Origin of the sequence: Streptomyces cynarae (assembly GCF_025642135.1) — a bacterium.
Lineage (GTDB): Bacteria > Actinomycetota > Actinomycetes > Streptomycetales > Streptomycetaceae > Streptomyces > Streptomyces cynarae.
The window spans coordinates 8,531,604-8,588,645 of the sequence record NZ_CP106793.1 but is presented as its reverse complement, the minus strand read 5'-3'; the positions used below and the strand labels follow the sequence as shown (position 1 = coordinate 8,588,645).

Below are 57,042 nucleotides of genomic sequence, written 5' to 3'. Positions count from 1 at the left end.
AGCACGGCCGCCGCGTTCGGGCGTGGGAGCTCGTCGTGCGCTACGTCCTGCTGCTCGTCGTGCTGGCGCTGACCATCGGCCCGTTCCTGTGGCAGTTGTCGACGTCGCTGAAGGGTCCGACGGAGGACATCTACAGCTCGCCGCCGTCGTTCCTGCCCGCCCACCCCACCCTGCACAACTACGCGCGGGTCGCCGACACCATCCCCGTGTGGGAATACGCCCTGAACTCGCTGAAGGTGGCCGCCGGCAACGTGGTCACCAACTGCGTCGGCTCCGCCCTCGCCGGCTACGCCCTGGCGCGGCTGCGCTACCGGGGGCGCCGCGTGGCCACCCTCGTCTTCATCCTGGCCATGCTGGTACCCGCGGAGAGCATCATCATCGCCCAGTTCACCACCATGCGGGAGCTGGGCCTGAACAACACGCTCATCGGCGTGGTGCTGCCCGGCTGCGTCGCCGCGATGAACGTGCTGCTGATGCGCAACGCCTTCCTCAACCTCCCGTTCGAGATCGAGGAGGCGGCGTACGTCGACGGCGCCGACGTCTGGCAGCGGTTCCTGCGCATCGCACTTCCCTCGGTCAAGGGCACTCTCGCCGTCGTAGCGATCTTCGCCTTCATGGGTGCCTGGGACGACTTCCTGTGGCCGCTGATCGTGCTCAGCGACCCGTCCAAGTTCACCCTCACCATCGGCCTCAACTACCTGCACGGCACCTTCGCCAACGACCAGCGCCTGGTCGCCGCGGGCACGGTCATCGCCGTCGCTCCGCTCATCGTCCTCTTCGCCTGCCTCCAGCGGTACTTCTTCCGTGGAGTCGGCGAGGGTGCGGTGAAGGGCTGAGAAGCCCGGGTGCAGCACCCGAGCCGTAACCCCCCACCACCGCCTCACTAGGAACTCCGCATGCCTTCTGCCGTGCGCTTCGGCGTCAACTACACACCGAGCGAAGGGTGGTTCCACCACTGGCTCGACTTCGACCTGGACTCCGTACGCGCCGACCTGGACTCGATCGCCGCACTGGGCCTGGACCACATCCGGGTCTTCCCACTGTGGCCGTACTTCCAGCCCAACCGCACCCTGATCCGGCCGCGCGCCGTCGAACAACTCGTGGCGCTCGCCGACGCGGCGGCCGAACGCGGCCTCGACGTCAACGTGGACGGCCTGCAGGGTCACCTGTCCAGCTTCGACTTCCTGCCGGCCTGGACGCGGACCTGGCACCGGCGAAACCTCTTCACCGACGCGGAGGTGATCGACGGCCAGGCCGCCTACCTGCGTACCCTCGCCGCCGCCCTCGCCGACCGTCCCAACTTCATCGGCATGACCCTCGGCAACGAGGTCAACCAGTTCTCCGCCGGTCCCCACCCCGACCCCGACCGGGCCGGCCCAGAACAGATCGACGCCTGGCTGCGGCGCATGCTCGCCGCCTGTGAGGAGGGCGCGCCGGGCCGGCTGCACCTGCACGCCGAGTACGACGCCACCTGGTACCAGCACGACATGCCGTTCACCCCGGCCCAGGCCGCCCGGCACGGCGCCGTCACGGCGGTCCATTCATGGGTGTTCAACGGCACCGCCCAGCGCCACGGCCGTGCCTCCGTCCCGAGCGAACACCACGCCGCCTACCTCGTCGAGCTCAGCAAGGCCTGGGCCGACGACCCGCACCGCCCGGTCTGGCTCCAGGAGGTCGGCGCACCCGCCCCGCTGGTCCCCGCCGAACACGCCGCCGCCTTCGCCGAGGCGACCCTCACCCACGTCCTGGACTGCCCCGGCCTGTGGGGCGTCACCTGGTGGTGCTCCCACGACGTCTCCCGCGGCCTCGCCGACTTCCCGGAGCTCGAGTACACCCTCGGTCTGCTGAGCAACGACCGGCAGCCCAAGGACATCGCGCACGTCCTGGCCCGCACCGCCCGCGACACCGCCCACACCCCGGCGCCGCGGACCACCGCCTCGTCGTGCCCGCCGACCCGGCGCTGCGCCCTGCGCTCGCCCCCGGCGGCCGCGTCTTCGACGCCTTCTTCCGGCTGACCGCCGACGGCGCCCGCCCCACCACCGTGCTCGACACCCGTGCGTACGACACGGACCACCTCGGCACACGCGGCATCACCGAGGTCGTCGGCGCCGATCAGGTGCTCCCCACACCCCGGGCGAGCCGTCCCGCGTGACGCTCCTCCCCTGCCCGCCCCGTCACCGACACTTGGCAAGACCACCCGCGATCCCTTACGGAGCACCCCATGCATGACGACCGCAGCCTGGTCGAAGCCCGGCTCAAGCGCGTCCTGGACGAGCGGATCCGCCCAGCCGTGTACCCCGAGTCCGTACCGCTCGAGGTGGCGGTGTGGCATGCGCCCGGCGAGCCCGTGCCGGTGGTGGAGGGACTCGCGGCCGAACCCGAGCCGATCGAGGTGGGCGCCCGCTGGGGTGCCCCGTGGGGCACCAGCTGGTTCCGAGTCACCGGTACCGTGCCCGATGCGTGGGCCGGGAGAACCGTCGAGGCCCTGCTGGACCTGGGCTTCGACGAGAACATGCCCGGCTTCCAGTGCGAGGGCCTGGTCTACCGGCCCGACGGCACCCCGGTGAAGGGCCTCAATCCGCGCAACCAGTGGGTGCGCGTCGGCGCGCCCGTCGCGGGCGGCGAGGAGGTGCGGCTGCACATCGAGGCCGCCTCCAACCCGGTCATCCTCGACTACCACCCCTTCCTGCCCACTCGGCTCGGCGACAAGGACACCGCCGGAAGCGAGCCGCAGTACACGCTGGCCCGCATGGACCTCGCGGTCTTCGACGAGACGGTGTGGCAGCTGGTGATGGACCTGGAGGTGCTCGGCGAGCTGATGGCCGAGTTGCCGGTGGACTCCGCGCGCCGCTGGGAGATCCTGCGCGCGGTGGAGAAGGCGCTCGACGCCGTCGACCTGCAGGACGTGAACGGCACGGCGGAGCGGGCCCGTGCCTGCCTGACGGATGCCATGGCCTCCCCCGCCGTGCCGTCCGCGCACCGCATCAGCGCCGTCGGGCACGCGCACATCGACTCGGCCTGGCTGTGGCCGCTGCGCGAGACGGTGCGCAAGGTGGCCCGTACGACGTCCAACATGACCGCGCTGATCGAGGACGAGCCGGAGTTCGTCTTCGCCATGTCGCAGGCGCAGCAGTGGGCGTGGGTGAAGGAGCACCGGCCCGAGGTATGGGCGCGGGTGAAGAAGGCTGTGGCGGACGGGCGGTTCGTGCCGGCCGGCGGGATGTGGGTGGAGTCGGACACCAACATGCCCGGTTCGGAGGCGATGGCGCGGCAGTTCGTGCACGGCAAGCGGTTCTTCCTCGACGAGTTCGGCATCGAGAACGACGAGGCATGGCTGCCCGACACCTTCGGCTTCGCCGCCGGTCTGCCACAGATCATCAAGGCTGCGGGCTCGAAGTGGCTGCTGACGCAGAAGATCTCGTGGTCGCAGACGAACAAGTTCCCGCACCACACCTTCCGCTGGGAGGGCATCGACGGCACGCGGATCTTCACGCACTTCCCGCCCGTCGACACCTACAACTGCTCCATGAAGGGCAGCGAGATCGCCCACGCGGCCCGCAACTTCAAGGACAAGGGGGTCGCCCGGCACTCGCTGGCACCCACCGGCTGGGGTGACGGAGGCGGCGGCACGACGCGTGAGATGGTCGCCAAGGCGGCGCGGCTGCGTGACCTCGAGGGTTCGGCGACGGTGGTGTGGGAGACCCCGGAGGAGTTCTTCGAGAAGGCCGAGGCGGAGTACCCCGAGCCGCCCGTCTGGGTCGGTGAGCTGTATCTGGAACTGCACCGCGCCACCCTGACGAGTCAGGCCAAGACCAAGCAGGGCAACCGGCGCAGCGAGCACCTCCTGCGGGAGGCGGAACTGTGGGCGGCCTCCGCCGCCGTACGGGTCGGATTCCCCTACCCGTACGAGGACCTGGACCGCATCTGGAAGACGGTACTGCTCCACCAGTTCCACGACATCCTCCCCGGCTCGTCCATCGCCTGGGTGCACCGTGAGGCGCGGGCGACGTACGAGCGGATCGGCGCGGAGCTGAACGGGATCATCGGGGCGGCCCAGCGCGCCCTGGCCGGTGAGGGAACGACCGAGCTGGTCTTCAACTCCGCGCCGCACGAGCGCGCGGGTGTGCCGGCAGGCGGTGCCGGCACACCGGCCGTCGAGGGCGTCACGGCGCTCACCCCGCGGGAGGGCGGCGGGTTCGTGCTGGACAACGGCGTGCTGCGGATCGAGGTCGACGCCCGGGGCCTCGTCGTGTCCGCGTACGACATCGAGGCCGACCGGGAGGCGATCGCCCCCGGCAGCGCCGCGAACCTGCTCCAGCTCCACCCCGACTTCCCGAACATGTGGGACGCCTGGGACGTCGACGAGTTCTACCGCAACACGGTCACCGATCTCACCGAGGCCGACGAGGTGGCGCCCGGCGAGGACGGCGTCTCGGTGCGGATCGTCCGGTCCTTCGGTGACTCCCGCGCCACCCAGGTGCTGACGCTGGCGCCGGGCGAGCGGAGGCTGGTCCTCGACACCGAGGTCGACTGGCACGAGACGGAGAAGTTCCTCAAGCTGGCCTTCCCGTTCGACGTGCACGCCGAACGGTACGCGTCCGAGACGCAGTTCGGGCACTTCTTCCGCCCCACCCACACCAACACCTCGTGGGAGGCGGCCAAGTTCGAGGCGTGCAACCACCGTTTCGTGCACCTGGAGGAGCCCGGCTGGGGTGCCGCGGTCGTCAACGACTCCACCTACGGCCATGACGTGACCCGAACCGTCCGCACCGACGGCGACCGCGGGACGACCACCACGGTCCGCGTCTCGCTCCTACGCGCCCCGCGCTTCCCGGACCCGGAGACCGACCAGGGCGTCCACCGCTTCCGGCATGCCCTGGTGCCGGGCGCCACGGTCGGGGACGCGGTGCGCGAAGGCTGGCGCCTGAACCTGCCGGAGCGGCACGTCACCGGTTCCGGCCAGGTCGCCCCGCTGGTGACGGTCGATCAGGAGGCCGTGGTGGTCACCGCGGTCAAGCTGGCCGACGACGGCAGCGGCGACGTGGTGGTCCGCTTCCACGAGGCCCACGGCGGCCGGGCCCGCGCGACGCTGACAGCAGGCTTCGAGGTCGCCGGTGTCACGGTCACCGACCTGCTGGAGCGCCCGTTGGACGACGATACGGCGCCGGCGGTCGAGGGTGAGCGGATCACCGTGCGGCTGCGTCCGTTCCAGCTGGTCACGCTGCGGCTGAGGAGGGCCTGACCACGCCGGTGGGCTACCCCACCGGCCCTTGCGACCGGTGCACCGGTGCCGTGCGGCATCGGTGCACCGCCGGGTCGGGCCGACGCCTCGGGCCGACGTGTCGCCTTCGGGCCTCATTCCGCTGCTGTCGACACGCCGACGGGTCTTCAACGCCGTCTGTGCGGGCCCAGATTGAGCAGCACCGTGCCGAGCTGGGCGGAGGTGAGCGCCGACGCGGGCAGAGGGGGTGCGGCCGGGTGCGCGCGAAGCCCGTCGAGGAGCAGGGCGAGTGGGCGGAGCCAGGCATCCGGAGCGACCGTGGTGAGCGCGGGAACAGCCCGGCCCAGTGCTGCCAGGGCGAAGAGCAGGTCCTCGGTGGTGAGGTCCGGACGGATGGTGCTCTGCTCCTGACCGCGCCGGAGCAGCTCTTCGATGGTCCCGCGGTTGTGGGCGTGGATCGCCTCCAGGGAAGTGACGCCTTCCAGGTTGGTGGTCATGAGGTCGTTGGTGCCGCGGTCTGCGGCCAGGCCCGTGAACACGGTTCGTAGATACTCGGTGAGTCCCATCCATGCGTCTTCGGCCGCTCGCGCCCGCTCGCCGGCCGCCATGGTCTCGGTGAGCGCATCCTGGAAGACCTCATCGACCAGCGCGGCACGGGTAGGGAAATGGCGGTAGAGGGTGGCGTTGCCCACGCCCGCCCGCCGGGCGATTTCATCGAGCGGGGCGTCCAAGCCCTGTTCGGCGAAGACTTCGCGGGCTTTGTCCATCAGCAGCTTCCGGTTGCGCAGCGCATCGCGGCGCCCCACCGACGAACGGTCGCCCATCATCTCTTCCTCTCCTCACCCCGTACCGGGGAGCTCTCCCCGGTACGGATGTTATCGTCGACCGACGCAACCGGGGAGAGCTCCCCGCTTCGTCTCCTGCGGACGTGGTGTCCGCGGTCGTTCACGTGGGAGGGGGAGACGTGTCCGACACCGCACTCGTGCTCGGAGGCGGCGGGCCGGTGGGCGGGGCCTGGCTGACCGGGGTGCTCGCCGGGCTCACTGAGGCGGGGATCGATCTCACCGGCGCCGACGTCGTGATCGGCACGTCCGCCGGTGCCGTCTTCGGATCCCGGCTCCTTTCCGGTGTCCCGGCTGCGGATTTGTACGAGCGCCAGCTCTCCGGAGCAGACGCGGTCCGTCTGCCCGTGACAGCGCGCCAGACGGTGCGCTTCCTCTGGGCGGCGCTGGGCTCCCGCGATCCCCAGCGGTCCATCGAACGCCTCGCCCGGGCAGCGCTGCGCGCCCCGACCGGCCCGGAGTCGGACGTCTTCGATACAGTCGGCGCGCTCCTGGGCGACGTGCGCGACTGGCCCGAGCGGGAACTCCGGATCGCCGCGGTCGACGCCCGGAGCGGACAGACCGAGGTGTTCGACTCGGACTCCGGAGTGACACTCCTCGAGGCGGTGGCGGCGAGCTGTGCCGTGCCCGTCGTATGGCCGCCGGTCACCGTAGCGGGCCGACGCTGGATGGACGGCGGCAGTCGCTCGACCGCCAACCTCCAGCTCGCGCGCGGGTACCGCCGGGTGCTGGCGGTCGTGCCGGTCCCCCGCGCGGTTGGGCCACATCCGAGCGCCGCACAGCAGGCCGCGGAACTGTCCGACAACGGGGCGCGCGTCTTCCTGCTGTCCCCGGACCGTGCCGCGCGCCGCATCATGGGCCGCAACCTGACGGACAACACACGCCGATCGGCTGCCGCCCGCGCGGGCTACGCTCAGGCGCGTGCACTGTCCCCTTCGGTGACCGACCTCTGGCAGGGGTGACGTGAGGTCGGAGTGGGCGTCGTCAATTTCTTCTCGGCCGCGTGAAAGTCGAGCTCGTGCCGCATGAGGCTCCGCCCTTCGCTTCCGTGCGCCCGAGCGCGCTCGTGGGGGTGAGCACCGACACTGCCTGGTCACCGTACGTACACCCGAGAATACGCAGCGGTGCCGCCCTTCTTGCCGCAACATAGACGGTCATAAAAACTGTGAAAACAGACACAATCGGGCAGAAAACGGTATAAGCTGGGCATCGCGTAGGAAACACGCGCACCCACCGCCGACAGCTCGAGGCCAGGAGAGCCGCATGACCCACGGAGCGAACGCCGCTCCTGACACGAACCCCCGCGCAGACGCCGCTTCCGCCCTCGGCTGCGAAGTGTGCAACGGCTGGGGCAGTGTGATCACCCGGGGCCGGCACGAACTGTGCTCCACCTGCCAGCCCCACGCCGACCGAGAGGACGACGGCCCCAGCTCCGCACCCCATGCCCCATAAGACGCCGATCACCCCGGAAGATGCGTTGCAGGCCGTTCGCCGCCAGTCGCATCTGCAACTGCCCGGCGGAGTCGAGGCAGGCGTCGGCTCCGCCTCGTCGCGGTCCAGCGGCATCTGCGCCTGCGCCTGGCGGGCAGCGTCGTAAGGTTGGCGGCCATAAGCCGCATGACGGCCGCGGCACGCAGAGTCGCAGATCTCTGCCTGCCGTCCCCACAGAGGTGAGTTCCCGGCGAGGGCACTCTTCACAGTCGGTCTGTGCCCGATTCCGGCGCAGGACGTCCCGGGCCGCCCGGACGGACCGGGCCCCGCCGCCCGCACGGTTCCCTCATTCGCTATGGCCACGGTCCACCGGAACCTGGCGGCAGACGGCGGAAGCGGTCACATACCGATCCCCGTCCCAGGGGTTGACAGGGGGCGCCGCGCAACCCAGCCTTTGGCAACGTTGTCATTCCTGCTGCGGCGGGCGCGGAGTCGCTCCGGCCTGCACCGCTTTTTGATGGGACGTCACGCTCATGACAGATCAGTCGGATCCGTCGCGCCATCCGTCGCGACGGGCCATCGTCACCACGGGTACCAGCCTGCTGGCCGGATTCGGCCTCAGCTCCGTGCTCCCAGTGGCGACTGCCGTTGCCGCACCCGACAGCGCGCCGGTCAACTCCGCCGCCACCCCCGGTGAGCTGGCGCTCTACCGGCCGGTCTCGGTCTCTTCGTCTGCCTACGCCGCCACCCCCGGCTCCTTCGTGGTCGACCGCCTCTCCTCCCCCGGTGTCCGGGGCAGCGGCTGGCGTGCCGAGGGCGGCGATCCGCAGTGGATAGCCGTCGACCTGCAGGGGATCTGCGAAGTCGCGCAGGTCCGCCTGACCTTCGAGGCGGACGCCTCCGATCCGGTGTACACGCCGCCCACCACCGGCAATGTGCACAGCGGCACCACTGGCAAGGAGATCCAGTCGAGCTTCTCCCTGGTCTTCCTGGTCGAGACGTCCGTGGACCACAAGTCCTGGACCACGGTGTACAGCACCACGGCGGGAACCGGTGGCGTCGTCGACATCCAGCTTCCCCGCCCGGTGTCCGCGCGATGGGTGCGCATGACCTCTCAGAAGCGCTCCAGTCCGCTGCCCCTCGGCCTCAACGGCTTCGAGGTGTACGGCACCGCCGACGGCCACCGCCCCTCGGTCACCGGTTGGACCGACTGGGACACCCGACACGGCGAGGCACCCGAGCTCACGGTCGCCGACGACGGGACCGTGCCCGTGGAGTCGGGCTGGCGGCTCACCATGGACGACTGGGCCGGCGCAGACGGCGCCGGTCTGTCGAAGACGTCCGTCGACACCAGCACCTGGCTGCCCGCGACCGTTCCCGGCACGGTGCTGGGCTCACTCGTGGAGCAGGGCAAGCTGCCCGACCCGGTGGCGGGCTTGAACAACATGCGCATCCCGGAGGCGTTGTCGCGCCACTCCTGGTGGTACAAGCGGGACTTCGAGCTGCCGCGCGGCCTGCGCACCGGCGTCGGCCGGCACCTCTGGCTTGAGTTCGACGGGGTCAACCACAAGGCCGACGTGTGGCTCAACGGCAAACAGGTGGGCGACCTGACGTACCCGTTCGCCCGTGCCGCTTTCGACGTCACCCGGCAGCTCACCGAGAGCGGCGAGAACGCGCTCGCGGTGAAGATCACGCCGATGCCGGTCCCCGGCAGCCCCGGTGACAAGGGTCCGCTGGGCGAGTCCTGGGTGGACGCCGGCGCGCAGCAGATGAACCTCAACTCCCCCACGTACCTGGCGTCCTCGGGCTGGGACTGGATGCCGGCTGTGCGTGACCGCGCGGCGGGCATCTGGAACCACGTCCGGCTGAGATCGACCGGGCACGTCGTCATCGGCGACGCGCGCGTGGACACCGTGCTGCCCGCGCTGCCGGATGTGTCGGTGGCCGAGCTGACCATCGTCGTTCCTGTCCGCAACGCGGACACCGCCGACCACCAGGCGACGGTCACGGCTGCCTTCGACGAGGTGCGGACGTCGAAGACCGTCACCGTGAAGGCAGGCGAGAGCTTGGACGTCGTCTTCACCCCGGACGCCTTCCGGCAGTTGAGGGTGCGCGATCCCCGACTGTGGTGGCCGAACGGTCTGGGCGAGGCCGACCTGCACGACCTCACGTTCGCCGCCTCGGTGGGCGGCCAGGAGAGCGACCGGCGCACCACCCGCTTCGGCATCAGGCAGTTCGGCTACGAGTACGACGTGCCGCTCGCGTTCACCGCGTCCGGCGATGCCTACATGCAGACCGTGACCTTCGACCGGCAGCAGGCCCGGCACGTCCGCATCAGGTGTCTGACCCGCGCCACGTCCTGGGGCTGCTCGCTGTGGACCCTGTCCGTAGGGGACAGCACCCGGCCGGGCACCGACCTCGCGCTGCACGCCCACGCCGACGCGTCCAGCACCGATCAGGACAGCAACGGCGCGGCCAATGCCACCGACGGTGACTCCGGCACCCGCTGGTCCTCCGTCTACGAGGACGACCAGTGGATCAGTGTCGACCTCGGCTCCGTCCAGTCCTTCGACCGGGTCGACCTCACCTGGGAGCAGGCGTACGCGAAAACCTTCATCATCCAGGTCTCCCCGAACGGCTCGGACTGGACCGACGTGAAGTCGGTGGACAACGGGGCGGTACCGCTGCCGTTCAACAACGGCAACGCCAGCCTCCAGGTCGAGGACTTCGACCGGCGGACCGCACGCTACGTCCGTCTCAACTGTGGTCTGCGTAACACGAGTTGGGGCAACTCTCTGTGGTCGCTCTCTGTCGTCGACCACAGTGAACCCGGCACCGACCTCGCCCTCCACCAGAAGGCCACCGCCTCCACGGAGGAGTCCGACCACCCGGCGTCGCACGCCACCGACGGGGACCCGAACACCCGCTGGTCCTCCGCCTACGAGGACCACCAGTGGATACAGGTGGACCTCGGCTCCTCGCGGGCGTTCGACCGCGTCGCCGTCGTCTGGGAGACCGCATACCCGAAGTCGTACACGATCCAGGTGTCCGACGACGGCGAGCAGTGGACCGATGTCAAGTCCGTGTCGAACACGCCGGACCCGCTGAAGATCAGCGTCAACGGCGTGCGCGTGCTGGCTCGCGGGGGCAACTGGGGCTGGGACGAACTGCTGCGCCGGATGCCGGCGGAGCGCATGGACGCGGCCGTGCGTATGCACCGCGACATGAACTTCACCATGATCCGCAACTGGGTCGGCAGCAGCGACCGGGAGGAGTTCTTCGCCGCCTGCGACCGGCACGGCATCCTGGTGTGGAACGACTTCCCCAACGCGTGGGGCATGGACCCGCCGGACCACGAGGCGTTCAACTCGCTCGCCCGCGACACCGTACTGCGCTACCGCATCCACCCCTGCGTGGTGGTCTGGTGCGGCGCGAACGAGGGCAACCCACCGGCCGCCATCGACAAGGGGATGCGCGAGGCGGTGGAGCAGCAGGTGCCCGGCGTGCTCTACCAGAACAACTCGGCGGGCGGCATCATCACGGGCGGCGGCCCCTACGGCTGGGTGGAGCCGGAGAAGTACTTCGACCCGATGACGTACGGCAGCCGCGACTTCGGCTTCCACACCGAGATCGGCATGCCCGTCGTCTCGACCGCGGCGAGCACCCGCAACATGACGGGCGACGAGCCGGAGTGGCCGATACGGGGCGCGTGGTACTACCACGACTGGAGCGAGCACGGGAACCAGGCGCCGCAGAACTACAAGGCGGCCATCGCGGCCCGCCTGGGCGAGTCCGGCGACCTGGACGACTTCGCGCGCAAGGCGCAGTTCGTCAACTACGAGAACACGCGCGCCATGTTCGAGGCGTGGAACGCCAACCTGTGGGACAACGCCTCCGGTCTGATGCTGTGGATGTCCCACCCGGCCTGGCACAGTACGGTCTGGCAGACGTACGACTACGACTTCGACGTCAACGGCACCTACTTCGGCGCCCGTTCGGCCTGTGAGCCGCTGCATGTGCAGGCCGATCCGGTGAAGTGGCAGGTCATCGCGGTGAATCACACGTCGGCCGACCTGCGCGGCGCCACCGTCGCCGCCCGACTCCACGACCTGTCCGGCCGGGAACTCGGCAAGAGCAGGACGGCCCGGGTGGACGTGGAACGGGCCGCCACCGCTGAGGTGTTCACCGCCGGGTGGACCGATGACCTTCCGGACCTGCACCTGCTGCGGCTGACCCTGGAGGATTCCCGGGGCAGAGAGCTGTCAAGGAACACCTACTGGCGCTACCGCGAGGCCGCCGCGCTGCGGTCTCTGAACAAGGTGAAGCAGGTGAGGCTGACCGGCGCGATCACCGGGGTGTCGGCCGAGAAGCCCTCCGGTGACCGCCAGGAGCTGACGGCGGTGATCCGCAACCAGGGCTCGGCGGTGGCCGCCATGGTCCGGCTCTCGCTGCTGGAGGACCCGCACGGCCGCCGTGTGCTGCCGACGCTGTACAGCGACAACTACCTGTGGCTGCTGCCCGGCGAGTCCCGGACGGTCCGCCTGTCCTGGCCGACGGCAGCCTGCTCGTCACGGCACCCGGTGCTGACGGCGGAGGCGTACAACAGCCCGGTCGCGACGCTGCGCGGCTGAGCCACTCCGTTCCCCCGGCCCCCAGCCCCCGCCTGGGCCCGGGGGCACGAAGTCATCTGCCGGGCGGCGGCTGCTCCATCGTCCGACCATGGCGCGTCAGTGGTTGACCAGACCCAGTGGGCGCCGGAGCGACTGCTCGAGCAGTGCGGGTCAGCGGTCCGGATCGGGTCGTCCCAGTTCGTAGGGGGCCAGGACGTCAGCGATCGTCTGGTTGCGCGGTGTGGCGATCCCGAACTCGCGGCCCAGGGTGACGACACTGCCACTGAGCCAGGGCAGTTCCAGACGGTTCCCCTGCATCAGGTCGTTGTGCATCGAGGACGTCATCGCGGCCGGCAGGGTGTCACAGAACGCCAGCCGCTCGTCGGCGAACTTCGGATCGAGACTCACCCCGGCGGCACGGCCGACCTGCACGGCCTCCGCCATCACATCGCGCAGGAGTTCCCGGCAGTGAACGTCGGAGCGGACCACCCCTATGGGCTGACGTACGGCGGTGGTCGTCGCCGAGAGCCCCACCAGGAAGACGAATTTTTCCCAGATGACCCGTTCGATGTCCGAGCTGAGTTCTGCCTCGATGCCGGCGGAGACGCACGCGTCGAGGAAGTCGCGGGCGCGAGGGGTGTCCATGTCGTCGTAGGGGCCGAACACCACCTTTTGCATGGCGCCGCGGTGGGAGACGATGCCCGGCTCCTCGATGACTGCGGAGATGTAGCAGGCGCCGCCCCACACGGCCCGCGTCGGCAGGTGCCGGCGCAGTACTGCGTCTTTGCGGACTCCGTTCTGCAGGGAGATGACGCGGGTCCCTTCGTCCACGACATCGCCCAGCTGGGCCGCGACGTCCTCGGTGTCCCACAGTTTCACGGCGACGAGGACCACATCGGCGGGTTCCAGTTCCGCGATGGTGGCAACCACCGATGCCGCCGGGACCTTGAGGTCGCCGAGCGGGCTGCGTACCAGTAGTCCGCGTTCCCGTATGGCCTCCAGATGGCGGCCCCGGGCGACGAAGGTGACTTCGTGGCCCGCTGCGGCAAGCCGGGCGCCGAAGTAGCCTCCGACACCGCCTGCCCCCACTACGGCTATGCGCATGACGTGTTCCTTTCCGCTACGGGACATGACGTGAATCGGGCTGGGGTCCCGCCCCCGGCAGGAGCGCTCACTGCTCGCCGACTGGGGCGGCCGCGCCTCTTGTCGCCGACCTGCCGCGGGTTTCCGGAGCGCGTACCAGGGCTGTGGCCGGGATCAGCGCGGCGACGACACCGGCTGCGCAGAGGAAGAGGAGTGCGTGCGGCAGCCTGCCCTGCACGGCGGTCGCCAGGGACCGGGCCCACGGATGCCAGGTGCCGCGGGCAGTCGGAGTCTGCTGCCGCGCGAAGGCCATGGTCACCATGGACTCCGAGACCGCTCCCCCGCGCGGTGGACCAGAGAGAGCAGGGAGCAGGGCGACGCGCATCCACGACTCCACCCGTCTTAGTAACCTTTTACAGGGTTACTATAGCCGCATGGTCGAAGGAGCACAGGACGGCCGACGCACTCGGGTCACGGCACAACTCCGCGAACTCCGCTTCGACGCCGGATCCCTGTCGTTGAACCTCATCGCCACGGTCGGGCGCCGCCCGGTCACGCCGGTCGAACGGATGGGTGACATTGACCGGCTCAGGGCCTGGTGCGACGGGGTAGGGCTCGCCGTTCACCCCGGCGAAGACCTGGCGGGGCTGCTCGCGGCCCTCCACGAACTGCGGGCCTGCGCATACGACGTCACGGTCGGGTACCTCCACCGCCAAGCCCCCCGGGAGGAGTCGGTGCGGCTCCTGAACCAACTGGCCCAGGTGCACCCGCCGGCCCCTCAGCTCCAGGCGGACGCCTATGGCCTTACCGCCGCAGCGAGCAGTCCCGGGCTGTCGACTCCCGCGCTGCTCTCGCTGATCGCCCGCGACCTGATCACGCTGCTCTCGGATCCGATACGACGACAGAGGCTGCGCGAGTGCGACTCTCAGATCTGCAGGATGCTCTATCTCGACGCCGAGCAGGGAAGGCCCCGGAAATGGTGCTCGATGCAGCGCTGCGGCAACAGCACCAAGGCGGCCAGGCACCGCCGCCACCGCGAGAAGGCCGCTGACCTCCCTGTGCCCTGACCGGCCGTCGCGATTGCCCGGCAGAGTTCGACCAGCGGTCCGTGGAGCCTGACCGGACCCCGGCCCACAGGGACCTTTCGACCGCGCCGGCCGCGCAGCAGCCGGCTGATCGGTGCCGCGGTCACGCCCGGGTGACCGCGGCACCGATTCGGGTACGGCCGTACGGAACGCGCCCCTGCGCGCGACCACGGCCTGCCTCGGTGTCTGCCGGGAACCGCGGCGCACCCGGTCGTCATGGCACGAAACGCGGCGGCTACCGGGAGGACTCCGTACGCGCGGTCCCGTCTCCCGCGTCCACCTCCACGAGCTTCTCGAAGAAGAACTCATGCTTGAGAAACGACACGTCGTACTCGTGTCCCGGATAGGGCGGGATCAACTGGGCGGCCTGGAACAGCCTCCAGCCGTCCTCCAGGGCATGCACTCCCGACTTGTACGGCGGTTCGTCGCCGTCCCCGGTCGTCGGCGAGGTGCGTGCAGTGCCGTCGTACCGTGACCAGCCCACGGTCTCGGAATCCAGAGCGGAGGTGGCCAGGTAGAGCACCAGGACCTGCTGACGCGTGCTCACGCGACCTCCTTCTGCGGGCGGTTGGCGACCCGGGTCACCCAGTGCTCCAGGTCGAAGGAGTCGTCCCCGGTGAGTGCGCGCCACAGCAGGACGCGGTTGTAGATCTCCAGGCGTGCGGTGGCGTGCTCGTACCAGGGGAAGTGGGCGCTGAGGTTCTCGGCGACACGTGGGTCGTGCAGATCGGAGGTGTCCCACAGGCGCCGCTGCCGCACCGTCGGATTGAAACGGATCTTGAACATGTAGCGTTCCACGTCGCTGTCGTTGCGCCGCCCACCGTGCCAGAGCCCGTGGTGCAAAAACACCACAGTGCCGGCCGGACACACGAGCCTGGATTGACCGCGCAGGTTCTGGTAACGGCCGGTGTCCGACTCGTTCGTCCGCCGCAGATGACTGCCGGGCACACTGAGGGTGCCGCCCATGTCGGGCGTCACGTCCTGCGGGTAGTACATCAACTGGACGTCGAAGGCGTCCGTGCGCACATCGATGATCGCGTCTCCGTGGAGCGGCTGAGCCTGCCCCTCGTGGGGGTAGCGCACGTGCACGGCGTGGTGGTCCACGCTCGGCCCCGGGCCGACGAGAGAGTACAACGCGCCTGCTACCGCGGGAAGTTCGATCAGGCGCCGGACGAACGACCCGTCCGGGTAGGCGTCCTGAACGCTGCTGCCGTAGGGCACACCGGGGACGCCGTTGCGCAGGACCTCGATCCCCTCCTCGTTCATGTCCGGGGGTACGACGGCGTCGAGGCGCAACGAGCCGTGTGCGACGAAGCCGGCCATCTCGACCGAGCTCAGCAATGGGATGTCTGCCATGCGGCCACCGTAGGCGGCAAACGCCGCTCGGCGCGTGGGTGCGGTTCACCACTACTGGTAGCTTTTCATCATGTTCGAGACGGAGCTCCAGCTCGGTGAACCGCCCCTCGTGGCGAACGCCGGCGTCGGCGTCCATGGTGTCGTGAGCCGTACCGACGTCTTCCGGCTCCCTGAGCTGTGGCAGCTGCACCTTTACCGGTACGACGCCGAACTCGACGTCGACGGCACCCCGCACGTGATCCGGCCCGGCCGCGTGAGTCTCGTACCGCCCGGCGTCACGGTCCGCTACCGCTACCAGGGCCGTTCCGAGCATCTTTACGCACATCTGCGCATCGTGGCCGCCGGACCTTCCCGCACCGTGCCCGTCGTCCAGGACGCCGGCCCCGAACTCCCCGTCCTGGACTCGCTGTTGCAGAAGGCGGTCACCGCCCTGCCCCGCGATCCGCAGCGCACCAGAGCCGAGATCTGGACCGCGCTGTGGCGCATCGCCCACCTGGCTCCGACCGCCGAGCGGCCCGGTCCGCACCCGGCGGTCAGCACGGCCATCGCCTACATCGAGTCACACCTGGCCACGCCGCTCACCGTGCCGGATGTCGCACGGGCCGCGGGGGTCTCGCACAACCACCTGACACGGCTGTTCCGCGCCGCGATCGGCGACACGGTCGTCGGCTACATCCGCAGCCGGAGACTCGACCGCGCCCACCACCTGCTGCGCGCTTCGACTCTCTCCATCTCCGCGGTCGCCGCCTCCGTCGGCATCCCCGACCTCCAAGCGTTCAACAAGGCGTGCCGACGCGAGTTCGGAGCCTCACCGCGTGCCCTACGAGGATTCGACGCCTGACGCTTCCTCCGGCACCCGCGCCACTCCCAGCAAGCTCAGGGAATGGCTGCGGCATCTGATGCCGGGGTGATGCGGTGGTGCTGGATCAAGGAGACGGCCACGCTGAGTGCCGCGACGAATCCGGCGAGCAGCACCGCCCATGAGCCCGCGAACGTGCAGGCCAGGATCGCGACCGCGGTCAGCGGCAGGACAGCCTGCTGCCGCAGTGACGGCTTGACGTGGCGAGCGTGCAGGAGCCAGGTGAAGAAGACGAATCCGGCCGTCGGAACGGTGACCGAGGCGGCGGCGCTCGTGGCGCCGACGTGGGCCTGGCCGACCACCTGCTCGATCGCCACTTCGAGCCCGGCGCCGATGGCGGCGGCCGTGGAGAAGACCAGGTAGTGCCCGTATCCCCACAGGAATGCACGTCTGCCCGTCCGCAGGTGCTCGTGGATGGGCACGACGAAGTAGATCCAGTAGGCGGCGAACACGATCAGCAGGCCCCCCGCGGCCATCGGAAGCAGCTGCGTCGAACCGCTTCTGTCCAGAGCCCTCTGCACGGCCACCGTCGCGGCGGCGACCGTCTCGCCCAGGACGATCAGGGTGAACAGTCCGTAGCGCTCGGCGATGTGGTGGGGATGCCAGGGAGTGGGCCTGTGACGTTCGGCCACCACGGGCACGGCGAGTTCCGCGGCCGCGAGGACGACGAACACCCAGACCTTCACGTCCGTGTGCGGCAGGAACCCGAACGCCACCCAGCCGATCTGCACCACGACGACACCGACGGCGTACCGCAGAGCGGTGATTCGGGCGTCGCCCCGCTCACTGCGGGCCGCTCTGACCCACTGAGTCGTCAGGGCCAGCCGCATCACCACGTAGCCGACCACGACGATGGAGTAGTCCGTGCGGTCGAAGGCGCGCGGCACCCCGGCAGCCAGGATGAGGACGCCCGCGATCTGCACCAACGTGGTGAGCCGATAGGGCACGTCGTCCGTGTCGTACGCGGAGGCGAACCAGGTGAAGTTCATCCAGGCCCACCAGACGGCAAAGAAGATCATGGCGTAGCCGGCCACACCCTGCCCGGCATGGCCCGCCGCCACGGCGTGCACCAGCCTGGCACCGGCCTGCGCGACGGCCACCACGAAACAGAGATCGAACAACAGCTCCAGCGGTGTCGCGACGCGGTGCACTTCCGCCGGGTCCCGCCGGACCATCGTCCGCAGCCAGGGCCCGACCGGAACCCTGCCGCCCGACGGGCCGCCGGCGCGCTCACTCACCGCCCGTGCTCCTTCCTGTTCTCCCTCAGCAGTCGGCCGACGACTTCGGCCCCTACCCCCCCCATCGCCGGGCGTCAACAACCGTGCGCGCGGCCGGTCGGCCACCTTGATGCCGGCCTGAACGGGCCGCCGGCCCGTTCAGGAGGGCCCTACCGGTGCTCGGGGTTTTCGTAGTCGCGGCGGCAGCCCGCGTCCCAGGCGGTGCGCTGGTTGCCATAGGCGGGGATGCCGCCGAGGTCCTTCAGCGCCCGCGCCAGGTGCAGCAGGTTCCAGGTCATGAAGGTCGTGTTGCGGTTGGTGAAGTCGTTCTCCGGACCGCCCGAGCCGGGATCGAGGTAGGAGGGGCCGGGGCCCGCCTCGCCGATCCAGCCGGCGTCAGCCTGGGGAGGGATGGTGTAGCCCAGGTGCTGCAGGCTGTAGAGGACGTTCATGGCGCAGTGCTTGACGCCGTCCTCATTGCCGGTGATCAGGCAGCCGCCGACGCGCCCGTAGTAGGCGTACTGGCCGGCTTCGTTGAGCAAACTGGAGCATGCGTAAAGGCGTTCGATCACCTGCTTCATCACGGAGCTGTTGTCACCCAGCCAGATGGGACCGGCCAGTATGAGGATGTCGGCTGCGAGGACCCGCTGATAAAGGTCGGGCCAGGCGTCCGTCTCCCAGCCGTGCTCGGTCATGTCGGGCCACACGCCGGTGGCGATGTCGTGATCGATGGCCCGTACCACATCGGTCTGCACTCCCTGTGCTTCCATGATGGCGGTGCTGCGGTCGATGAGCCCCTGGGTGTTGCTGGGTTCCGGCGACCGCTTGAGGGTGCAGTTGATCACCAGGGCCCGCAGATCGTCGTAGCGGGCGGGCGGTGCGTCGGTGGCGGGCGAAGAAGCGGTCACAGGTCCTCCCGGAGTCCGGCCCCCACGCAGTGCATGGCGGCGCGTCCACGTCCAGCGTGCGGACCGGTGGGGTGCGGCGCCACCACCAGGCGTCCGAATGGTCCGTGCGACGAGTGGCCGACGGAGCGCCGCGACATCTGCGTTCGCGTCTTGGCGCCGAAGCGGGCCGAGGGCGTGGAGTACGTCTGCACGCGGGGCGCGCCTGCGCCTGAGTACGCGTACTCAGCTGATTGCGTCACTTGGCCCCTGACGCGGACGGTCCGTGTTCCCCACGATGGAGTGCCCCCGCGAGAGAGGTGCCCATGGGCCGTGACCTGCAGCTGCGTGTTGCTACTCCGGAGGATCTCGAGTGGATCCATGAACTGCGTCACCGAGTGTATGCACAGGAGTTGGGCCAGCATGAGCCGAATCCGGCCGGGCGGCTCCGCGACGGACTGGACGGTGACAACGTCTACCTGGTCGCGGCGCGAGGAGCAGCCCGTATCGGCTTCGTCAGCCTGACTCCGCCCTGGTCGGGGCGGTACGCGCTGGACAAGTACCTGACCCGCGACGAGCTGCCGCTGCTGAGTGAGAGCGATCTGTTCGAGGTGCGCATCCTCACCGTCGAGCCGCGCTGGCGGGCCGGCGCAGCGGCGCCGCTGCTGATGTACGCGGCGCTGCGCTGGATCGCCGCCCGGGGCGGTCGCCGGGTGGTGGCGATGGGGCGCACCGAGCTGCTCACCATGTACCTGGCCACCGGCCTGCGCCCGGTCGGCCGTACGGTGCGCAGCGGTGCGTTGACGTTCGAGGTGCTGACCGGCAGCGTGGCCGAGCTGACGAAGGTCACGACGGACCGTTACCGCGCCCTCCTGGAGCGTCTGCGGTCCGCAGTGGACTGGCAGCTGGACATGCCGTTCGCACCTCGGCCGGACGGCTGCGAACACGGCGGCGCCTCGTTCACCGCCATCGGCACGGACTTCCGCACGCTGCACCGGCGGCACCAGGTGGTCGCGGCCGACGTACTGGACGCCTGGTTTCCGCCGGCACCGGGGGTGCGGGCGGTGCTCGCGGAGGATCCGGCCTGGGCCGCCCGGACTTCGCCGCCATCCGGCGCCGAGGGCCTGCTGGCGGAGATCGCCGCGGCTCGGGCGCTGCCGGCTCAGACGCTCGCGGTCGGCGCCGGTTCGTCCGACTTGATCTACAGGGCGTTCGGCCAGTGGCTGACCGCGGGAAGCAGGGTGCTTCTCACGGATCCGAGCTACGGCGAGTACGCGCATGTCGCGGAGAGGGTGATCGGATGCCGGGTGGACCGGTTCCGGTTGCGTCGCGAAGACGGCTGGCGGATGGATCCGGCCCGGCTGTCCGCTGCCGTCGAGGCCGGCCGATACGACCTCGTGGTGGTGGTCAACCCGAACAATCCGACGGGACGCCACGCGCCGGCAGCAGAGCTGCGCTCGCTGATCGCCGCCGCACCGGGCCGAACCCGCTGGTGGATCGACGAGGCGTACCTGGGCTATGCCGGTCTTACCGAATCGCTCGCCGGCCTCGCCGCGACGGACCCGCGGGTGGTGGTCTGCAGCTCGTTGTCCAAGATGTACGCGCTGTCCGGTGCGCGGGCCGCGTACCTGGTTGCCGAGCCGATCACCGCGGCGCAGCTGCGCCGATGGACGCCACCCTGGCAGGTCAGCCTCCCGGCACAGCTGGCCGCGGTGGCGGCCTTGCGCGACCCGGCGTACTACAGCGACTGCTGGCTGCGCACCCACGCGCTGCGCCGGGAACTGGCCGCCGCCCTGGCCGGGCTGGACGAGGCCGTGGTGGTCGAGGAGGCCGTGGCGAACTTCCTCACGGTGACTCTGCCGCCCGACGGGCCGAGCGCCGCTCGACTCGTCGACGAGTGCCGCCGTCACGACGTATACCTGCGTGACCTGTCGCCGTTGTCGCCGGAGTACCAGGGACGCACCGTGCGCATCGCGGTCAGGGACACCGCCGAGAACGCGCGCATCGTGGCCGCGTGCCAGGCGGCCTTGCAGGTTCTGCGGCCGGGTCCGGCCTCGCTCGCTGCGATGCCTCCGGGCGCTGCCGCCACCGGATCCGCTCGGTGATCACCGTCGCGTCCCTGGCGCCCTACCTCGGTGGGGCGCTGGCGCTGGGCGGCATCGCGGTGGTCGCGTCCCGGCGGCGTGAGCTGATGGTCCGGTGGTGCGCATGGGCGGCCGGGGTGCCCCTGGTCACCTGTGCGTTCTGGCTGGGCCGACCGGGCGCCGCGGCCGTCGCCGTCGCGGTCGGGCTGATCGCGGTGACGGAGTTCGGCGGGCTGATGCGGCTGGGCCGGGCAGACCGGGTGGTACTGGGCGCGGCGGTCACAGGCGTGGTGACGGCCGCTTGGCTGGCGCCCGGACAGGTTCTCCGGGTGGTCGCGATCGGGGCTCTCGCAGTGGCCGCAGGGCCACTGCTGGCCGGTGACGCCGACCACGGCCTGCGACGGCTCTGCGCCGGCCTGCTCGGGCTGGCCTGGCTGAGTGTGCTGGCCGCGCTGGTGCCGCTCGGGGCGAGCGCGCTCGCGTTGTTCGTCGCGGTCTCGATCGCCGACATCGTGGCGTACTTCGCCGGTCGAGGACTGGGCGGGCCGCGGTTGTCACCGCTGTCGCCTGCCAAAAGGTGGAGCGGGACGCTGACCGGGTCCGCGGCCGGCCTCGGCGCGCTCGCCGTGCTGTCCACGCTGAGCTGGCCGATGGCAGTTGCTGTGACGGTCGGTGGCCCGGTGGGCGACCTTCTCGAGTCCATGGTCAAAAGAGGTGCACAGGCAAAGGACGCCGGCCGTTGGCTACCCGGCTCCGGCGGTCTGCTGGACCGCATCGACTCGCTGCTCATCGCGCTGGCCGTCCTGCTCGTCCTGGGCTGACCGCACCGTCCATGGCCGGACAGCGACACGGTGCGAGGCCTTCGCAGGCTCGCCACGGGCAGCGGTGGACTCGCCCGGCGGCAGGCCGTACTGCAGCGCTCCCGTGGCCGGCCGGCGTCACGTGCGGCCGCGCCGACGGGTGTGCTCACCACCACGCCCGAGCGAGTGACTTCGGACGGCCGGGCGGCCGAGCGGCCGAGCGGGCGAGCGGGCGAGCGGGCGGTCAGTCGCAGGTCAGGACGGGCATGCCCAAGATCGACACCTACGCCCGGCGGGGCAATATGTCACACTTTGGTTAACGGTGTCCGTCAGGTTCGACCAAGGAAGCGACGCTATGGCTCGGCGCCGGGTGCGTTTGCCGACTCGGCGGTGGTTGAACGGTCTGCTCGCCAGCCTCGCGATGGTGGCTGCGACAACCGGCATCATCGCACTCCTCGGGCGGCACATCGCGCCGCTGCACCTCCTGGTGCTCTACCTGCTCGCGGTCCTCCCCGTCGCCGTGGTGTGGGGTACATGGCTGGCACTGCTCACGTCGGTGCTGAGCGTGCTGGCCTACGCGTACCTGTTCGTCCCCCCGTTCCACTCGTTCGAGATCGCGGATTCCGAGAGCGGCGTGGCGTTGGGGGTCTTCCTCCTCACGGCCGCCGTAGTGGGAGAGCTGGCGGCCCGGCTACGGCGGGCGGCACTGGCGTCGGCGCGCTTGACGGAGGAGCAGTCCGCGTTGCGCCAAGTCGCGACACTGGTCGCCCGGTCGGCTCCGGCTTCGGCGGTCTTCGAGGCCGTGACCCGCGAGGTCGGCCTCCTCTGCGGTGCCGATCTCGCCCGTATGGAACGCTACGAGACGGACGGCACGGTCACCGGCGTCGCCGCCTGGAGCCGGACGAGGGGGCCGGACCCCCTGACCGTCGGCACGCGCTTCGACCTGAACGGGCTGAGCATCGCCCGCGAGGTCCGGCACACCGGCGGTGCGGCCCGGATCAGGAACTTCGCGGACGCACCAGGCGCGATCGCGCAGGAGGCGCGTGCGGTGGGTATCCGCTCGTCGGTCGGCTGCCCGATCAAGGTCGCCGGGCGACTGTGGGGCGTGATCGCCGCGTCGAGGAGGAGCGAGGAGCCCTTCCCGGCGAACACGGAGTTGCAGATCACCAGGTTCACAGAGCTCGTCGCCACCGCCGTCGAGAACGCCGAAGCCCGCGCCGAGCTGACCGCCTCACGCGCCCGCATCGTCAACGCGGCCGACGAGACCCGTCGGCGCATCGAGCGCGACCTCCACGACGGCGTCCAGCAACGGCTCGTCTCGGTCGTGCTGCTCCTGGGCGCGGCTCAGACGAAGGTGCCGCCCGAGTTGGACGAACTTCGAACAAGACTGGGCCACGTCACCACCGAGCTGACCGAAGCGCTGGACGAGCTGCGCGAGATGGCGCGCGGCATCCACCCCTCGGTCCTTGCCAGGGGAGGCCTCGCTCCCGCGCTCAAGGCGCTCGCTCGGCGCTCCTCCCTGCCGGTCGATCTCGTGGTGCACACGGAGACCAGGATTCCCATGCGGATCCAGGTCAGTGCGTACTACGTCGTCTGCGAGGCACTGACCAATGCCGCCAAGCATGCGCAGGCCTCGGCCGTGAGGGTCGTGATCGAGGCCGCCGACGGGGTGCTGGGCCTGTGCGTCCACGACGACGGCGTCGGCGGTGCCGATTTCGTCCGCGGCACCGGTCTGGTCGGCCTCAAGGACCGTGTGGAGGCGCTCGGCGGCAGGATCTCTGTGGAGAGTCCGCACGGAGTGGGCACCACCCTGCGTGCAGAGTTCCCGCTCACCGAGGCCGACCGCGATTCCGTGAAGCCGGCCGAAGTCGGGGACTGAACTTCCGAGGTGCACCGTGCGCCGAGCTGCGCACCCATGCTTGTCAGGCGCATGGGCAACCGTGCAGAACAGCCCATGGATGACAGGCAGGTGCGCAACCGTCCATGAATACAGCTAGCAGGAATGCCTGGCAGGTGCCCGCGCTGAGATCCTGGACACATGTTGCGGTGCATGATCGTTGATGACAGCCCCTACTTCCTCAATGCTGCTCGCTGCTTGCTGGAGGGCGAGGGCATCATGGTCGTGGGCGTGGCATCGGACAGTGCACAGGCGCTGCAGCAGGCAACGCAGCTCAGGCCGGACATCGCACTGGTGGACATCGACCTCGGTAGCGAGAGCGGCCTGGAACTGGCCGATCGGCTGCGCCACGAGACAGGCCCTTCGCCGCCCCCGGTGATCTTGATCTCCAGTCATGCGGAGGACGAGTACGCCGACCTCATTGTGGCGAGTCGCGCGCTGGGATTCCTCGCCAAGACCGCGCTGTCCAGCGGGGCCATCCACGACCTGCTCGCCGGGCGGGACGGTCACCGGGACGCCCCGGTCACCGGGCCTCCAGGAAGGTGATCACGGCGCGGACGCGGCGATGGTCGTCGTCGGTCTCCGGCAGGCCCAGCTTTGACAGAATGCTGCGCACGTGCTTTTCCACCGTGCCTTCTGTGACCCACAAACGGCGCGCGATGCCGGCATTGGACCGGCCCTCCGCCATCAGGGCCAGAACCTCGCGCTCACGCTCACTGAGCACCGCCAGCGGGTCCGCCCGGCGTCGTGCGGAGACCAGCTCCTGGACCAGCGCGGGGTCCACCACCGAGCCGCCCTTGGCGATCCGCTCCAGCGCCTCGAGGAACTCCTGTACGTCACCGACCCGGCTCTTCAGCAGGTAACCGATCCTGCGCCCGTCGGCGAGCAGCTCCATCGCGTGCTCCACCTCGACATGCGCCGACAGGACGAGAATGCCCATGTCGGGGAAGTCCCGGCGGATGGTGCGCGCCGCCTCGAGCCCTTCGGTGGCCTGATCCGGCGGCATCCGGATGTCCACCACCACCAGTTCCGGCTCTTCCCGCCGGACGACCTCCAGCAGCTGCACAGCGTCGCCGGCCTGCCCCACCACGGCCAAGCCCGAGCGCTGCAGCAGGCTGGCCAGCCCTTCGCGCAGCAGCACGTCATCGTCGGCGAGGACCACCCGCAGATCCTTCATGACCGGTCCGTCAGCACTCCGCCCGGACCCGGGTCTGCGGGTCCGGATCCCTTCCCGTCATGCCTCCATTGTCGGTGAGCCTCAGCCGGTGGGCACCCCGCGGCGACCTCGGCAGACCGTCTCCCCGAGGAAGCGCCGGGCACCGGCTTGCCTCCGTCACCGCATGACCGCGCACAACGCAGGCGTGGGGCAGCGGTGCCGTAGGGCCTGTCGGGCGTCGAAGCGGCGGCGCGCGTCCTCGATGTGACCGAGGTACTCGTGGGTCCAGCCGCACGTGGCGTCGACCGTGGTGCGCAGGGCCCGGCCCGGTCAGGGTGTACTGGACCCGCGGCGGCACGGTGCGGTGCACCTGGCGTACTTCGGCGACCACCACCCGGTCGGCACGGTCGTCCGCGTCACCGAACTGACCTTTCCCGGCCAGGTCATCGAGATCAGCTTCGTCCTCGACACGAAGCTGCCCGCCTGACCTCGTCGGCAGCGGGCCCGTTGGTGCTGACTGCGGCCCGCGTATTCCCGCTGGCCGGTAGAGAGGTTGGGCGCTGGCCACGACGACACCCCGCACGGATGCACGGGAAGGTGGTCAGGTCCAGTAGAACCAGCGCCCCGAGCCCGACGGCACCATGTGCTCGAAGAAGGTGATGGCCGCGATGTACGTCTGTCCTCCAGATCTCCTCCCCCGGCAGACGGGAACCCAGCACAGGTCGACGCCCGGCCGCACCTGGGCCCTGGCGCACCGCCCGGAGGCCGTGCGCGAAGCCCGCAGGATCTCCCGGCACCTGCTCACCCAGTGGAAGGTCACCGACGAGGTGGCCGACTCGGTGCTCCTGGCCGTCTCCGAACTGGTCACCAACGCTGTGCGGCACGCCCAGCCGCCCCTGATCCTCGGGCTGTGCTGCGACCCCGTGGCCGGGCAGGTGCACATCGAAGTGTCGGACGGAGGCCCCACCCTCCCCCACTACGGCCGGTCAACCGGGCGCACCGACGACGAGCACGGCCGCGGACTCATGATCGTCGAGCTGCTCGCCGATGCACACGGTGACCGCCAGGAGGCCGGGCACACCATCCACTGGGCCGACATCACCACCAGGGGCTGACCCAGGGGCTGGCCCACCCCGCGGAAGCACCTCGCCGCGGCCCACCCGGCGGCCGACAAGTGGCCGGCTGCGCGCACCTGTCGGTTCACGGTCGGCGGTCGTGCTTCTTCTTCTGGGCGGGCGCGCCGCCCGGAGGCGGCACGGCGGCCGCCTCCGGGTTCTGGACACCGGTTTCGATGCTCATGAGGACGCGAAGATCGTCTTCTTCTGGCGCTCGATGGACGACAGGATGCCGTCCACGCCCTTGGGGTCACGGACGAAGTTCTGCAGCGCGGGCTGCATCACCGTGGAGGTGAAGTCCGGGCGGCTGTCGCGGTCCATGAACTGCGTCAGGCTCTTGGCGCCGCCGATCATGTCGTACGCCTTCTTCTGCAGCGCGGTGTAGGAGGAGGTCGGTGCGTTGCTGGAGGCGGCCACCACGCTCGGGTCGGACGCGAGATAGAAGGACTCGGCCTCCGGGGTGCCCAGGAACTCCAGGAGTTGCACGGCACCCGCGTGGTTCTTCGGGCTCTTGCTGAGCATGAACCCGTCGGTCGGCGCCTCGACGGTGTCCTGGCCGTACGCGGAGTTGATCTCCGGGAAGGCGAAGAAGTCGAGGTCCTCCACGTCGGCCTGGTTGGTGAACTGCTGGGCCACGAAGGAGCCCAGCAGGTACATGCCCGCCTTCTTGGACACCAGCGTCTGCGCGGCGTCCTGCCAGGTGCGGCCCACGGCGCCGTCCTGGTGGTAGGGCAGCAGCTCGGCCCAGTGGTCGAAGACGGCCTTCACCTTCGCGTCGGTCCACGACTCCTTGCCCGCCATCAGGGACTTGTGGAAGTCGTAGCCGTTGAGACGGAAGTTGATCTGGTCGAAGGTGCCCATCGCCGGCCAGGCGTCCTTGTCACCGAACGCGATCGGGACCAGGCCGTCCTTCTGCATCTGCTTGCACAGCGCCACGAGCTCGTCCCACGTGGTGGGGACCTTGTAGCCGTGCTGGGCGAAGACGCTCTTGCGGTAGAAGATCGCCCACGGGTACGTGTACAGCGGCACGAAGTAGTACTTGCCGTCCTCACCCTTGCTGAGCTGCTTCATCGCGTCGGGGAAGTTCTGGCCGATGGTCTGCCACACGTCGTCGATCGGGGAGGCGAGACCCTTGGCCGCGAAGAACTGCATGCGGTAGCCGGCGAACCAGGTGAACACGTCGTCCGGCGTGCCCTGCAGGTAGGAGTTGATCTGCTCCTGGAACGTGTTGTGGTCCTTGGTGTTCACCTCCACAGTGATTCCGGACTTCGTCTTGAAGGCGGAGTACATGTTGGCGAACGCCTTCTTCGGCACCGCGTCCGAGGCGTTGGAGCCCAGGGTGACCGTCTTCGAGCCACCACCCGAGCCACCACTGCTGCCCGCGCATGCGCTCAGCAAGGGAAGAGCGCCACCCAGGACAGCGGCCCCGCCGATGCCGCGCAGCAAGGCGCGACGGCTGGGAGCAGGCATGGGTCGAACAAGGGGGAAACGGTCCATTTCGGCTCCTGACAGGGCTGTCGTCTTCGCGACGACACGTCGGCCCCGCGTGACGCGGAGCGGGGATGAAGCGACCACCCTCAAACACGATCAAACAAACTCGATCGGCGGATGTGGAGGAAGATTGATCGCTCCAGGGACTGGCTGTCAAGACCCCTTCACTGACTGCCTCGGCCGACGACTTCGAGCCACCACGGCAAAGAGTTTTTGGTGCTGTGTGACCTCTTGACGTGCGCCCTGCGCCTACGTAGACATGACCGCGCGGTCAGACCGCGCGGTCAGATCGTTGACCTCGTTCGATGCAGGCACACAGCCATCGGGAGACTCCATGACGCCAGGGATGGGACGGGGCGCGGGCCCTGCCGCGCCGCGCAGCGCGGACGTCGCCCAGTTGGCCGGTGTCTCGCGCAAGACCGTCTCCAGGGTCCTCAACAACGAGCCGTACGTCTCCGCCGAGGCCCGCCGACGCGTCCTGGCCGCCGCCGACGAACTCGGCTACCGGCTCAACCACGCGGCCCGGGCGCTGGCTTCCGGACGCAATCGCTCCATCGGTGTGGTCGCGCTGGGAACGGCCGGGTACGGAACAGCCTCACTGCTCGTCGGTATCGAACAGGCCGTGCGGGACGCGGGGTACGCCCTCCGCGTGGTCAACACGCCCGACGGCGACCCGGAAGGCATCACCGGCGCCGTTGAGTCACTCCTGGAGCAGGGGGTGGACGGCGTCGTCGTCTCCGAACCCATCGTGGAAGGAGAAGTCTCCCTGCGCGTGGACGTCCCGGTTCTCTTCCTCGGGGCACCGCCGGCCTTTTCCGCCGACCGTACAGTGACGGCGAGCGTAGGGGCTTGCGCTCTGGCGCGGGCCGCCACCGAGCACTTGCTGGATCTCGGGCACGCGACCGTCCATCACCTCGCGGGCCCGCGACGGTGGTACGCCTCCAAGGACCGCATCGCGGGATGGCGGGCGGCACTGGCGGCACGCGGCGCCCACGAACCGCCGTTGGTGGAGGGTGACTGGTCGGCCGACTCCGGGTACGCGGCGGGCCTCGAGCTGGCCTCGGACAGCTCGGTGACGGCCGTGTTCGCGGCGGGCGACGAGATGGCCATAGGCCTGATCCACGCCTTGCGTGAAGCAGGACGTCGTGTGCCCGAGGACGTCAGTGTCGTCGGTTTCGACGGCAACCCCGTCTTCGCCTACGTCTCTCCTCCGCTGACCACCGTGCGTCAGCCCTTCGACGCCGCGTCGCGGGAGGGAATCAGGCTGCTCGTGCACGCCATCGAGAAACCGGACGCCGAACTCCCGCCGACGAGCGACCCACCGGTCGAGCTCGTCGTCCGCGGCTCGACGGCACCGCCGCCGTCCCTCCAGGACCAGAGGCATTTGCAGATCACCTGAACACCACGCCTGCCCGCCTCACCGCCGCACTGCCCACCGCCTCACCGCCTCACCGCCTCACCGCCGCAGGGCACACCCCCGCCCGCGCAGCGACAGCCGGGCAACCGCGGCCGTCACCCGACAACCGTCGTCCACGGGGCTGCCGACTGCACCCCCTCCCCCGCGATGTCGCCGGCCCTGTCGCCCGGCTGACACGCCCCTCAGCTCCGCCGCCCCGCAACCTGATCAGTCCCGGGGCGGCGGACCCCCCACAAGAACCTCATTCGCATTTCCCGTCATCGGAGCCGCACATGTCCCCTGCCCCGACAGGCGCCAGACCCGGCGCCGCTCCGCGTTCCCGCCCCGCCACCCTCCTTCTCCTGCTGCTGGCCCTGGTCGCAGCGGCCGGCACGGTCCTCCTCCCCGCCGCAGGCAAGGCCCACGCCCTCTCCCGCCCCTCGCAGACCATGTACACCCCGCCGTCCAACGCCCCCGCCCCGGGATCGCTCTACCCGCGGGCGATTCGGCTGGAGCACAGCGGCACCTCCAACGGCACCATGCTCGCCACATTCGAGCAGTACACCTCCGGCACCCCGGTCTTCCCGATCTACCGCAGCACCGACAACGGCAACTCCTGGTCCAAGATCTCGGACGTCGCCGACACGCAGAACGGCTGGGGCATGCGCTGGGAGCCGCAGCTGTTCGAACTGCCCACCGCGATCGGCAACTTCCCCGCGGGCACCATCCTGATCGCGGGCGACTCCGTCCCCAGTGACCGGTCCGCGACGAAGATCGACATGTACGCCAGCACGGACCACGGGCTGACCTGGACCTTCGTCAGCAACATCGCCACCGGCGGCCAGGCCGTCTCCAGCAACGGCTACACCCCCGTGTGGGAGCCCTTCTTCCTGATGAACGGCAACAGGCTGGTCGTGTACTACTCCGACCAGCGCGACACCGCCCACGGTCAGAAGCTCGTGCACCAGGTCAGCACGGACGGCGTGAACTGGGGCCCCGTCGTGGACGACGTGGCGATGCCCACCTACAGCGACCGCCCGGGCATGGCGACCGTCGCCAAGCTGCCCAACGGCAACTACGTGATGACCTACGAGTACGGAGGCGCGCCGGAGAAGAACTTCGCTGTCTACTACAAGATCTCCTCCGACCCCGAGGCATTCGGCTCCGTCACCGGCCAGGTGCTGAAGTCGACCGACGGTTACGTTCCCTCCAGTGCCCCGTACATCACCTGGCTTCCCACCGGCGGACCCGACGGCACCCTCGTCGTGAGCGCGAACAGCACCGGTGACCTCTTCTTGAACACCCAGAACGGCGCCGCCAACGCCTGGACCCGTATCCAGTCGAACGTCGCAGGCGGCTACAGCCGCGGCATGCTCCCGCTGCCCGACGGGCACAGCCTGGAGGTCTTCAGCGGCGGCTACAACGGCAGCACCCTCAACCCCGTCACGTACAGCACGATCGACCTGGGCGGCGGGATCAACGACGGCGCCACCTACACCGCCTCCAACGCGGGCAGCAACCTGATGCTGACCATCGCGGGCGGCTCGACCACCAACGGCACCTACGCCACCCAGCAGAACACCGACAGCGCCACCGACCAGCAGTGGAAGTTCGTCCTCCAGCCGTCCGGCTACTTCAAGATCTTCAACGTGGCCAGCGGCAAGGTACTGGGAGTGGAGAACCAGTCCACCGCCAACGGCGCCAAGGTCCTGCAGTGGGACGACAACGGCACCCTCGACCACGAATGGGCCGTCGCTCCCAGCCCGTCCGGCGGCTTCACGGCCGTCAACCGGCTCACCGGCAAGTACCTCGAGATCCCCAACGCGTCCACCACCGCCGGGACCGTCGCCGGGCAGTGGGACAGCACCGGCTGCGCGTGCCAGCGCTGGAACCTCGCCCAGACCGCACTGCCGTCCCTGTCCAGCGGACAGTACGTCCTGGTCAACAAGAACAGCGGCAAGTACCTGGAGATCCCCGCCGCCTCCACCACCGCCGGCACGGCGGCCGACCAGTGGCAGAACTCCGCCTGCGACTGCCAGCTGTGGACCTTCCAGTCCGCCGGTGGCGGAGCGTGGACCATGAAGAACGTCCACAGCGGCCTCTACCTCGACATCAGCGGCTCCTCGGCCTCGGCGGGCGCGGCCCTCGTGCAGAACACGTCCTCGACCGCGGCCTCGCAACAGTGGACCCTGACCAGCGCAGGCGGCGGCTACTACAAGCTCGTCAACGGAGGCAGCGGCCTGCTCGCCGGAGTCGCCCAGTCCTCCACCGCCAACGGCGCATCCGTCATCCAATGGAACGACGTCAGCGTCGACGACCAGCTCTGGAAGATCGTGCGCATCAACTGACCCGCACGGATACAGAACACCGAACCAACAGCACACCGACTGCCGGGCCCGCCGACCAAAGATCGGCGGGCCCGGCCGCCGTCCGCCCGAAGCTCTCCTCGTCACTCCTCGCGGGAGTCCGTGCACACCCCGAACGCAGCAGGCCCCACGGTGAGGATCCCGTCGGACAGCGGCAGGCAGCGAACGCCTCCGCCGCCGCGCAGCGCCCGCTGCGCGCCCGGCCCGATGGTGCTGTCCATCCACGCGCACGGCCTGGCCGCGCTGCGGACCGCCAGCACCACGGGTCCACTGCCGCAGTCCAGGAAGACCGTCTCGCCGATGTACGCGTCGATGTCCACGCCCCGCAGCAGGACGTTGCGCCGGGTCAGGCACAGGTCGGCCTCCCCGGAGACCGCCTGCGGCAGGCGCTCGGCCGCCATGAGGGTGACCGACGCACTGCGATGGGCCGGACGGTTGAAGTACCGGTCGCCCACGATGCCCAGCCCTTTGCGCACCTGCGCCGTGGCCACCAGTTCCTCCCGCGGCAGTTCCGGGACACCGTCGCTCGGACGGCCCTGGAAACGATGCACGGGAGAGACCAGCAGCTGAACGATTTCCACCTGCTCCACGTCACCGAGCCCAGCCCCGACGCCCTGGAGGCGGAGCTCGGTGACGCCGGACCGCTGATGATCTCCTTCGCGTCACGCTGCCAGAGGCCGGGGCCGGCCGGGTCGTAGCGCCTACGGCACTCCGCCGGCCGGCCCCCGACGAACGCCTACGACCAGGAGATCCAGGACCCACTGTCATAGGCGTCCGTCAGCCGCACATCTAGCCGCAGGACAGCGTCGGCACGGCCCAGTCGCCGTGGTCGTTGCCGTTGCCGTCGCCGGCGTCACCGACCTTGAGGTCGACCACCTGCGCGCCGCTGACGTCGACGTCGATCGGCACCGCGGCCTGTTTGCCCCGGATCGTCGGCGTGGTGACCAAGGTCTTGCCGTCGGCGACCACGGAGAACGTCACCGTTCCCGCGCCGCCTGTCTCGTCGTCGACACCGACGTACGCCGTCATCCGCGTGCACTTGCCGGCGAGGTAGAGCTCGACGTCGCTGATCGAGTTGGTGCCCAGGCCCTTCGGGTAGCCGACACCGGCGATGGTGATCGGGTGGCCGTCCCCCGCCGCCTGCTCGCCGACGCTGCTGTCACGCTCCACCGGGCCCCACCCGTTGGTGGACGACAAGAACGGTAGGTCGCTCACGGCGTTCTTCCCGGCCGGCGGAGCCGGCGGTATCCCGCCGACGATGCGCTCGTCACCGCCGGCAGCCTGTCGTCCGTTCTGCAGGTAGTGCACCGTGGCCGTGAGGGCCGAGGCGGAGGGCAGCTCCCCGGACGGCGGCTGGATCTTCCAGGTGAAAGTGGCCGATCCGCCCGGGAGCAGGCGCCCCACGGACATGGGGCTCGTGGGACTCACGCTCCAGCCGTCAGGTGCGGAGAGCGAGGCCGTCAGGCCGGACGCGGACGGTTTGTCCTTCGGCACCTGCACCGTCGCCTCGGCCGTGAAGGCCTGCCCTGATTGAGCGGTGTCCGGCACGTCCAAGGTGACATCCGCTCCCGGGCGCTTGGGCATCGCGTACGTCCGGGGGTTGTAGCGGGGGCTGTCGTTCTGCGCGACACGCAGGGACGAGGTGTAGCTGCCGTAGTTGGTGAGCGAGACATTGCCGAGCCCGCCCGTGCTGCCGTCCAGGTTCCACACGGCGATGGCGATGCTGTTCCGGCCGTTCGGGTTCAGGATCCCGTCGGGCACCGGGAAGGTGCTCTGCGGGCCGAGGTAGTTGACGTAGTTGCCGACCTGCCAGCCGTTCACGAAGATCGTGGCACGGTACTTGCGTGACGGGTCGTCGGTGAAGGTCAGCCCGAGAGAGGTGTCCTGACCGTGCGGCAGGTCCAGGTTGACGTCGGTGCGGTACCAGGAGACGCCGGGACGGGTGTCGGTCGTCGGCAGGGACACCCGGCTCCAGTCGCCGTCCGGGTAGCCCGGCAGGGACCAGCCGGCCCGCTCGCCGTACAGGCCGCCCGTCGAGAGCGGGCCACGGACCGTGTCCTGCAGTTCTTCGCCACCCCGTACGCCCTGCAGCCGCCAGGTGACGGAGGTCAGCGGCGCTCCGACGAGAGAGGCGCTGGTCAGGCCGCGCGCGGTCTTGTTGCCGTTGGTCGAGTTGTAGTCCTCCTCGTGCCCCATGTTCACGGTGAGCACGGAGATGACGTTGTCGCCCTTCGACTTCACCGAACCGGCCGGGAAGGCGAAGTCGGCGCTGCCCGTGGTGGAGCTGCCCAGGAAGGTGCCGTTGAGCCAGGCGGAGAACGCCTGGGCCTTTCCGCCGGAGTCCGAGACCAGGTGGACGCCGGTCTCCTTGCCGGTGGCGCGGAAGCGGCCGCGGTACCAGGTGTTGCCGGTGTGGAACCCGTAGTCGTCCGCGTAGAGCACCGGCAGCGAGTTGATGCCGGAGACGCTGTTGGTGGTGGTCTTGTCGGCCACCTGCCAGCTGGAGTCGTCGAAACCGGGGGCCGCTTCGGGGGACTCCTCGGCGTGCTTCCAGTTCGTCAGCGTCGGAAGGTGTACCGGGGCGGCCACCGGGATCTTCCCGGTGAGGCTCCCCGTGTCGGTGGCCTGGGTCTCCAACGCGCTGCCGTTCCAGGTGACCTGGCCGGCCGAGGTGAACACCTCGATGTTCTTGTCGTCGGCGTTGTCGCCGGTGAGCGCCAGGGTGTGGCCGCCGTCCAGGCTGGTAGCCGTGCGCAGCAGATGGGTGCCGCGTACGAGCACCGGGCCGGTCGCCGTGTCCTGGCGCCAGAACGTCTCCGCCGTGGCCTTGTCGCCGACGAGCAGCAGCAGCGGGCGCTTTCCGCCGCCGCTGATGCTGATGCGGATCAGGCCCTTGTGCGTGTAGTTCAGCCGCAGGTCACCGGTGGCCGCGTCCCAGGTGGTCGTGACCGTGCCGCCGCTGGTGGTCACGGTGGGCTTGGAGGGGTAGCGAAGGACGGTCTCGCCGTCGCTGTCCGGGTCGCCGTAGAGCACGGCGACGTCCCGGTTGCCGATGGTCGCGTGGGTCATGATCTCCGACGTCGAGTACTGCAACTGCGCGTCCCCGAGCCGGTAGTTCGCCACGATCACGTGCGAGTCGCGCCCGTCGAGGGTGATCGCGGTCCCCGGCTGCTGCGGCACCACCGGGTACGTCGGCGTCGCGGTGTCCGCCGTCGGCACGTCGATGGCGTCGATGGACACATAGTTGTCCGTGGACCCCGAGCTGTGGTTCCCGTCGACGACGATCTTCAGCGTGTGCGCCCCGGGAGTCAGGCCTGTCTTCTGGAAGATCACCGCCTGGTTCTCGCTGCCGGAGTCGTCGACCGTCGCCACCTTGGCGCCGTCGAGGTAGACGTCGGCGTAGCCGTGGTTGTCGGTCTTCGACCCGATCCAGCGGATCGCGGTGCCGTCGAAGGGGACGGTGACCGTGTCACCGGCCTTGTTGGAGAACGACTCGGTGTGCTTGTAGTCGCCGCCTGTGTAGCTCTGGTTGGCCACGTGCGACCACGAACCGGTGTACTGCAGCGCGGAGTCGGGGTCGTCCCAGGTGTAGGTGGTGTCCGCGGACGGCTGGGCGTTGAAGTCCAGCGCCATGTGGGTCTTGTCGACCGCCGTGGACGTGGAGTTCCCGTGCCGCAGGACGTGGAACTGCGTTTTGGTGTCGGGGTTCATCCGGGCGGTGTCGACGATCGCGGAGTCGTCCGGCGGTGTGGCCCTGATCGCCTCGGTCTTGGTCAGCGGTGCGACCGCCTGGGTGAAGTACCCGATGAGCTTGTCCTCGTAGTACTTCGGGTCCAGTTGGCGGTTCTCGCGGATCGCGGCGCCGTAGTCGTAGGACGTGTAGTTCTCCGGCATGCCCAGCCAGCCCCAGTTGGTGCCGCCGTAGGTCATGTAGAAGCTCTGCGCGGTGGCGCCGACGGCTATGTTCTGCTTGTAGAACACGTTGGCGAACTGGTCGTTGATCAGCTGGGCGCACTTGTCGTAGCCCGGCCCGCCCCAGGGGTCGAAGGCGCCGCCCTGGAACTCCGGCGAGTACAGCGGCTTGCCGGCCGGGTGGTCGTAGCTGATGTCGGGGACGCCGTTCCACTTCGAGGGGTTCGAGCAGTTGAAGCCCTGCGGGTAGGAGTCCGGGCCGTCGACGTCGAGGGCGGCCGCGCCGGAGTTGAAGGTGCCGTTGTTGTTGCCGGTCAGGGGTACCGTGATGCCGTCGGCGCGGGCCTTGTCCTCCAGGTGCTGCATGTAGGAGCGGCCGGCGGCCGAGCCGTTGTAGTACTCGTTCTCGACCTGGTAGGCGATGACCGACCCGGTGCCGTTGGTCAGCTGGTGGCGGGCGATGATCCGGTCGATCTGGGTCAGCCACTCGTCCGCGTACTTCAGGAACTGCGGGTCGTCACTGCGGTTGTGCCCGGCCTTGGTGGTCATCCAGCCGGGCAGGCCGCCGCTGTCGACCTCCGCGTTGATGTAGGGCGCCGGGCGCGCGATCACGTAGAGCCCGGCCTCCTGGGCCATGTCGAGCAGCTTGTCGACGTCGCGCACCCCGCTGAAGTCGTACACCCCCGGCTTCGGCGAGTGGTATCCCCAGTCGAAGTACAGCGAGGTGGCGTTGAATCCGGCGGCTTTCATCTTCTGGAAGATGTCGCGCCACAGGTCCGGGCTCGGGAGCCGGAAGTAGTGGAACTCGCCGGACCACAGGTAGGTGCGCTTGCCGTCGACGAGGAACGAGTAGCCGTCGAGACTCACGGTGTGCGCCCCCGGGCCGGCGGCGGGCGCCTCGGCGGGCGCCTGCCCGCCGACGTCCTGCGCCGCGACGGGCGCGGCCATGCCCGCGGCCAGGGCGATGGTCGCGGCCGTCGCGAGGACGGCCCTCCACCATCGACGGCGGCCGGGTCTCGCAGCCTCTGAACCGATCCGATTACTCCGCACTGCGGCCTCCATACCGTCTGAGCAATCAACATCAAACAGACTCAGGCAAAGTCGAACATTAAGGGGACGCGAGGCACGGCACAATGGGGCGGGAGCAACACGGTCCAGGTGGGCCCTGGGACGGCTTGGAAGCCGTACGGCAGGGAATGCCTTGGCCGCTGACGACTCGTCACGGGATACGAGCCACCGCCGAGGACCGGGGTTGCCGAATCGGCAAACGAACTCGCCTCGCCGGCAGCGTCTTGCGCATGATCGATGGCGTACGGCAGGCCAACGGCCCTGGAGGAGACGCATGTCGCAGCACGTCGCGGAGGTCACACACCGGTTGGTCTCCTCTCCGGGAGGCCGAATTCACCTCGCGGAGCAGGGAACCGGTCCGCTGGTGCTGCTCGTGCACGGCTTCCCTGAATCCTGGTATTCCTGGCGCCACCAGCTGCCGGTGCTCGCGGCGGCGGGATACCGCGCGGTCGCCATCGATGTCCGCGGCTACGGCCGGTCCTCCAAGCCGGCCGCGACGGATGCGTACCGGATGATCGATCTGGTGGAGGACAACGTCTCGGTGGTGCACGCCCTGGGCGAGGAGTCGGCGGTGGTCGTCGGCCACGACTGGGGCGCGACCATCGCTGCTAACTCCGCCCTGCTCAGGCCGGAGGTCTTCCGCGCGGTGGGGCTGCTGAGCGTTCCCTACGCCCCGCGCGGTGGGCCCCGCCCCAGCGACGTCTTCGCTCGGATGGGCGGGGATGAGGAGTTGTACGTCTCCTACTTCCAGGAGCCGGGCCGCGCCGAGGCCGAGATCGAACCCGATGTCCGCGGCTGGCTCGCGGGGCTCTACGCGGCCCTGTCCGCCGACACCATGCCCGCACCCGGTGCTCCCGATCCCCACTTCGTCAGCAGGGAGGGGACGATGCGTGAGCGGTTCCCCATCGGCCTACTGCCCGCCTGGCTCAGCGAGCGAGACCTCGACGTCTACGCCGGGGAGTTCGAACGGACCGGCCTGACCGGAGCGCTCAACCGTTACCGGAACATGGACCGCGACTGGGAGGACCTCGCCGCCTTCGACGGTGCCCCCATCACCCAGCCGTCCCTGTTCATCGGCGGCAGCATGGACGCCTCGACGACATGGCTGGCCGACGCGATCGACGCGTACCCGGTCACGCTGCCGGGCCTGGTCTCCTCCCACCTCCTCGACGGCTGCGGCCACTGGATCCAGCAGGAACGCCCCGACGAGGTCAACCGACTCCTGACCGACTGGCTCACCGCTCTGCGCGCCTGACGCACTCGCGCTGTGCCGATCGCTTTCACAACACGCGACGGATGCGCAGGCGCCACACGTGGGATGCGGTGATAGGGGTACTCGTCCGCTCCCGTGGCCGTCAGCGGGCACACAGTCGGGGAGAGACCAGCCATGCACAGTTTCTTGTCGCCGCGGCCGTCGGCCGGTCCGGTCGTCCTTGGAGGGCCGGGATGAGTGACGTCGGCCAGAGCAGCAGCATCGGCACGCGGAACGCCGGCAGGGGGGCCCGCATCGACCTGCTCGGTATCTACCTCAACGACCACCTTGCAGGGTCGACCGTCGGGAACCGGCGCATCCACTACATGGTCCGGGCACTGCGCGACTCCCCGCTCGCCGAAGCGTTGCGGCCGATCGCCGGCGAGCTCGCCCAGGACCGGGCGAGCTTGCTGGACATCATGAGCCTACTGGGCGTTCCGGCGCGCCGATACAAGATCTTGGCAGCGGAGACGGCCGAGAGGGCGGGACGCCTGAAGCCGAATGGCCGCCTCGTCCGCCGCTCTCCGCTGACCTCGGTGGTCGAACTCGAGTTCCTGCAGCTCGGAGTCGAGGGCAAGGCCGCCGGATGGCGGATGCTGCGCCGGCTGGCGGAGAGTGACGGGCGTCTTGACCGGCAGCAGCTCGACGAACTGATCGAACGAGCCCGGCGGCAGCTGCGCGCGCTGGAGGAACTGCGTCTTCAGCATGCCGAGAAGGCGTTGCGGGCAAGGTGAGGGACACGTGAAGAGGCCCGCACGACCGAAGTCGTGCGGGCCTCTTCACGATCAGGTGCGCTCTGTGCCGCTTCGTGGCGTACCCCGGCCGGCGCCTTCGCCGCCGCGGATCTGTACCGCCGCGACGCCCGGCCCGCGGCGCGCTGCCGGGCGACATGGCGCTCGTCCAGGGGGTGCGCCTGCCGTGCGGCTGCCGAGAGGGCGGCTTCCTCGCAGCGGATGCGTACGGCCAGAAGCCCGGCGTTGCACACCGTGAACGCCGTGGCGGTCAGCCAGGCTCCGTGCACCAGCGGCAGCGCGGCTCCCTCGACGACCACCGCGAGGTAATTGGGATGGCGCAGGAAGCGGTAGGGGCCCTTCGTCACCCTCGGCAGGTCGGGCACGACGATCACCCGGGTGTTCCACTGCCGTCCCAACGTGCCGATGCACCACCAGCGCAGCCCCTGGGCGGCCACGACCAGGGCCAGCATCGGCCAGCCGACACCCGGAAGGAATGGCCGTCCGGCGACCCGTGCCTCCACCAGGCAGCCCACGAGCAGACCTGTGTGCAGCACGACGATTGCCCGGTAGTGTCCTCTGCCCGTCTCGACGCCCCCGCGGGCCGTGCTCCAGCGGCTGTTGCGGCGGGCGACGATCAGCTCGGCCAGCCGCTCGGCGGCGATGGCCGCGACCAGCAGCGCGTACCAGATCACCCGGTCGTTCCTCCCTCCGCTTTCACCAGCGCAGCAGGACCAGTTCGGCGCAGAAGCCCGGGCCGAGGGCGAGCAGCAGGCCCCAGGTGCCGGGCGGGGGCCGCCTGCGTCGCTGGGTGTCCTGGAGTACATGCAGGACGGAGGCGGACGACAGGTTCCCGACCTCCGCGAGGGAGTCCCAGGTGACGTCCAGTGCCCCGGACGGCAGGTCCAGCGTGTCCGCGATGGCGTCCAGCACCTTGGGGCCGCCGGGATGGCACACCCAGGTTCCGATGTCGTGCCGGGCCAGGTCGTGGCCGGAGAGGAAGGAGTCGATGTCGTCAGCGAGGTGGGCACGGACGATGCCCGGGATTCCGGGGTCCAGCACGATACGGAACCCGCTGTCGGTGACGTCCCAGCCCATGGCGCGCTCGGTGCCGGGATAGAAACGGCTGCGGCTCGCCACCACCTCGGGGCCGAGCGGGGGCCTTGGCTTGTCCGGCGCTCCGCTCCCCTGGGCCACCACAGCGGCGGCACCGTCGCTGAACAGGGCGCTGCCCACCAGATTGGCCGGTGAGGGATCGGACCGCTGGAATGTCAGCGAGCACAGCTCGACGGACAGCAGGACGGCGGTGTGTGTGGGCCAGCCCCGCAGGTAGTCGTGTACCCGGGCGAGCCCGGCCGCCCCCGCTGCGCACCCGAGTCCGAACAGCGGGAGCCGTTTGACGTCCGGGCGCAGCCCCAGAGGGCCCATCAGCCGGGCGTCCACCGAGGGAGCGGCCAGGCCGGTGGTGGAGACGACGGCGATCAGATCCACCGCGCCCGACGCCAGCCCCGCGGAGGCGAGGGCACCCCTGACCGCTTCGGCCCCCATCCGCTCCGCGGCATCGATGAAGGTGTCGTTGGCCGCACCGAACCCGTCCAGATCGGCGTAGGCATCCAAGGGCAGCACGGTATGGCGGAACCGGACTCCCGCCGCGGCGTGCACTCGGTCGAGCAAGGACCGGTCCGCCCCCGGCAGGCTCGAGCACACCTGATCGGTGATGTCCCGCTGACGGTGCCGGTGGGGTGCCAAGACCTTCTGTACGGCGACGATGCGGCTCATACGAGGTTCCGATCGACGTGTTAGGGCAATCCGGCTGCTGGGCCGGCCCTGAGACAGGTTGTCGCGGGTGGACCGGTGACCTCAGCCCCACGAACACGAGTACCCAGCCCGGAGCGCGTGAGGGTGACAGCACGGGGGTACCCGCCATTCCTGTCATCGTGAGTGAGGAGGGATCATGGGCATGCTCAGGAAGACGGCCGGGACGAGCACGGCGACGAAGCCGCTGCTCACCGCAAAGGCCACGGTGAGGGCCGCGAAGACCGTTCCCGCCCGGTCCCTGCAGGTGGTACGCACCCTGGGCGGCGAGAACGTCGTGGACGTGCTCACACGTCAGCATCGGCAGATCAGGCTCGGCTTCCTGCAGGCCGCGCTGCCCGGGCCGTGGCGCCGCCGCAACTTCGACCGGCTGATGCGCCTGCTCGCCGTGCACGAAGCCGCCGAAGAGGCGCACGTCCACCCGGTCGCGCGCCGAGCCCTGCGGCACGGCAGCGAGCTGGCCCAGCGGCGCATCACCGAGGAGAAGGAAGCAAAGCAGCTGCTGGTCGCGCTCTGGCGTACCGGTCCGAACGGGGCCGGGTATCTGCGGCGACTCAACCAGGTGCGGCGCGCCGTCGCCCGGCACGCGGCCCGTGAGGAACGGGAGGAGTTCGCCGCGCTGCGAAAGGCGGTGAGCCCGGCCCGGCTGCGCATGCTCGGTGCCGAGGTCAAGCTCACCCAGGCGTACGCGCCGACCCGGCCGCACCGCTGGGTCAACAACGAGGCCGCGAACAAGCTGGTCGCGCCGGTCCTCGGCCCCCTCGACCGAACCCTGGACGCCGTCCGCCACCGCATGGCCTCCTGACGATCATCAGGACCGGTCGCGCACCGGCACCGGTGCGCGGCACGTTCCTCAGTCACGCAAGCGTGGCGGGATCGCTCGGCTCAGCGCGTACGGCGAGCGCGTACAGCGCTGGGAGGGCCCCCGCCACCCGCCCTCTGACGCGGGTCACGTCACCGTGGCCGACGCCTTCTGTTTCATGGAAAGCCGCCTGAGAATGGCATCAGCGAAACCATTCGGGCGGTTGGCAAGGACGTGGGCCCGATGACAACTGGGACACTTCTGGCGATCATCATCCCGGTCGTGGTGGTCATCGCCCTGATCGCAATCGGTTGCTCTCTCCTCGTGCGCCGTCGCCGTCTTCGCGAGCGCTTCGGCCCGGAGTACCAGCGGACGGTTGAGGAGACCGGCAGTCGGCGAGCCGCCGAGCGTGAACTGGTCGAGCGTGAGCAGCGGCACGACGCACTGGATGTCAAACCACTGCCCACCAGCATCCGCGACCGCTACACCCGGGAGTGGGCCACCGTGCAGGAAGAGTTCGTGGACCGTCCCGAGGACGCCGTGCATGACGCGGACCGCCTGGTGACCTCGCTCATGCACGAGCGCGGCTACCCGACGGAGAGGTTCGAGGAACAGCTGAGGGACCTCTCGGTCGAGCACGGCCGCACGCTGGAGCACTACCGAGCCGCCCACGCGATCGACGAGCTCAGCACCCGCCACAAGGCCGACACCGAGCAGTTGCGCAACGCCATGGTCCACTACCGCGCGCTGTTGGAGGACCTGCTCACCGAGGGCGGGCAGCCGCGCCCCGCCGGGAGCTGAGCGAACCAGGCGCGTCGCCGTGCGGTGCAGCTCGCATCTGCCGCGCGGCGACGCCGACCGGGGCCGGGCGCGGGGGTGCGCCTACTCGGCCCAGGGCGTGAAGCCGGTGTCGAGGACGGCTGCGAGGGAGGCTCGCAGGCCGGCGGCATCGTCGGCGCCGAACGCCTCCTCGAACCGGGCCTGTACGTCCTTCCACAGCGGCAGGGCCTCGTTCACCCGGGCGATTCCGTCCGGCGTGATCGCGGCGATCCGTGCGCGGCGGTCGGTCGGCGACGGCTCGACGGTCACCAGACCTTCCCGCGCCAGCGGCTTGAGGTTCGAGGCCATCGTCGTGCGGTCCATGGCGATGGCGTCGGCGAGACCGGTGATCGTCATTTCTCCGCGCGCGCTGAGCTTCTGCAGGATGCTGAACTGCGTCGCACGGAGCCCGACCGGGGCCAGGGCCTTGTCATAGGTCGCGCCGAGGTACCGGGCCGCTTTACGCAGTGCCAGGTTGTTGCACTGCTCGGCGAGGTTCGTCGGCGTAGTGGTCATGCTCTCCTCCGCAGGTTGCGGAACCCACTATAGGAGCACGTACTCGTAAAGCACCAGAGCGCCCAGCGCCGGTGCTCGATGAGGCCATCGGTTCCGATTTGCCGACCTGTCAATACGAGCATATGCTCTTATGTGCCCGCCGTGACGTGCGTCCCCCACCTGACCTTCCCCGCGCATCACGTCCTGCCTTCAGAAAGCTTCGCCATGGACACCCCCATCGGATCCGCACCCGAGCGTGAGCAGACAAGCGCCACAGCTGCGGAACGCTCCCCCAGGCCCCACAGAGCCGCCCGCCGCCGGCCGCCGGTGAGGGCCTGGCTGCAGCCGGCCGTCATCGCCCTGATCGTCGTGGCCGCCTTCGTGACCTGCTACATCGGCCTGCAGCGCGACCCCCAGCCGCATCACGTTCCCATCGCCGTCACCGCCCCGCACCTCCCGGGTGAGATACACCAGGCCCTCGGCGACAGCGTCGACGTCCACCCCGCCGCCGACGCCCACGCCGCCCGCCGGGCACTGGAGAACCGCGACGTCGTCGCCGCGCTCAGCAACGACGGCCCGGGCAGGCTCCGGCTGGACATCGCAGGAGCGAACGGCACATCCACCACCTCGGCGGTGAAGAACCTCGTCGGCGCCTACGACCACGGTGCGGGCCTGCACATCACCACCGAGGACGCCGTCCCACTGACCCGCTTCGACGCCCGGGGACTGGCCGGCTTCTACATGGCCTTCGGCGTGACCCTGGCCGGTTTCGTGCTCGGCTCGAACGCCGTCGGCCTGGCCGGTCTCCTGCACCTGCGGCATCGGTTCTGGCTGCTGGGGGGTGTCTCCCTGGCCATCGGCACGGTCGCCGCGATCATCGCCGGCCCCGTTCTGGGAGCGGTTCCGGCCCCGGTCATTCCGCTGGTCCTCACCTTGACCCTGCTGGCGGCTGCGGCCGCCTTCACCACCAAGCTGCTCGGTACCTACCTCGGCCCCATCGGGCTTCCCGTCGCCACCCTCCTGCTCCTCACCGTCGGCAACGCCACCAGCGGCGCCACCATCGGCGCCGACCTGCTGCCCACCGCGGCCCGAGCCGTCTCCGCACTGCTGCCGCCCGGCGCGGCCGTCCGCGCGATCACCGACCTGAGCTATTTCGACGGCTCGCACGCGGCGGCGCCCGTCGTCACACTCGCTCTATGGGCCGTCGTCGCCGCGCTGCTGCTCGGCCTGCGCGCCCGCCTGACGCGGCGCCGCACGGCGGCCGCCGCCTGACTCAGCCGAGTTCCCCCAGCTGCTCATGCACTGCTCAGGCACTCACTACTCAGCTGCTCCGCTACTCAGCTGCTCCGCTACTCAGCTACTTTGCTACTCATGAGGAGATCGACCATGCTTGCCAACGACCTCGTCCTCATCGCCAACGCCGGTGGTGTCGGCCGAACGGTCCTCGAGGAGCTGCGCGCGCTGGACGTGCCGGTGCGCGTCATGCTTCGCCGCGAGGACGATCGTGCTGTCGAACTGCGTGCGCTGGGCGCGGAAGTGGTCATCGGCGATCTGACCCGGCCTGAGACAGTCGCGCCCGCACTGGCCGGAGTCCGGCGCATGTACTTCGCCATGCCCGTGTCGCCGGACCATCTGCTGGCCACGACCGTGGTGGCCAGCGTGGCACGCGAGCACGGAGAACTGGACGCCTTGGTGGACATGTCACAGATGACGGTGTCCCAGATGACCGCCACCAGCACCGCCGAGTCGTCTCAGCAGCGGCTGCACTGGCTGGCGGAGCAGGTCCTCAACTGGTCGGGCCTGCCGGTGGTGCACATCCGGCCGACGTCGTTCCTGGACAATCCGCTGTTCACCGCGCTGGCGGCGCAGTCGATCCGGAAGAACGGAACGATCGAGCTGCCGTTCGGGACCGGGCGCACCTCACCGGTCGCCCTACGGGACGTCGCCCGAGTGGTCTCCACGGTGCTCCGCGAGCCGGCCCCGCACATAGGGCAGGTCTACGAGCTGACGGGGCCACGCACGGTCGACATGAACGAGATGGCCGAGGAGTACTCACGCGCGCTGGGGCGTCCGGTGTCGTACGTGGACGTGCCGTTGGAGCAGTGGCGTACGGAAGTGCTCGCCAAGGTCGGCCTGCCGGCGCACACCGAACAGCACATCGCCACCATGGCCCGGCTGCACCGCGAGAACCGCTACGACCGCGCGTCCGACGACGTCGAACGCGTGACGGGCGTGCCCGCGCAGACAATCGAGGCGTTCGTGGCCGAACGCAAGGACTTCTATCTGGGCTGAACCCCCGGAGTTCGCAGGGCGAGGAGGGCGACGTCGTCGTCGTTCTCGGCGGGGCGGACCCGGTGCAGGAGCTGGTCGGTGAAGGAGGCGAGGGGGCGGTGGGCGAGGGCGGCCGCGTGTTGGCGCAGTCGGTTCAGGCCCTCGTCGAGGGAGTGGCCGGGTGCTTCGATGAGGCCGTCGGTGTACAGCAGAAGGGTGGATCCGGGCGGCAGCAGCGCGGTGGCGTCGGGGCGGGGTTTGCCGGCTCCGGTGCCGAGGAGAACCCCGTGGCCGTCGGTGAGGTAGTGGGCCAGTCCGTCTTGGCTGATCAGCAGGGGCGGCGGGTGGCCGGCGTTGGTCCAGGAGAGTTGCCAGTGGCCGTCTTCCGCCTGTTCGAGCCGGGCGAAGATCATGGTGGCCATGGTCACGTCGGCGATGTGCATGACCGCCTCGTCGAGCCGGTCGACGATCCGGCTGGGGGGTTCTTTCTGGGACCAGGCGTAGGCGCGGAGCATGTTGCGCACCTGTGCCATGCCGGCCGCTGCCTCCAGGTCATGGCCGACGACGTCCCCGACGGCCAGGGCGGTGGCGCGGTCGGACAGGCAGAAGGCGTCGTACCAGTCACCGCCGACCTGTGAGGCGTCGGGTGCGGGCATGTAGCGGGCGACCATCTCCAACCCGGGCACGCGCGGCAGCTGGGGCAGCAGGTGGTTCTGCATGGTCTCGGCGACCTTGCGCTGACGCTGGTAGAGGCGGGCGTTGTCCAGGGCGACCGCGGCGCGGCGTGCGATGTCCTCGATCAGCGGGATGTCCGCCGTGGTGAAGTCCCCCGCCCGGTCGGCGCGCCCCAGTGTCAGGGCACCCAGGACCTCTCGGGTACTGCGGATGGGGGCGATGGCCGCGGAACGGATGCCGGTGGCCTCGAACAGACGGCGCTGCTCGAGCGCTATACCGGAGTCGGGTGGCCGCTGGTAGGTCTGCGGACCGGCCAGGGTGGAGGCGACCCCGCGCAGGGCTCGGGACAGCGGCATGGGGGATTCGGCCGGCACCGGTGGCATCGGTCCCTGAAGGTCCTCACGGTGTACCAGAGTGTCGCCTTCGGCGTGGACCACGGCGGTGCGCCACACCTCGTCGCGCTCGGTGATCAGATCGATGACCACCCAGTCCGCCAGCCGTGGCACGACCAGCGCCACGAGCCGGCGCAGCGCCTCGTCGACATCGAGGGTGGACGTCAGCTGCGTGGTGGTCTCCGCCAGCAGGGCCAGCCGTTCGAGTTCCGGCAGCGGCGCAGCGGCCTGCTCCGGCCACGAACCGGTTGCCGCCAGGTGGTGGGGGGCGTGAAAGAGAACGAGCGTGCCGACCTCGTCGTCGCCGAGGTCGTACGGCGTGATCAGCCACGCGACGGGCAGCAGGGAGCCGTCTCCTCGCGCGAACCAGTCCCCTTCGGCCTGGGCGGTGCGCCCGGCGTGGAAGGACTGCCGCATACGGCACCGGCTGGTCGGCAGCGGCTGGCCGTGGGCGTCCCTGTGCAGCAGATCGTGCGCGTCACGGCCGACCAGGTCCTCGGCGGGCCGGCCCAGCAACTGCTCGGCTCGAGCGTTGACCGCGATGATGCAGCCCTTGTCGTCGACCAGGTACACCCCGGTGCCGATGGCGGCCAGCGCCCCGGCCGTCGCCGAGTGGGCATCCCGCAGGGACGGGTCATCGACGCTCTCGGTCACCTCTGGCCCCGCCACTTTCGCCTCCTTGGTCCTCGACGGGCGCGCCACTCGTCCGCGGCCGTCCGCAGCGGTGTACTGCCCCGTCCTGCATTCCTCTCCCCAATACCCCCTCTGCGGGTGAACCAGCCGCATCACCACAGCCTTCGAGTGCCACGGCCCCTGACGGCCGCCGGTCATTGTCGCGGCGTGGAGGAGACCCGCTGGTCTCACGGCCGGGGGTTCGTGCGCCGCCGGCCCCGGCCGGCGTCGACGTCACGGCGCCCCGCTACGGAGGCACAACGGGGACAGACCCAGCGGGCGGCGTCCGCGGCGCCGCCTGTCTCCGGGAGGATGTCGAGCCAGTCGACGCCGTGGAAGGCGGCGAGTCGCGACCGGTGGAGGGAGCGGCCGCATACCGTCTGGTCGGCTCCGGGCTCCCAAGCGTGCACCTCGCCTCCGGGCGGCCAGCGGCCGTCGTCCTCGTCCCACAAGCGGTCGGAAGCCGCCACCCGGTGACGCCGTGCCCTTGCCATCCGGCACGAGTGCCCCTCTCAACGGGCGCCATGTCCTCGAAGCGGTGGAAACGATAGATGACCGTACAGAAAGGCATAAAATGCCCCTGAGGCCCCCTTCGACGTGCCTCACCAGAAGCGCGTGCCGGGGGCGTGGCGACTGGTTCCGGGCGCCTCCCCGGCGCGCCTCCTCCAGCTGGGAGCCCGAGGGCGCTCATTCGAGCGCTCTGTGGCACGAGAGTGCATCAGGAGGCTTGCGGAAGCGACAACGGGGCACTTGAACAGTGTTCAGAGGCCACACGACCCACAGGAATGGGACAGCGACGATCGGACAAGCCTCAGGGCAAGGGAAGAGCCGTGGCATTGTGCATCGGGGCAGAGGAAGAATTCCACGTGGTCAACGTGGAGAGCGGCCGACTGGTGCCGCGCGCCCGGGACATACTCGAGCGGCTCGACCGGCCGGGCTTCACCACCGAGCTCCATCGATCGATGGTGGAGAGCAACAGCCGGGTACACCGCACGTTGGACGACCTGTACAAGGACCTGACCGGAGCGCGGCGCCGCCTGGACGCGGCGGCCTCCTCTCTGGGCCTCGCGGTGGTGGCGGCCGGTACGGTCCCCCTGGCCCGGATCGCCTCGGGAGACGTCACCGCCGACCCCCGTTACCGGCGCATGGCGCAGGAGTACCGCAGAGTCGCCGACGAGCAGCTCATCTGCAGCGCGCAGGTGCACGTCGACGTACCGGACCGGGACACCGCCGTACGCGCCATGTGCCTGGTCTCGCCGTGGCTGCCACCGTTGCTCGCGCTCTCGGCCAGCTCACCGTTCTGGCTCGGCACGGACACCGGTTACGCGAGCTGGCGCACCATGCTGTGGCAGCGCTGGCCCACCGCAGGCCCGGCCGGCTGCTATCCGGACGCCGCCGCGTACGACGCCGCGATCGCGGACCTGATCCGCTCGGGTGTCATCAGTGACGCCGGAATGGTCTACTACGACGTTCGCCCCTCCGCGCACCAGCAGACGCTGGAGCTGCGGATCTGTGACGCCTGCCCTCGTGCGGACACGGTCGTGCTGATCAGCGGGATGTTCAGGGCGCTGGTACAGGATGCCTGCGACCGGTCGGCCCGCGAGGGCGGCCGGGCCTGCGACGGCCACCACGAGTGGCTGCGCGCCGCGACCTGGCGGGCCGCCCGCTCCGGCCTCGAGGAACCCTGGTCGACCCGGTCACCCGCCGCGCCGTCCCGGCCCGCACGGCCCTGCAGCGCATGCTGGGCCGGTTGCGCCCGGCGCTGGAAGCGTCCGGTGACTGGGCAGTCGTGCAGGAACTCCTGGCGGAGATCCTGGCCACCGGCAGCGCCGCGCACCGGCTGCGGCGGGCGGCCGAGGGCGAGGACCTGCTCGCCAGCATCGACCTCATGGTCGCAGAGACCCGCGGTGCGGTCGGCCCACGCCGTCCGCACCGGCCCCGCCATACGGCACCGGCCGCCCCGGCCCGGTCCCCGGAGGCATGGGCGGCGGACCGGTGAACACCGAAAGCACCAGCCCCGCACCGGGTCCCCGGTCCGGGCCCGCCCGACGGCGTCGACGTACCGAACTTCACTGAACTGCGTCCTGCGTCAGTACCTCCGCTCCTGTCGCACCGCCCGGTGAGAGGCCGGGACCCGGCTCTCACTCCTTGCCCATGGCTTTGCGCACGGCGTCTTTGGTGCGGTCCATGAGAGCCGCGACCGGTCCGAGGGCCACGTTGGCAACGGCGGACTCGACTCCTGAATGCGGCCGGGTCGGAGCCACGGCCTCGGCGACCTTCACGACGTTGGCCATGGCAACGAGGGTGGCGGCGTCGGCGGTGCGGCGAATGTGGGAGCACTCGTGGCGTTCTTCGGCGCGGGCGTGCTCCTGCACGTCCGCGCGCAGTGCCCTCAGCCGTGGCAGGAACTCCAGGTCGTCGGTGTCCATGGTGTCGAGGTCCGCGAGGGTCTCCTTGGCGGCTCGCTCCTCGGCGAGGCGATCCTCCACGACCTGGTCGCCGCCGGAAAGAGCCCGCCGGGCGAAGGGATGGATCACCTCCTCCTCAGCGGTCTCGTGCACGGCGAGCAGCCGCACCAGGCGCCGGAAGGCGTCGCGGCGTTCTTCGCCTGCACTCTGTTCGACCTCGTCGAAGAGGTTGCGGATGTCGCCGTGCTGACGCATGAGCAGGGCGATGACGTCGTACCCACGCCGTCAGATCCACCGCCACCTGCTCATAGGCGATCGTGGTCTCCAGCACCGACGACACACCGGGCAGCAGCCAGTTCACGGGCCTTCTGCTGCTGAGCCTCGATATAGCGGGTGCGCGCGAGCTGCCGCTTCACCTCGGGGTCGATCGTGTTGCGGGCGAGCTGGTGGCTGAAGAAGACGGCTCGACCTCGATGCCGTTCATCGTGATGATCCGGCACCGGGTGTACGGGTCGCAGTGGTCGGGGTCGATCGGCTGCCCGTTCAGCTCACGCCAGTTGCGCAGCTGACGGTCCAGCGGGATGCCCCGCTGCTCGAGCGGATTGAAGGGCATGGGGGCGCCTCCAGGGAAGGGAGGAGTGCGTGGACGGGCGGATGCCCCGCGACGGGCGGTCAGCACACCGAGTTTGGCCAGAGGCGTCATGTTCCAGCCATGGCTCGCGTCAGGGAGCCTCGTGGTTCCCTCTGTTGGCTCAGCCGGCACAAGGGGACGACCGGGTCGGCGTGCGTGACTGTCGGCCGGGTCCTCCCCGCCGGGACGCGGGGATGTCCCGGTTGGCGACGTGGCCTTCCCTCGGCGCCAGGACGCTGATGTGATCCTCGACTTCCCCTTTTGCGGCGGCACCTTGTCGACCGGCTCCGTGAGACGTCTTCACGCCGCCGACGGCCTTGATCCCACGCACCCGAAGTTCGCCGAGATCCGCTTCCGCTCCGCGCGACTACCGGCGGCTGGGCGAGCGGTCTCGCCGGGCAGAGGGCGTCGGGTCGATCCGTATCGTCGCGGTATGTGCCGCGGGGCTCGCTACGAGGGCGCCGGCCGCCTGTCCGTACTTGCTCCGGTAGGCGGCGTCGATCTCGTGGGCGGGCCCGGTGTCCCGGGTTTCCAGGAGGACGTCGCGAGTGACGGCCCCCATCCGGATCTGTCCGTGGCTGTGCTTCTGCGACGCCTGGTACCAGCGGGACCGGACCCCTCGGTAGGCGCGGACGTACAACTCGCCGCGGACCAGGACCATACCGATCTCCACGCCGGCGTGAGCGTCGTCCCCGACGGTCAGGACGAGGGACTCTGCCCCGGTGAGAAGGGCGAGATCTTCGGGTGTCCAGGTCGTCATCGCGTCAGGTCTTCCGTCCGGTCGGTGCCCGGTTGCCGGGTGGTCCATGAGGTGAGAATGCGCAGGGCGTCGTGGGAGGGGCTGCCGGGTTCGGCGGTCAGAATCATCAGGCGCTGTCCGGAGCCGTCCGGGCTGGTCCAGGTGTCGCAGTCGAGGGTGAGCGCGCCCACCAGGTGGTGACGGTAGTGCTTGGTGCCGTAACTGGCGCTGTTGACGCGGTGTTCGGCCCACCAAGTACGGAAGTCGGGGTCCTGGAGGGACAGTTCGCCGACGAGCTGAGCGAGGTCGGGATCGTCGGGGTCGGCCGCGGCCTCCATGCGCAGCACGGCGACGGCTTCCCTGGCGTCGTGGGCCCAGTCCTGGTGCATCTGCCGGACCACCGGGTGCGTGAACAGCAGCCGCATGTAGTTGCGCCGGTGGGCCGGGACGGCGGCGAAGTCGGTGTAGAGGGCTACGGCGGCCGGGTTCCAGGCCAGGATGTCCAGGCGTTTGCCAAGGACGAGCGCGGGAGTTTCGGTGAGCTGGTCGAGCAGACGTCGCATGGCGGGACGCAGGCGTTGGGCGGGCCGGCGGCGGCGTGGGCGGGCGTCGCTTCGGCCGGCGAGTTCGTAGAGGTAGCTCTGCTGGTCGTCGTCGAGGCGCAGGGCACGGGCCAGGGTGGTGAGCACGGGTACGGATGCCCGGACGCGGCCCTGTTCCAGTCGTGTGTAGTAGTCCACGCTGATGGCGGCGAGCTGGGCGACCTCCTCGCGGCGCAGTCCGGCGACCTTGCGGGCGGAGTCCTTCTCGGTGAGGCCGCACTCCCGCGGTGTGAGCTGGGCCCGGCGGGCCTTGAGGAAGGCTCCCAGCGCCCGGGAGTCGGAGTCTGAAGTCATGCTCTCAAGTGTCCGTGCTCCGCGACGACCACGGCACATGTGTGAGGGGGCAAGTTCCTTCCCAGGCAGAAACCTGGCTCTCCCGCTCATGTGGAGGCCGGCGGAAGGTGGATGTGTGCCCGGCAGGGTGCGGGCCCCGGGTCCGCCGCGCGGGCGCCCCACGACACGTCATCACCGTCTCAAGGAGATTGCCTCATGGCCAGGACCACCGTCGGCTTCGACAGTGCCGGCATCCCGATCGCCGGACACCTCTACACCCCCGACACGCCGGCGCCGGGTCCGCGGCCGGCACTCGTGGTCGGTCATCCCGGCACCAGCGTGAAGGAACAGACCTCCGGCACGTACGCGCAACGGATGGCCGAGCGCGGTTTCGTCGCCCTCGCCTTCGACGCCGCCCACCAGGGCGAGTCCGGCGGTCTGCCGCGGGGCCTGGAGGACCCCGCCCAGCGGGTGGAGGACTTCAAGGCCGCCGTCTCCTACCTCACCACCCTCGACGAGGTCGACGCCGACCGGATCGGCCTGCTGGGCATCTGCGCCTCCGGCAGCTACTCGCTGGCCGCCACCGGCGGTGACCACCGCGTCAAGGCCGTGGCCACCGTGTCCACCGCCGAGCCCGCCCGCCAGTTCCGCCTCGGCGCCGACGGCACCCAGGATCCGGCCGTCTTCCAGGCCCTGCTGGACGCCGCCGCAGCGGCCCGCAGCGCCGCCGCACGCGGCGAGGACCCCGGCACGATGACCATGTTCCCGGACACCGTGGAGCAGGCCCGCGCGCTCGGCGGCCGGCACGGTGCCGAAGGCTTCGAGTACTACTGCACCCCGCGCGGCCGGCACGAGCGCTCCGCGAAGACCCTCGCCTGGGAGAGCATCGACAGGATGGCCTTCCACGACGCCTTCTTCGCCGTCCCGCTGATCGGCCCCCGTCCCATGCTGCAGATCATCGGCGAACGCGCCGTCACCGCCTGGATGGCCGTCGAGGCCCACCAGCGCGCCACCGGCCCCAAGGAGATCCACTGGATCAAGGGCGCCAGCCACGTCGACCTCTACGACAAGAAGCAGTACGTCGACCGCGCCGTCGACAAGCTCACCGACTTCTTCACCACCCACCTCACCACCGGCTGATGACACTCCGCGACGGGCCAAGGCCTCGCGGGCGTGCGATCTGCGCGTTCGCGGGCGTGCGACCTGCCCGTTCGCGGGCGTGCGATCTGCGCGCCTCTTCGTGAGCAAATGTCACGGACCCCGGCCAAGTCCATCCCGGCGGCCGGTGAGCGGAGACGGTCTCGCCGCCGCTGATGCCCCAGTCGATCCCCCCACAACGCCCCAAGACAGCAGCTCGGGCTTTCGAGCTGCAAAGCCCGATGTGCCACTCGACAACATATGCCGGTCACCGATATATATAGGCGGCATGAGTGACCGACCGCTTCAAGAGCCCACGCTGCTCCTGCTCACCGCCCTGGCCGACGAGCCCAGGCACGGTTACGGACTGATCCAGGAGGTCGACGCGATCTCCCAGGGCCGCGTGCGGATGCGCACCGGCACCCTCTACGGCGCGCTGGACCGGCTGCTCCAGCAGGGCCTGATCCGGGTCGAGCGCGAGGAGGTCGTCGACGGCCGGGCCCGCAAGGTCTACGCCCTCGCGGAGCCCGGCCGCTGCGTGCTGGCCGCAGAGACGGAGCGACTACGCGCCGTCGTCGCCGAGGCAGAGCGCCGGATGGCCGCCCGCCGCGTTCCCGCCACCCGCCCGAAGGGAGCCCTGGCATGACGGACCGGCACCCGTCGCGCGCTCTGAGCTGGGCACTGCGCTTCCATCCGGCCGCCTACCGCGCCGAGCACGAGGCCGAGCTGACCGCGATCTACGCCGAAGCCACGAAGAACGCAGGCTCACTCGGCCGGCTGCGCGAGGCGCTCGACGTCGCCGGTCACGGTCTGCGGCAGCGCACCGGCCTGGGCTCCGACCGGACGGCCGGGCACGTCCTGGCACAGGCGGCCCCGCTGACTGTCGCCGTCACCACGGGTGGCAGCGTGGCGAACCTGCTGTGGCTCTTCACTCCCGGCATCGGGGGCCTGCCCTCGTCCTCGCTCCCGGGTGTGCTCCTCCTCGCCAACCAAGGAGTCATGCCGCTGTTCTGGCTGGCGGCGCTCGCGGCTGTCTGGACCGGGCGGTGGAGTGTGGCCCGGGCACTGGTCGTGCCGGCGACGCTGCTGCGACTGGCCGACCTTCCCCTGCTCCTGCTCGCCCACCTCTTCCACCACACTTACGCGGAGGCCGCGCTGAACCTGACCGTGCCGCTGCTCACCGGCGCCGTCGTCCTCGCCGCGCCCAGGGACCTGCTCGGCTCATCGCAGCCGCAGCGGGCCGCGATCGCGGGCGCCACCGCTCTGGCCGTCGTGCTGTGGGTGGCGCTGCTCGTCAGCGTCTACCGCCCCCTGACGGGGGGTCCTCTGATCACCCATACGCTCTGGGCCGGGGTCTTCGCGGTCGCTCTGCTCTTCATCAGGCGGGACCGGTTGCCTGCCGCGGGTCTGGCGGTGGCCCTGCTTCCCATCGCGCTGCAGATGACGGTGCCGCTGCTGTACCCGCTTTCCCCCGCGGGCGTGGGCGCCCTGCTCGTGGTTGTGCTCTGCGGCGCGGTCTCCCTCCTGCGCGCGCGCCGGCGCCGCGCCCAGGTAATCCCGCCGAGCGCGGCATAGCGGGATCCGGGGCCCGGTCGGAGGCCCGGGCCGGACCAGGACTTCTTGCCGGGGTTCCTGGCAGCCAGGTCTTGTGCGAGGTCTTCTTCCGGGTCCCCTCGACGCGGCCCGTGCCGGTGGCGCGGGCAACTCCCCTGCGGTCACCCCTGCGACCGCGCCAACGCAAGCAAGCCGGCCTGCGGTCGCCCGCCGCGCCTGTCGGCCGCAACGCGCAACCAGCCGCACCTGCGGCAGCGCAGGGCCATTACGATGCCGCACGTCGAACTCATCGGCATGGGCTGCGAGCCATGTTCCGTCCAAGAAACACAGACTCGGGAGGATCCATGCCCATCACGGCGTCCATCGGCCGACAGACAATGACGCGTCGAGCCGTGCTGGCAGGTGCGGCTGCCGTGCCGCTCGGCGCCGCATCCCGCGCGTGGGCGGCTCCGACCGCCTCCGGCCCGGCGCGACTCACACTGCCTGTGCCCACCGGGCCGTACCCGGTGGGCACGGTGCCGCTCCACCTCGTCGACACCTCACGTCCGGATCGCGTGGCCGGCCCGGGGCATCACCGCGAGTTGATGGCGAGCGTCTGGTACCCGGCACGCAAGGCCGACGACCTGCCGCGTGCCCCCTGGATGGCCGACGGAGCGTTGCGGGCGTTCCTGGCGGACGCCGGCTTTCCCCTCGACCCCGCCCTCGGTCCGCTCACCGCCGGGCACGTGGGCGCGCCCGTGCATCCTACGGGCCACCGCCTGCCCGTCATCGTGTACTCGCACGGCGCGGGCAGCCACCGCGGCGATCACACCATCACGGTCCAGGAACTCGCCAGTCACGGCTACGCCGTGGTCACGGTCGACCACACCCATGACGCGTTCACCGAGTTCCCCGACGGCCGGGTGGTCACCCCGGACGACTTCCCGATGTACCCCAGGGACTTCGCCGCGGACCTCCGGTTCCTGCTCGACTGCGTGGAGGGGCTGGCCGCCGGGCGCAACCCCGACGTCGACGGCAGGCCACTGCCCCAGGGCCTGCTCGGCGCCCTCGACCCGCAGTGCATCGGCGCGTTCGGCTGGTCGAAGGGCGGCACCGCCACCGCGCTCACCATGCTCGCCGACCGGCGCGTCCGCGCCGGGCTCAGCATCGACGGCCCGATGCAGCCGACCATCACCTCCGATCTGGACCGGCCGTTCATGATGATGACCGCCGTGTTCACCCGGGCCGCCATGCCGGACGTCGCCGAGTTCTGGACGCACCTTCGCGGTTGGCGGCTCGGCATCCAGGCCGACGGCGCCATCCACAACTCGTACGGCGACAACGCGACGCTGATCCCGCAAGCGGGCAGGATCCTCGGCATGACCGACCAGCAGATCCAGGACTGGATCGGAACCCTCGACCCCGCCCGGGCGGTACGGATCCAACAGGCCTACCCGCTCGCGTTCTTCGACCGGTACGTGCGGCACCGCGGGGGGCATCTGCTCGACGGTCCGAGCGCGGCCTTCCGAGAGGTGAAGTTCCTTCCATGAAGCCATGGACCGCGGCGCTCACCTCCCGCGCCGCGGTCCGCACACCCCGGCCGTGACGAAGCCAACCGATCCACTCGACAGCCGACATCGCGGGCACGGTGGCCCGCATGCCGGGCGGTCCATGATGTGACACCCCGTCGGTCAAGCCCTGGCGGCCAGTGGTCGCCACGCGTTCCAGGTTTCCAGTCGCTGCCGGTAAGCGGCTTCGACGACGGGATAGGGGTAGGTTCCGAGAAACAGGCGCAGGGGTGGTTCGTCGGTGTCGGCCAGTTCGAGGATGACGTCGGCGGTGGCCTGCGGGTCCTGCGGTGCGCGGGCGGTGGCGCCGGATCGGCGCGCCTCGCGGACCGGTTCGTACGCGTCGATGGGTTCGGTGTGCACCGCGGATGCACCGGACCAGTCGGTTCCGTAGGGGCCGGGTTCGACGATGGTGACATGGATGCCGAGCGGACCCACCTCCTGGGCGAGCGCTTCGCTCATCCCTTCCAGCGCCCATTTGGAGGCGTTGTACAACCCCAGGGTGGGGAAGGCGGCGAGGCCACCGAGGCTGGACACCTGCACGATGTGACCGCGCTGTCGGGCACGCAGGTACGGCAGCGCGGCCTGCGTCACCCACAGCGGCCCGAGCAGGTTGGTATCGAGCTGGGCGCGGGCCTGCTCCTCGGTGGTCTCCTCGACCATGCCGAAGAGGCCGTAGCCCGCGTTGTTGACGACGACGTCGAGGTGGCCGAAGGCGTCCACCGCCCGCTCCACGGCGGCAGTTGCCGCTGCCCGGTCGGTGACGTCCAGGCGGAGTGGGAGCACGCGGTCCGCGTAGGCGTCGACGAGGGTTTGCAGGGACTCGGGGCGGCGCGCCGTGGCGGCGACGCGGTCGCCACGGGCGAGGGCGGCTTCGGCCCAGATCCGGCCGAAGCCGCGGGACGCGCCGGTGATGAACCAGGTCTTCATGCCCTCCACCCTGCGCGGCCCGCAGCTCGGCAGCCAGCACCCCGGGAGGGTTACCCTCCCTTCCATGGCGAGTGACAACGTCCTGGGAGAGTTCCTCAAGGCCCGGCGGGGACGGGTCCCGCCCTCGCAGGCGGACCTGCCCGCCCCCGGCCGGCGCCGGGTCGCGGGGCTGCGCCGGGACGAGCTGGCCCGGCGGGCCGGTGTCAGCGAGCCGTACCTGACCCGGCTCGAGCAAGGTGTCGACCGGCACCCGTCGCCGCAGGTGCTGGAGGCGCTCGCGCGGGCGCTGGAGCTGGACGCCGACACGACGGCGCACCTGTTCGCGCTCGCCGCCCCGCATCCCGTAAGGCCTTCGGAGAGCGAGGTCACCCCGGACGTGCACCAGCTGCTCGACGCGTGGACGGGCAGTCCCGCGTACGTGCGCAATCGGCGCTTCGACGTCCTCGCCGCGAACAAGCTCGCCCGCGCGCTCGCCCCCATGTACGAGCCCGGGCACAACCTGGCCCGGGACATGTTCCTCGACCCGGGAGTTCGTCGACTGCTCCCGGACTGGCCGGAGATCGCCGCGCAGACCGCCGCGGCCCTGCGCGCCGAGGCCGACCCGCACGAGCCCAGAACCGCGCGCCTCGTCGCCGAGTTGGAGGCGGACGAGGACTTCCGCCGTCTGTGGGCGCGGCACGACGCGCGACCCTCGCGCGACGAGCTCAAGCGGTTCGTTCATCCGATCGTCGGCGAGCTCGCTCTGCGGCGGCAGGCCCTCACCGTCGGCGGCGCCGAGGAGCAAGTGATCATCGCCTACCAGGCGGCGCCGGGAAGCCCCTCCGAAGCCGCCCTCGCCCGGCTCTTCTGACGGACGCCGGCCCAGGCCGGAGGCACACGCCCCTTCCGGACAACGCGCCACGGAGCATCCTCGCGAGACGAGCAACCGGTGCGGTCTCAACGCGGGGGCGGGCGTGGAAGCCGGCACCGCACCCGGCGCCGGGCATCATGCAGAACGTCCCGGCCCTGCCGGGCCATCAGATGCGGAGCCGCCCGCACGAGGAGGATGATCAACAGGGCGGGCAGGAGCAGGACGAGCAGGATCACAGACCCTCCGGTTCGGCCGGTTCTTGGCACTTGATCGGGCCGTCCTCAGGATGCGGCCGAGTACCGGACCGTGCCTGTCGACGAGGGCCGTACGCAGCAGCAACGTCACCCGAAACCACCGGAAACCACCGGACAACGCACATCACAAGTGCGGGCCCGCGTGACGGTCCGTGCCGCCGGAGTCACGCATTGATGCCACACTCCTTGCCGCAACATAAACGGTCATAAAACTGCAAAAACGGGCGCAATCGGACGAGAAACGGTATAAACTGGACATCGTGCAGCGAAGACGCGCACCCGCCGCCGACAGCCTCGATGCCAGGAGAGCCGCATGATCG

44 protein-coding genes and 6 pseudogenes (2 of these 50 running past the window's edge) are annotated in these 57,042 nt (G+C 70.1%); 28 read left to right on the top strand and 22 right to left on the bottom strand.

The window, feature by feature from the left end:
* The 3 genes and pseudogenes from N8I84_RS38770 to N8I84_RS38760 form a co-directional block, all read left to right on the top strand.
* Positions 1-836, top strand: the 3' portion of a protein-coding gene (locus tag N8I84_RS38770; RefSeq protein ID WP_263234222.1) for a carbohydrate ABC transporter permease. It extends 76 nt beyond the left edge of the window; only the last 836 of its 912 coding nucleotides appear in the window; the start codon falls outside the window, past its left edge; the stop codon is at positions 834-836.
* A 60-nt stretch (positions 837-896) separates the two neighbouring features.
* Positions 897-2,152: pseudogene (locus tag N8I84_RS38765) on the top strand (glycoside hydrolase 5 family protein).
* A 69-nt stretch (positions 2,153-2,221) separates the two neighbouring features.
* Positions 2,222-5,242: an alpha-mannosidase gene (locus N8I84_RS38760; RefSeq protein ID WP_263234221.1), complete on the top strand. Its 3,021-nt coding sequence runs from the start codon at positions 2,222-2,224 to the stop codon at positions 5,240-5,242.
* Between the two features lie 146 nt (positions 5,243-5,388).
* Here the strand turns inward: N8I84_RS38760 and N8I84_RS38755 are convergent, their stop codons facing one another.
* Positions 5,389-6,045 carry a TetR/AcrR family transcriptional regulator gene (locus N8I84_RS38755; RefSeq protein ID WP_263235024.1) on the bottom strand — a complete coding sequence of 219 codons (657 nt, stop codon included), beginning with the start codon at positions 6,043-6,045 and terminating at the stop codon, positions 5,389-5,391.
* Between the two features lie 140 nt (positions 6,046-6,185).
* Here N8I84_RS38755 and N8I84_RS38750 point away from each other — a divergent pair, with 140 nt between their 5' ends.
* Together N8I84_RS38750 and N8I84_RS38745 are read left to right on the top strand one after the other, a co-directional pair.
* On the top strand, positions 6,186-7,025 hold the full coding sequence (locus tag N8I84_RS38750; protein ID WP_263234220.1) for a patatin-like phospholipase family protein: 840 nt from the start codon (positions 6,186-6,188) through the stop codon (positions 7,023-7,025).
* 1,002 nt (positions 7,026-8,027) lie between these two features.
* Positions 8,028-12,125: a discoidin domain-containing protein gene (locus N8I84_RS38745; RefSeq protein WP_263234219.1), complete on the top strand. Its 4,098-nt coding sequence runs from the start codon at positions 8,028-8,030 to the stop codon at positions 12,123-12,125.
* Between the two features lie 150 nt (positions 12,126-12,275).
* On the opposite strand, the gene N8I84_RS38740 is transcribed toward N8I84_RS38745, so the two are convergent.
* Both N8I84_RS38740 and N8I84_RS38735 read right to left on the bottom strand, forming a co-directional pair.
* Positions 12,276-13,208, bottom strand: coding sequence for a 2-dehydropantoate 2-reductase (locus N8I84_RS38740; RefSeq protein ID WP_263234218.1), 933 nt, complete (start codon positions 13,206-13,208; stop codon positions 12,276-12,278).
* Between the two features lie 67 nt (positions 13,209-13,275).
* Positions 13,276-13,509 carry a hypothetical protein gene (locus N8I84_RS38735; protein ID WP_263234217.1) on the bottom strand — a complete coding sequence of 78 codons (234 nt, stop codon included), beginning with the start codon at positions 13,507-13,509 and terminating at the stop codon, positions 13,276-13,278.
* Positions 13,510-13,621: 112 nt separating this feature from the next.
* On the opposite strand from N8I84_RS38735, the gene N8I84_RS38730 reads away from it, so the two are divergent.
* A complete protein-coding gene (locus tag N8I84_RS38730; protein ID WP_263234216.1) occupies positions 13,622-14,254 on the top strand; it encodes a CGNR zinc finger domain-containing protein in 633 nt (210 codons plus the stop codon).
* 253 nt (positions 14,255-14,507) lie between these two features.
* On the opposite strand, the gene N8I84_RS38725 is transcribed toward N8I84_RS38730, so the two are convergent.
* Together N8I84_RS38725 and N8I84_RS38720 are read right to left on the bottom strand one after the other, a co-directional pair.
* Positions 14,508-14,819, bottom strand: coding sequence for a hypothetical protein (locus N8I84_RS38725; protein ID WP_263234215.1), 312 nt, complete (start codon positions 14,817-14,819; stop codon positions 14,508-14,510).
* Positions 14,816-15,628, bottom strand: a complete 813-nt coding sequence (locus N8I84_RS38720; RefSeq protein WP_263234214.1) for a phytanoyl-CoA dioxygenase family protein — start codon at positions 15,626-15,628, stop codon at positions 14,816-14,818. Before N8I84_RS38720 ends, N8I84_RS38725 begins: the two co-directional genes overlap by 4 nt.
* A gap of 70 nt (positions 15,629-15,698) precedes the next feature.
* On the opposite strand from N8I84_RS38720, the gene N8I84_RS38715 reads away from it, so the two are divergent.
* Positions 15,699-16,469, top strand: a complete 771-nt coding sequence (locus N8I84_RS38715) for an AraC family transcriptional regulator (RefSeq protein ID WP_263234213.1) — start codon at positions 15,699-15,701, stop codon at positions 16,467-16,469.
* A 35-nt stretch (positions 16,470-16,504) separates the two neighbouring features.
* On the opposite strand, the gene N8I84_RS38710 is transcribed toward N8I84_RS38715, so the two are convergent.
* A complete protein-coding gene (locus tag N8I84_RS38710) occupies positions 16,505-17,662 on the bottom strand; it encodes a low temperature requirement protein A (RefSeq protein ID WP_263235023.1) in 1,158 nt (385 codons plus the stop codon).
* A gap of 212 nt (positions 17,663-17,874) precedes the next feature.
* Positions 17,875-18,612, bottom strand: coding sequence for a flavodoxin family protein (locus N8I84_RS38705; protein WP_263234212.1), 738 nt, complete (start codon positions 18,610-18,612; stop codon positions 17,875-17,877).
* A 302-nt stretch (positions 18,613-18,914) separates the two neighbouring features.
* On the opposite strand from N8I84_RS38705, the gene N8I84_RS38700 reads away from it, so the two are divergent.
* The 4 genes from N8I84_RS38700 to N8I84_RS38685 all read left to right on the top strand — a co-directional run bounded on the left by N8I84_RS38700 (position 18,915) and on the right by N8I84_RS38685 (position 23,915).
* On the top strand, positions 18,915-20,693 hold the full coding sequence (locus tag N8I84_RS38700; RefSeq protein ID WP_263234211.1) for a histidinol-phosphate aminotransferase family protein: 1,779 nt from the start codon (positions 18,915-18,917) through the stop codon (positions 20,691-20,693).
* Positions 20,690-21,493 (top strand): phosphatidate cytidylyltransferase, encoded by an 804-nt coding sequence (locus tag N8I84_RS38695; RefSeq protein WP_263234210.1) that lies wholly within the window; start codon positions 20,690-20,692, stop codon positions 21,491-21,493. Before N8I84_RS38700 ends, N8I84_RS38695 begins: the two co-directional genes overlap by 4 nt.
* Before the next feature lie 334 nt (positions 21,494-21,827).
* Entirely contained in the window at positions 21,828-23,351 is a 1,524-nt protein-coding gene (locus tag N8I84_RS38690) for a sensor histidine kinase (protein WP_263234209.1), read from the top strand.
* Positions 23,352-23,522: 171 nt separating this feature from the next.
* Positions 23,523-23,915 (top strand): response regulator transcription factor, encoded by a 393-nt coding sequence (locus tag N8I84_RS38685; RefSeq protein WP_263234208.1) that lies wholly within the window; start codon positions 23,523-23,525, stop codon positions 23,913-23,915.
* On the opposite strand, the gene N8I84_RS38680 is transcribed toward N8I84_RS38685, so the two are convergent.
* The gene (locus tag N8I84_RS38680; RefSeq protein ID WP_200419852.1) at positions 23,893-24,546 is read right to left on the bottom strand and encodes a response regulator; all 654 of its coding nucleotides are present in this window, start codon (positions 24,544-24,546) and stop codon (positions 23,893-23,895) included. The genes N8I84_RS38685 and N8I84_RS38680 overlap by 23 nt on opposite strands.
* Before the next feature lie 156 nt (positions 24,547-24,702).
* Positions 24,703-24,901 (bottom strand): annotated as a pseudogene (locus tag N8I84_RS38675) (hypothetical protein); the annotation flags it as partial.
* Between N8I84_RS38675 and N8I84_RS38670 the strand changes: the two are divergent.
* Together N8I84_RS38670 and N8I84_RS38665 are read left to right on the top strand one after the other, a co-directional pair.
* Positions 24,893-25,012: pseudogene (locus N8I84_RS38670) on the top strand (RidA family protein); the annotation flags it as partial. The pseudogenes N8I84_RS38675 and N8I84_RS38670 sit on opposite strands and share 9 nt — an antisense overlap.
* 154 nt (positions 25,013-25,166) lie before the next feature.
* Positions 25,167-25,640, top strand: a complete 474-nt coding sequence (locus tag N8I84_RS38665) for an ATP-binding protein (protein WP_263234207.1) — start codon at positions 25,167-25,169, stop codon at positions 25,638-25,640.
* 180 nt (positions 25,641-25,820) lie between these two features.
* On the opposite strand, the gene N8I84_RS38660 is transcribed toward N8I84_RS38665, so the two are convergent.
* The gene (locus tag N8I84_RS38660; protein ID WP_263234206.1) at positions 25,821-27,110 is read right to left on the bottom strand and encodes an ABC transporter substrate-binding protein; all 1,290 of its coding nucleotides are present in this window, start codon (positions 27,108-27,110) and stop codon (positions 25,821-25,823) included.
* A 355-nt stretch (positions 27,111-27,465) separates the two neighbouring features.
* Between N8I84_RS38660 and N8I84_RS38655 the strand changes: the two genes are divergently transcribed.
* Entirely contained in the window at positions 27,466-28,530 is a 1,065-nt protein-coding gene (locus N8I84_RS38655) for a LacI family DNA-binding transcriptional regulator (protein WP_263234205.1), read from the top strand.
* 290 nt (positions 28,531-28,820) lie between these two features.
* Complete coding sequence (locus N8I84_RS38650; protein WP_263234204.1) at positions 28,821-30,875, top strand: RICIN domain-containing protein; 2,055 nt, start codon at positions 28,821-28,823, stop codon at positions 30,873-30,875.
* Between the two features lie 101 nt (positions 30,876-30,976).
* Here N8I84_RS38650 and N8I84_RS38645 read toward each other — a convergent pair whose 3' ends face one another.
* Positions 30,977-31,483 carry a molybdenum cofactor biosysynthesis protein gene (locus N8I84_RS38645; protein ID WP_263234203.1) on the bottom strand — a complete coding sequence of 169 codons (507 nt, stop codon included), beginning with the start codon at positions 31,481-31,483 and terminating at the stop codon, positions 30,977-30,979.
* Positions 31,484-31,682: 199 nt separating this feature from the next.
* Complete coding sequence (locus N8I84_RS38640) at positions 31,683-35,855, bottom strand: beta-galactosidase (RefSeq protein WP_263234202.1); 4,173 nt, start codon at positions 35,853-35,855, stop codon at positions 31,683-31,685.
* 292 nt (positions 35,856-36,147) lie between these two features.
* Here N8I84_RS38640 and N8I84_RS38635 point away from each other — a divergent pair, with 292 nt between their 5' ends.
* Entirely contained in the window at positions 36,148-37,128 is a 981-nt protein-coding gene (locus N8I84_RS38635; protein WP_263234201.1) for an alpha/beta fold hydrolase, read from the top strand.
* Positions 37,129-37,319: 191 nt separating this feature from the next.
* Positions 37,320-37,859 (top strand): hypothetical protein, encoded by a 540-nt coding sequence (locus N8I84_RS38630; protein ID WP_263234200.1) that lies wholly within the window; start codon positions 37,320-37,322, stop codon positions 37,857-37,859.
* Between the two features lie 194 nt (positions 37,860-38,053).
* On the opposite strand, the pseudogene N8I84_RS38625 reads toward N8I84_RS38630, so the two are convergent.
* Together N8I84_RS38625 and N8I84_RS38620 are read right to left on the bottom strand one after the other, a co-directional pair.
* Positions 38,054-38,551 (bottom strand): annotated as a pseudogene (locus N8I84_RS38625) (isoprenylcysteine carboxyl methyltransferase family protein); the annotation flags it as partial.
* A 22-nt stretch (positions 38,552-38,573) separates the two neighbouring features.
* On the bottom strand, positions 38,574-39,635 hold the full coding sequence (locus N8I84_RS38620; RefSeq protein ID WP_263234199.1) for a type III polyketide synthase: 1,062 nt from the start codon (positions 39,633-39,635) through the stop codon (positions 38,574-38,576).
* A 175-nt stretch (positions 39,636-39,810) separates the two neighbouring features.
* On the opposite strand from N8I84_RS38620, the gene N8I84_RS38615 reads away from it, so the two are divergent.
* Together N8I84_RS38615 and N8I84_RS38610 are read left to right on the top strand one after the other, a co-directional pair.
* Entirely contained in the window at positions 39,811-40,476 is a 666-nt protein-coding gene (locus tag N8I84_RS38615; RefSeq protein WP_263234198.1) for a hemerythrin domain-containing protein, read from the top strand.
* 240 nt (positions 40,477-40,716) lie between these two features.
* Complete coding sequence (locus tag N8I84_RS38610; RefSeq protein WP_263234197.1) at positions 40,717-41,274, top strand: hypothetical protein; 558 nt, start codon at positions 40,717-40,719, stop codon at positions 41,272-41,274.
* A gap of 81 nt (positions 41,275-41,355) precedes the next feature.
* On the opposite strand, the gene N8I84_RS38605 is transcribed toward N8I84_RS38610, so the two are convergent.
* Positions 41,356-41,808 (bottom strand): MarR family winged helix-turn-helix transcriptional regulator, encoded by a 453-nt coding sequence (locus N8I84_RS38605; RefSeq protein WP_263234196.1) that lies wholly within the window; start codon positions 41,806-41,808, stop codon positions 41,356-41,358.
* 204 nt (positions 41,809-42,012) lie between these two features.
* Here N8I84_RS38605 and N8I84_RS38600 point away from each other — a divergent pair, with 204 nt between their 5' ends.
* Both N8I84_RS38600 and N8I84_RS38595 read left to right on the top strand, forming a co-directional pair.
* Positions 42,013-43,059 carry a hypothetical protein gene (locus N8I84_RS38600; protein ID WP_263234195.1) on the top strand — a complete coding sequence of 349 codons (1,047 nt, stop codon included), beginning with the start codon at positions 42,013-42,015 and terminating at the stop codon, positions 43,057-43,059.
* 114 nt (positions 43,060-43,173) lie between these two features.
* On the top strand, positions 43,174-44,079 hold the full coding sequence (locus N8I84_RS38595) for an NmrA family NAD(P)-binding protein (RefSeq protein ID WP_263234194.1): 906 nt from the start codon (positions 43,174-43,176) through the stop codon (positions 44,077-44,079).
* On the opposite strand, the gene N8I84_RS38590 is transcribed toward N8I84_RS38595, so the two are convergent.
* Together N8I84_RS38590 and N8I84_RS38585 are read right to left on the bottom strand one after the other, a co-directional pair.
* Positions 44,067-45,794 (bottom strand): SpoIIE family protein phosphatase, encoded by a 1,728-nt coding sequence (locus N8I84_RS38590; protein ID WP_390898998.1) that lies wholly within the window; start codon positions 45,792-45,794, stop codon positions 44,067-44,069. The genes N8I84_RS38595 and N8I84_RS38590 overlap by 13 nt on opposite strands.
* A gap of 191 nt (positions 45,795-45,985) precedes the next feature.
* Complete coding sequence (locus N8I84_RS38585; RefSeq protein ID WP_263234193.1) at positions 45,986-46,291, bottom strand: hypothetical protein; 306 nt, start codon at positions 46,289-46,291, stop codon at positions 45,986-45,988.
* Positions 46,292-46,582: 291 nt separating this feature from the next.
* On the opposite strand from N8I84_RS38585, the pseudogene N8I84_RS38580 reads away from it, so the two are divergent.
* Positions 46,583-47,796 (top strand): annotated as a pseudogene (locus tag N8I84_RS38580) (carboxylate-amine ligase).
* Positions 47,797-47,938: 142 nt separating this feature from the next.
* Here the strand turns inward: N8I84_RS38580 and N8I84_RS38575 are convergent.
* From N8I84_RS38575 to N8I84_RS38560, 4 genes and pseudogenes are all read right to left on the bottom strand, one after another.
* On the bottom strand, positions 47,939-48,460 hold the full coding sequence (locus tag N8I84_RS38575; RefSeq protein ID WP_263234192.1) for a hemerythrin domain-containing protein: 522 nt from the start codon (positions 48,458-48,460) through the stop codon (positions 47,939-47,941).
* 4 nt (positions 48,461-48,464) lie between these two features.
* Positions 48,465-48,818, bottom strand: a pseudogene (locus tag N8I84_RS42910) (hypothetical protein); the annotation flags it as partial.
* 385 nt (positions 48,819-49,203) lie between these two features.
* Positions 49,204-49,596, bottom strand: a complete 393-nt coding sequence (locus N8I84_RS38565) for a DUF2255 family protein (RefSeq protein WP_263234190.1) — start codon at positions 49,594-49,596, stop codon at positions 49,204-49,206.
* Entirely contained in the window at positions 49,593-50,471 is an 879-nt protein-coding gene (locus N8I84_RS38560; RefSeq protein WP_263234189.1) for a helix-turn-helix domain-containing protein, read from the bottom strand. The genes N8I84_RS38565 and N8I84_RS38560 overlap by 4 nt, the downstream gene beginning before the upstream one ends.
* Before the next feature lie 195 nt (positions 50,472-50,666).
* Here N8I84_RS38560 and N8I84_RS38555 point away from each other — a divergent pair, with 195 nt between their 5' ends.
* From N8I84_RS38555 to N8I84_RS38540, 4 genes are all read left to right on the top strand, one after another.
* A complete protein-coding gene (locus N8I84_RS38555) occupies positions 50,667-51,590 on the top strand; it encodes an alpha/beta hydrolase (protein WP_263234188.1) in 924 nt (307 codons plus the stop codon).
* A 286-nt stretch (positions 51,591-51,876) separates the two neighbouring features.
* Complete coding sequence (locus N8I84_RS38550) at positions 51,877-52,233, top strand: PadR family transcriptional regulator (protein WP_263234187.1); 357 nt, start codon at positions 51,877-51,879, stop codon at positions 52,231-52,233.
* Positions 52,230-53,162, top strand: coding sequence for a hypothetical protein (locus N8I84_RS38545; protein WP_263234186.1), 933 nt, complete (start codon positions 52,230-52,232; stop codon positions 53,160-53,162). The genes N8I84_RS38550 and N8I84_RS38545 overlap by 4 nt, the downstream gene beginning before the upstream one ends.
* A gap of 323 nt (positions 53,163-53,485) precedes the next feature.
* Positions 53,486-54,670: an alpha/beta hydrolase family protein gene (locus N8I84_RS38540; RefSeq protein WP_263234185.1), complete on the top strand. Its 1,185-nt coding sequence runs from the start codon at positions 53,486-53,488 to the stop codon at positions 54,668-54,670.
* Between the two features lie 141 nt (positions 54,671-54,811).
* On the opposite strand, the gene N8I84_RS38535 is transcribed toward N8I84_RS38540, so the two are convergent.
* Entirely contained in the window at positions 54,812-55,618 is an 807-nt protein-coding gene (locus tag N8I84_RS38535; RefSeq protein ID WP_263234184.1) for an SDR family oxidoreductase, read from the bottom strand.
* A gap of 64 nt (positions 55,619-55,682) precedes the next feature.
* Between N8I84_RS38535 and N8I84_RS38530 the strand changes: the two genes are divergently transcribed.
* Positions 55,683-56,468, top strand: coding sequence for a helix-turn-helix domain-containing protein (locus N8I84_RS38530; protein WP_263234183.1), 786 nt, complete (start codon positions 55,683-55,685; stop codon positions 56,466-56,468).
* A 567-nt stretch (positions 56,469-57,035) separates the two neighbouring features.
* Positions 57,036-57,042: the 5' end (the start) of a hypothetical protein gene (locus tag N8I84_RS38525; RefSeq protein ID WP_263234182.1), read on the top strand. Its footprint extends 206 nt past the window's final position; 7 of the gene's 213 nt are visible here — the first part of the coding sequence; the start codon lies at positions 57,036-57,038; its stop codon lies off the right edge, out of view.

Bases quoted from the DNA above. Each gene is read 5' to 3' on its own strand.
- N8I84_RS38585 (WP_263234193.1), bottom strand. From the start codon at position 46,291: ATGGCAAGGGCACGGCGTCACCGGGTGGCGGCTTCCGACCGCTTGTGG.
- N8I84_RS38635 (WP_263234201.1), top strand. From the start codon at position 36,148: ATGTCGCAGCACGTCGCGGAGGTCACACACCGGTTGGTCTCCTCTCCG.
- N8I84_RS38535 (WP_263234184.1), bottom strand. From the start codon at position 55,618: ATGAAGACCTGGTTCATCACCGGCGCGTCCCGCGGCTTCGGCCGGATC.
- N8I84_RS38630 (WP_263234200.1), top strand. From the start codon at position 37,320: ATGAGTGACGTCGGCCAGAGCAGCAGCATCGGCACGCGGAACGCCGGC.
- N8I84_RS38760 (WP_263234221.1), top strand. From the start codon at position 2,222: ATGCATGACGACCGCAGCCTGGTCGAAGCCCGGCTCAAGCGCGTCCTG.
- N8I84_RS38555 (WP_263234188.1), top strand. From the start codon at position 50,667: ATGGCCAGGACCACCGTCGGCTTCGACAGTGCCGGCATCCCGATCGCC.
- N8I84_RS38610 (WP_263234197.1), top strand. From the start codon at position 40,717: ATGACAACTGGGACACTTCTGGCGATCATCATCCCGGTCGTGGTGGTC.
- N8I84_RS38755 (WP_263235024.1), bottom strand. From the start codon at position 6,045: ATGGGCGACCGTTCGTCGGTGGGGCGCCGCGATGCGCTGCGCAACCGG.
- N8I84_RS38690 (WP_263234209.1), top strand. From the start codon at position 21,828: ATGGCTCGGCGCCGGGTGCGTTTGCCGACTCGGCGGTGGTTGAACGGT.
- N8I84_RS38550 (WP_263234187.1), top strand. From the start codon at position 51,877: ATGAGTGACCGACCGCTTCAAGAGCCCACGCTGCTCCTGCTCACCGCC.
- N8I84_RS38735 (WP_263234217.1), bottom strand. From the start codon at position 13,509: ATGGTGACCATGGCCTTCGCGCGGCAGCAGACTCCGACTGCCCGCGGC.
- N8I84_RS38715 (WP_263234213.1), top strand. From the start codon at position 15,699: ATGTTCGAGACGGAGCTCCAGCTCGGTGAACCGCCCCTCGTGGCGAAC.
- N8I84_RS38560 (WP_263234189.1), bottom strand. From the start codon at position 50,471: ATGACTTCAGACTCCGACTCCCGGGCGCTGGGAGCCTTCCTCAAGGCC.
- N8I84_RS38660 (WP_263234206.1), bottom strand. From the start codon at position 27,110: ATGCCTGCTCCCAGCCGTCGCGCCTTGCTGCGCGGCATCGGCGGGGCC.
- N8I84_RS38685 (WP_263234208.1), top strand. From the start codon at position 23,523: ATGATCGTTGATGACAGCCCCTACTTCCTCAATGCTGCTCGCTGCTTG.
- N8I84_RS38665 (WP_263234207.1), top strand. From the start codon at position 25,167: ATGTGCTCGAAGAAGGTGATGGCCGCGATGTACGTCTGTCCTCCAGAT.
- N8I84_RS38720 (WP_263234214.1), bottom strand. From the start codon at position 15,628: ATGGCAGACATCCCATTGCTGAGCTCGGTCGAGATGGCCGGCTTCGTC.
- N8I84_RS38710 (WP_263235023.1), bottom strand. From the start codon at position 17,662: ATGGTCCGGCGGGACCCGGCGGAAGTGCACCGCGTCGCGACACCGCTG.
- N8I84_RS38730 (WP_263234216.1), top strand. From the start codon at position 13,622: ATGGTCGAAGGAGCACAGGACGGCCGACGCACTCGGGTCACGGCACAA.
- N8I84_RS38680 (WP_200419852.1), bottom strand. From the start codon at position 24,546: ATGAAGGATCTGCGGGTGGTCCTCGCCGACGATGACGTGCTGCTGCGC.
- N8I84_RS38745 (WP_263234219.1), top strand. From the start codon at position 8,028: ATGACAGATCAGTCGGATCCGTCGCGCCATCCGTCGCGACGGGCCATC.
- N8I84_RS38740 (WP_263234218.1), bottom strand. From the start codon at position 13,208: ATGCGCATAGCCGTAGTGGGGGCAGGCGGTGTCGGAGGCTACTTCGGC.
- N8I84_RS38575 (WP_263234192.1), bottom strand. From the start codon at position 48,460: ATGCGTCAGCACGGCGACATCCGCAACCTCTTCGACGAGGTCGAACAG.
- N8I84_RS38595 (WP_263234194.1), top strand. From the start codon at position 43,174: ATGCTTGCCAACGACCTCGTCCTCATCGCCAACGCCGGTGGTGTCGGC.
- N8I84_RS38615 (WP_263234198.1), top strand. From the start codon at position 39,811: ATGGGCATGCTCAGGAAGACGGCCGGGACGAGCACGGCGACGAAGCCG.
- N8I84_RS38540 (WP_263234185.1), top strand. From the start codon at position 53,486: ATGCCCATCACGGCGTCCATCGGCCGACAGACAATGACGCGTCGAGCC.
- N8I84_RS38650 (WP_263234204.1), top strand. From the start codon at position 28,821: ATGTCCCCTGCCCCGACAGGCGCCAGACCCGGCGCCGCTCCGCGTTCC.
- N8I84_RS38605 (WP_263234196.1), bottom strand. From the start codon at position 41,808: ATGACCACTACGCCGACGAACCTCGCCGAGCAGTGCAACAACCTGGCA.
- N8I84_RS38600 (WP_263234195.1), top strand. From the start codon at position 42,013: ATGGACACCCCCATCGGATCCGCACCCGAGCGTGAGCAGACAAGCGCC.
- N8I84_RS38565 (WP_263234190.1), bottom strand. From the start codon at position 49,596: ATGACGACCTGGACACCCGAAGATCTCGCCCTTCTCACCGGGGCAGAG.
- N8I84_RS38700 (WP_263234211.1), top strand. From the start codon at position 18,915: ATGGGCCGTGACCTGCAGCTGCGTGTTGCTACTCCGGAGGATCTCGAG.
- N8I84_RS38530 (WP_263234183.1), top strand. From the start codon at position 55,683: ATGGCGAGTGACAACGTCCTGGGAGAGTTCCTCAAGGCCCGGCGGGGA.
- N8I84_RS38545 (WP_263234186.1), top strand. From the start codon at position 52,230: ATGACGGACCGGCACCCGTCGCGCGCTCTGAGCTGGGCACTGCGCTTC.
- N8I84_RS38655 (WP_263234205.1), top strand. From the start codon at position 27,466: ATGACGCCAGGGATGGGACGGGGCGCGGGCCCTGCCGCGCCGCGCAGC.
- N8I84_RS38620 (WP_263234199.1), bottom strand. From the start codon at position 39,635: ATGAGCCGCATCGTCGCCGTACAGAAGGTCTTGGCACCCCACCGGCAC.